This window comes from Pseudarthrobacter sp. alpha12b, from assembly GCF_054130495.1.
Window position 1 is genome coordinate 1882859 of the sequence record NZ_CP196746.1, and the last position, 57004, is coordinate 1939862.

A 57004-nucleotide genomic window follows, 5' to 3' on the forward strand; every position below is an offset into this window, starting at 1 on the left:
GCGGACGTGTTGCCGGTGGAAGCGCACACAACGGCCTTCGCACCCGAGGCAACCGCTGCGGTCATCGCCATGGTCATGCCGCGGTCCTTGAAGGAGCCGGTGGGATTCATCCCCTCCACCTTCAGGTAGACGTCGGAACCGGTGAGTTCGGAAAGCTTCTGCGCGTGCACCAGCGGGGTGCCGCCCTCGCCCAGGGTGATGACCCTGGTGGACTCCGTGACGGGCAGACGGTCAGCGTATTCGCGGATGACACCGCGCCATTGGTGAGCCACTTAGACTCCTTCTACCCGCAAAACGGATGTAACTGAATTGATGACGTCCAGGCCCTTCACGGCCTCGACGGTGGCTGCAAGGGCAGCCTCTGACGCGCGGTGGGTAACGATCCGCAGTTCGGCCGACTCCACGTTGGATCCGGCGCCGCGGTGGATGGTCTGCCGCATGATTTCGATGGAGACCCCATGCTCGGCGAAGAGCTGGGCGATCTTGGCCAGCACACCGGGCTGGTCGGCAACGTCCAGGCCGATGTAGTAGCTGGTGGTGGCCGCGTCGATGGGCAGCGCGGGAACGTGGCCCGTGGTGGTTTCGGTGCGGCCGGGACCGCCCAGGACCAGGCGGCGGGCTGCCGAGACGAGGTCGCCCAGGACGGCAGATGCCGTGGGGGTGCCGCCGGCGCCCTGGCCGTAGAACATCAGCTCACCGGCGTTTTCAGCCTCGATGAACACCGCGTTGAATGCACCGCGGACAGCGGCCAGCGGATGTTCGCGCGGCAGGAGGGTGGGGTGCACGCGGACGGACACGCCTTCCTTGCCGTCGGCGTCGGTCAGCTTTTCCGCGATGGCCAGCAACTTGATGACGAAGCCGGCGTCTTTCGCGGCGGCGATGTCTGAAGCACTGACGGACGTGATGCCCTCGCAGTGGACGTCGTCCAGCGCGAAGCGGGTGTGGAAGGACAGCGAGGCGAGGATGGCGGCCTTGGCGGCGGCGTCGTGGCCTTCGACGTCGGCAGTGGGGTCCGCTTCGGCGTAGCCAAGGCGCTGGGCTTCGGCGAGGGCGTCCGAGAACTGGGCGCCGGTGGTGTCCATCTGGTCAAGGATGAAGTTGGTGGTGCCGTTGACGATGCCCAGCACCTTGGTGATCCGGTCGCCCGAGAGGCTGTCGCGGATGGGGCGGAGGATCGGGATGGCACCGGCCACCGCGGCCTCGTAGGAAAGTTGGACGCCTGCCTTGTCCGCCTCTTCGTAGAGTGTGGGGCCGTCCTGCGCCAGCAGTGCCTTGTTGCCGGTGACCACGCAGGCGCCGTTACGCAGCGCGGAGAGGATCAGCGTACGCGCCGGTTCGATGCCGCCCATCAGTTCGATCACCAGGTCTGCGTCCTTGACGAGTGTTTCGGCGTCAGTGGTGAACAGTTCCTGGGGCAGGTCCACGTCGCGGGGGGCGTTGACGTTGCGCACGGCGATGCCGCTGAGCTGCAGGCGGGCTCCGGTACGGGCGGCAAGGGCGTCGGCGTCCTCAATAAGGATCCGCGCAACCTGGGCTCCAACGTTGCCACAGCCCAGCAGGGCCACTTTCAGCGTTCGCATTTCCGTCATTCAGGCTCCCATGTCGCGGTTCAGCAAATCTTCTTCGGTTTCCCCGCGGACAATCAGCCGGGCAGATCCGTCGCGCACCGCGACAACGCCCGGCCGGGCCAGATAGTTGTAGTTGCTCGAGAGGGCCCAGCAGTAGGCGCCGGTTCCCGGTACAGCAAGCAGATCACCGGCTGCCACGTCCTCGGGCAGATATACATCTCTAACAACTATGTCGCCGCTCTCGCAATGTTTGCCCACCACGCGGGACAGCTGCGGGGCCGCGGCGGAGGTGCGGGAGGCCAGGACGGCCGAATAATCCGCGTCGTACAGCACCGGGCGGGCGTTGTCGCTCATGCCACCGTCCACCGAAACATAGCGGCGGGGATACGTAACGTTGTTGCCCGCGTCACCGTCGCCGGAGGTGCCCGGCGCGTCCACGCGGACTGTCTTAAGCGTGCCTACCTCGTAGAGGGTGAAGGTGGTGCTGCCAACAATGGCGCGTCCGGGCTCAATGGAGATACGCGGCGCGTCGATGCCCAGCTCGGCGCAGGTGGAACGCACGACGGCGGCCATCGCGGTGGCGATCTCCGCTGCGGGGCGCGGGGTGTCCACGGGCGTGTAGGCAATCCCGTAGCCGCCGCCAAGGTCCAGTTCCGGCATGGTGATGGAGTACTTTTCCTGCATGGCGGCCAGGAAGCGCAGCAGCTTCTCGGCAGCAAGCGCAAAACCGTCCGGCTCGAAAATCTGCGAACCGATGTGGCAGTGCAGGCCCAGCAGCTCAATGCCGGGGTTGGCTGCCGCCGCAGCCACTGCTTCCTCGGCGGCTGAGACGCCGGCTTCATCGGTGGTGTCGGCCGCCATGGAGAGGCCGAACTTCTGGTCCTCGTGGGCGGTGGCAATGAATTCGTGCGTGTGGGCATGGACGCCGGGGGTGAGCCGCAGCATGACCTTGGCCTGCTCCCCGCGGGCCTGCGCGATCGCGCCGACGCGTTCAAGTTCGGCCAGGCTGTCCACCACGATCCGGCCCAGGCCCATGTCAAGGGCCCGCTGAATCTCGCCGTCGGACTTGTTGTTGCCGTGCAGGGCGACGTCCGCGCCGGGAATTCCAGCCCGGCGCGCCACGGCGAGCTCCCCGCCGGAGGCCGTGTCCAGGCGCAGCCCTTCTTCCTCCACCCAGCGGACCACCGAGGTGCAAAGGAATGACTTTCCGGCGTAGTAGACGTCCACTCCCCCGCAAATATCGGCGAAGGCGTCGTTGAAGGCGTCGCTGAATGCCCTGGCCCTGGCACGGAAGTCGTTCTCGCTCATCACGAAAAGCGGCGTGCCGTATTGCCGCTGCAACTCGCTGACGGGAATGCCGCCAATGCTGATTTCGCCATTTTCGTTGCGCGCTACGTCACGGGCCCACATGGGCTCGTGAAGGGCGTTGAGGTCATCCGGAACAGCGAGCCACTCCGGGGCGAGCGGAGATGCCTGTCCTGCTGGGTGCGTCATCGAATCTACATCCGTTCCGGGGCGGAAACGCCCAACAGGTCAAGTCCGTTGGCAAGCACCTGGCTGGTGGCGTCGTTGAGCCAAAGACGCGTGCGGTTGAGGTCGGTCACTGCTTCATCGCCCATGGGGGCGATCCGGCATGCGTCATACCAGCGGTGGTAGGCGCCTGCGATGGCCTCCAGGTGGCGGGCAACACGGTGCGGTTCGCGCAGTTCCGCGGCCTTGGCCACAATGGACGGGTAGCTGCCCAGGTAGGACAGCAGCTCGTTCTCGGTGGCGTGGTCCAGCAGCGCAGCGTCAAAGCTGTCCCGGCCGTCCAGCTGGCGTTCGACGCCGGCCGCCACCGCATTGCGTGCGGCGCCGCGGGAACGGGCGTGGGCGTACTGGACATAGAACACCGGGTTCTCGTTGCTGTGCTTTTTCAGCAGTTCCGGGTCCAGCGTCAAGGGCGAATCGGCGGGGAACCGGGCCAGGGAGTAGCGGACGGCGTCCTTGCCCAGCCACTCAATCAGGTCCTTGAGCTCGATGATGTTGCCGGCACGCTTGGACAGCTTGGCCCCGTTGACGGACACCAGCTGGCCGATCAGGACCTCGATGTTCAGCTCGGGGTCGTCACCCGCCGCGGCGGCGATGGCCTTGAGCCGGTTGATGTAGCCGTGGTGGTCCGCGCCCAGGAGGTAGATCTTTTCGGTGAAGCCGCGGTCCTTCTTGGACAGGTAGTAGGCCGCGTCAGCGGCAAAGTAGGTTGGCTCGCCGTTGGCGCGGATCATCACGCGGTCCTTGTCGTCGCCAAAGTCCGTGGTCCGCAGCCAGACCGCGCCGCCGTCGTCGAATACGTGGCCCTGCTCGCGAAGGCGAGCCACGGCACTTTCAATGGCGCCGGCGTCGTGCAGTTCCTGCTCGGAGAAGAAGACGTCGAACTCGACGCCGAAGTCCGCCAGCGTGGCCTTGATGTCCTTCATCTGGGCCTCGTAGGCGGCGGCACGGATGACCGGCAGGGCCGCCACTTCCGTGAGCTCGCGGATGTCGGGGTGTGCGGTGAGCACCTCGTGGCCAAGGTCCGCGATGTACTGCCCGGGGTAGCCGCCGTCGGGCACGGGGAGGCCGTGCAACCGGTTGTAGACGGAGTGCGCGAAAGTGTTCATCTGCGAACCGGCGTCGTTGATGTAGTACTCGGCGGTGACGTCCGCGCCGGAAGCGCGCAGCACGCGGGCGATCGAGTCGCCCAGGGCGGCCCAGCGGGTGTGCCCGATGTGCAGCGGCCCGGTGGGGTTGGCGGATACGAACTCCATGTTGACGGTACGCCCGGCGAGCGCGGTGTTGGTGCCGTAGCCGTTGCCGGCCTCAACGATGACCTTGGCCAGGGCTCCTGCGGCTGCGGCGTCCACGGTAATGTTCAGGAAGCCCGGGCCGGCGATATCCACGGCGGAGACACCGTCGATGGACTTCAACCGGCTGCTGAGGACGGCGGCGAATTCGCGCGGATTAGTGCCGGCCTGCTTGGCGAGCTGGAGGGCGATGTTGGTGGCCCAGTCGCCGTGGTCCCGGTTCTTGGGTCGCTCCACGCGCACCTCAGCCGGAATGGCTGATGCCGCAAGGGCAATATCGCCGGCGGCGACGGCGTCCTTGAGGCAGGCGGATATGGCGAGGGAAAGTTCTTCGGGAGTCACCCCTCTAGACTACCGGGGGCCAGTGACAGCAAAGAATTTGGGAGCCGTGCCTGCCGTCCGGCGGGGCGGAAAAGAATGTTCCAGGCCGCATCCGTGAACCATTCGGGCGGATCCGGCGTTGACTAAACCGTAGCCACTGCCGCAGGGCCCGTCCCATAGAGAAGACAACCCAAAAGTGAAATGAGAGCCTTCATGAGACCCTCTATCCGCAAGAGCCCCTCCGCGTCCAGGGGCGCAATCCGCAAAGGCCTATTCGCCGGTATCGCCGGCCTGTCCCTGGCAGGAACCGTCGCGGGCTGTGCACCGTCCACCGCTGACAGCACGCCAGGGACTGCCGGAGCACCAGCCGCCCCCTCTGCCGGATCTTCCTCCCTGGCCGCCAGCGGCGCCAGTTACAAGGACGGCACCTACAACGCGGACGGGAACTATGTCTCGCCCAACGGCACCGAGACCGTGGGCGTGCAGCTGACGCTTGCAGCGGGAAACGTCACGGACGTGCAGATCACCCAGCACCCGTCCAACCCCAACACCCGAAAGTTCCAGGGCCAGTTTGCGGGGGGCATCGCGGCCCAGGTAGTGGGGAAAAACATTGATGAGCTGAACGTTTCCAAGGTGGCCGGGTCCTCACTGACCAGCGGAGGTTTCAACCAGGCCCTGGAGAAGATCAAGGCGGAGGCGCAGTAAGCGGTGCCGGTGGACCGGGAGGGCTTTTCGTTCCAGGGGATCGGTACCGGCTGGGAAATCACCACCGCCCTGCCGCTGCCGCCCGCAGTGCGGACGCGCCTTCTGGAGAGGGTTGAAAAGTTCGACGGCGACTGGTCCCGTTTCCGCAGCGATTCCCTGGTTGCGGACCTGGCGCGGGAGCCGGGCCGCTATGAGTTCCCCGATGAGGCTGCTCCGCTGGGCGACTTGTACGGGCGGCTCTACCGGCTTACCGGCGGGGCCATGACGCCGCTGATTGGCGGCAGCCTGGAGCGCCTGGGGTATGACGCAGCCTACTCGCTCCGGCCGGCCGGGCCGCCCCTCCCGGCGCCGGCCTGGGATTCGGTCCTCACGTGGTCCGGCACGGTCCTGACTGCCAGCGCCCCCGTGGTGCTGGACATCGGCGCCGCCGGCAAGGGCCTGCTGGTGGACCTGCTGGCCGGGGAGCTGGAGGCCGCCGGGGTTGACACGTTCCTGATCGATGCCGGCGGGGACCTGCTGGCCCGCGGAGCCGGGCCCGTGGGCGTGGCGCTCGAACACCCCTACAACCCGGCGCAGGCGATTGGCGTGATGGACCTGCAGGGCCGGGCGCTGTGTGCGTCCGCTGCCAACCGCCGCGCCTGGGGCGACGGACTGCACCACGTCCTGGACGGAACCACCGGGCAGCCCGTCCGAACCGCCGTCGCCACCTGGGCATTGGCGGATACGGCCATGGTTGCCGATGCCCTCGCCACTGCCCTCTTCTTCGTTCCCGGCGCCTTGCTCCAGGAGACGTTCGACGTTTCCTGGCTGACCGTCTTTTCCGACGGCAGCGCAACCTATTCAGCCGAATTCGAAGGGAAGCTGTTTTCATGAGCCCTGTGGATACTCCGCAAACCGGTCCGGCTCCCTCCCTGACGGGCCGGATAGGCACCGCCGTGGGCAGGTTCACCATGTACCGGCTTGTCCTTGTCGTCCTGGCAGTCCTCGCCGCGTACAGCCTGCTGCTCAACGTGCTGGGCTGGCTGACTTTTGGCATCCCGGAAATGCTGGCACACCTGGCGCTGTGCCTGGGTTTGACGTACGCCTCCAACCGGGCGCTGGCGGCGCTCTTCCGGGTAAATCCCCATACGGAATCCTCGCTTATCACGGGGCTGCTGCTCTATTTCCTGTTCTGGCCGACCCTGCAGCCGATGGACCTGGTGGGGGTGGCGCTGGCGTGCGTCCTGGCGTCCGCATCCAAATACGTGCTGGCGTGGCGCGGACGGCACATCTTCAATCCTGCCGCCGCCGGCGCCTTTGCCGCCGGGCTCACGGGGCTGAATATCGCCACGTGGTGGGCGGCGACCCCGGCCATGCTCCTGCTGCTGGTACCCGGCGTGCTGCTGGTCCTGCACCGGACGCGAAAGGTGCTGATGGCGTCAGTGTTCACGGTGGTGGCCACGGCGATCATCACCCTTGAGCTGCTTCGCTCCGGCATGACGGCAGGCATGGGTCTCTGGCAGGCCCTCGCCCAGCGTCCGGTGCTTTTCTTTGTGGGCTTCATGCTGACCGAGCCCCTGACGTTGCCGCCGCGGCGCCGCCAACAGCTGGTGCTGGCCACGGTGGTTGGGGTGCTCTTCGCGGTCCCCTGGAACCTGGGCATTTTCGCCAATTCGCCGGAGGCAGCGCTGCTGGCGGGCAACCTGCTGGCTTTCCTGGCGGGCCAGCGCGGGGCCGTGAAGCTCCGGTTGGCAGGAACCCGGCCGCTGACGGCCGCCACCACAGAGTTCTCGTTCGAGCCTGCCCGGCCGGTGCGCTTTCTCCCCGGGCAGTACATGGAGCTGGACCTGCCGCACGACAGGCCGGACGGGAAAGGCCGACGCCGGGTGTTCAGCCTGACGGGCTCCCCCGGCGAGCGCCTGGTGAAGTTTGGGGTGCGGACGGCGGGGCCTTTGTCCGCGGCAAAGCAAGCGCTCCTGGCGTTGCGGCCGGGTGACGAAGTGACAGCCACGGCGGTGGGCGGCGACTTCGTCCTGCCGAGGGATCCGCGCCGGCCGGTGCTGCTCATTGCGGCGGGGATTGGCATCACGCCGTTTGTTTCACAGCTCTCCTCCGGGAGCCTGCGGGAGCGGGACGCCGTGCTCCTGCTCCTGGCCCGGAGCGCCGGGGAGGTGGCCTACGCGGAAGAACTCCGGAAGTCCGGCGTCCGCGTACTGGTGCGGCTCGCGGACGGTTCCGGGGCGCCCCCGGGCCTGGCCTCCGCTTCCGCCGCCAACCCCGGCGGGGACGGCCGGCTCGACGGAACGACGCTTGCGGCGCTTGTCCCGGACATTGCCGGCAGGGACGTTTACGTCTCCGGCTCCCCCGCAAGCGTTGCATCCCTCCGCCGTGCCGCCAGGCGTGCAGGCGCACACCGGGTCCGGACGGACTCTTTTTCGGGCTACTGAGGCCGCTGGCGGCTGACCGGCAGACTGCCTTTTCAGCGGCGGTTTTCCATTGCGGGCCACCTTGCTGCTAAGCTCTAGGACGTCCCGCCGGGAACGGCCGGATACCCTGATTGCCCTCGTAGCTCAGGGGATAGAGCGTCTGCCTCCGGAGCAGAAGGTCGTAGGTTCGAATCCTATCGAGGGCACAAGAAAACCCCCGCCGCTTCAGAGAAGCGGCGGGGGTTTCTTCGTTTACGCTTCCGGGCCGTGCTGGCGGGCTTCGTGATGGCGGGCCAGGTCAGAAGCGCAGCGCGGCCTCGTCAAGGGTTGCCAGGGTCAGCACGGCTTCCTCCACCGTCTCGTGGTCTTCGAGTTCACGCTCGATCCGGCGCAGGGCCACCGCCACCTCGTGCTCCGGGTGGTCTCCCTCCAGGTCGACCGCCGCCACAAGGTACAGCTTGCGGGGGCCCACGAATTCCAGGTGCAGGTACGTGAGCCGGGCGATGTCGCGGTGCTCCAGCACCCGCCGGGCCATGGAGCGCTCGATGTCCGGCGTGACGCCCTGGCCCACCAGGAAGCGCCTGTTGCGGTCGATCAGGACAACGGCGACGACGGCGAGCAGCACGCCGACGGCGATGGAACCGATCGCGTCCGGCAGCGGTGATCCGGTGACCTGGTGCAGGAACACGCCCAGGAAGGCCACGACGAGGCCGATCAGGGCGGCGGCATCCTCGGCGAACACCGCGCGCAGGGTGGGATCGGAGCTGATGAGGACCTGCTCAAGGGTGTGCCGGTCCAGCTCGTGGGCCGCCTTCCGGGTCTGCCGGAAAGCCTGGATAAAGGAGATCCCTTCGAAGACGAAGGCCACGGCCAGGACCACGTAGGCCACCATGAAGTCTGCCGCGGGCTCCGGCTCAATGATCTGCTGGACGCCATGCATGATGGACACAACCGCGCCGGCGGTAAAGAGGCCGAACGCAGCGAACATCGACCAGACGTAGGCCTCCCGGCCGTATCCCATGGGGTGGCTCTTGTCCCGGGGCCGGGCAGACCGCCGCTCCGCGAAGAACAGGAACACCTGGTTCCCGGTATCCGCCCACGAATGCGCTGCCTCCGCGGCCATCGAGGCCGAGCCCGACAGGACAGCAGCCACCGACTTTGCCGCCGCCACGAGCACGTTGGCCACGAAGGCGATGATGACCGTGAGCAGGGTGGAGCTGGACTTGGGTCGCTTTTCGGTTTCAGCCATGGGCCTACCGTACCCAGCCCAGCCCGGTGCAGCGCGCCGGAGGCCCCCGAATTCATCGCGGCGGCATCCCCGGCAATGTCAGTGGCTCCTCGTAGTCTGATTCCACCTAGTTGAGGGGGTACGCCATGCACGTTCCATTCTGTTCAATCGTTCCGCCGTATCTGTTGCGGCGGCTGGCGCAGCAGGATGCGCCGGAGTTCTCGTCCGCGGCAAGCGCCGCCCGGAAAGCCCTGGGGCACGTCGAATCATTCCAGGCTGCACGGTCACTGGCTGTGCCGGCCCTCCCACCAGGCCTCCGGCAGGTAAAGCCGGGGCCGGTCAACCGCGCCATCTACGACGCCGGCGGCGACGAAACCCTCCCCGGCAGGCTCGTCCGCAAAGAAGGCGGACCTGTCGCCAGCGATCCCGCTGCCGATGAGGCCTATGACGGGCTGGGATCAACCCACCGGCTGTATGCCGACGCCTTCGGACGCGATTCGGTGGACGGACGCGGGTTGAAGCTGGACGCCACCGTGCACTTCGGGAAGCTCTATGACAACGCCTTCTGGAACGGCAGCCAGATGGTCTTCGGTGATGGCGACGGCGACGTCTTTGAGCGCTTCACCAAATCCGTGAGCGTCATCGGACACGAACTGGCCCACGGCGTCACCCAATACTCGGCCGGGCTTGTGTACCGGAACCAGGCGGGCGCCCTGAATGAATCCATGTCCGACGTCTTCGGCGCGCTCGTGGAGCAGTACGCCAAGAACCAGACCGCCGCGCAGGCCAGCTGGCTGATCGGGGAAGGCCTCTTCACATCCAAGGTCCAGGGGCAGGCCCTGCGGTCCATGAAAGCCCCGGGGACGGCGTACGACGACGACGTGCTGGGCAAGGATCCGCAGCCCGACTCGATGGACTCCTATGTCCGGACCAGTGCGGACAACGGCGGCGTCCACATCAACTCCGGCATCCCCAACCGCGCCTTCTACCTGGTGGCGGAAGCCTTGGGCGGCCACGCGTGGGATGCTCCGGGCCGCATTTGGTACGAGACCCTGACCAACGGTTCCCTCCGGGCCGCCGCCACGTTCACCGTCTTTGCCGGTGCCACGGTGCGCGCTGCGGCGGACCTTTTCGGCCCGGAGTCCCCGGAGCATGACGCTGTAGGGGCGGCGTGGGAAACTGTAAAGGTCAAGGTTTAACCACTGCCCCGGCTGCCCGGTCACTGGCTCCCGGGCCGTAAAGAAGTCCAGAGGCCAAGGCCATGAAGATCAAGGTGGAGCGCACCGGCGGGATCGCGGCGGTCACGCGCGTGTGGACGGTGGACGCCCAAACGGACAGCGACCTCAGCCAGTGGCAGCCCATCGTCGAAGCGTGCCCGTGGGATGCGGTTCCCAGCACTCCACGGGCAGCCGCCGCGGCCTTCGAGGCGCCCCAGCCGGACCGCTTCATCTACTCCATCACGGCAGGGCAGCGCAGGGCCGCCCTGCCGGAACATGCCCTCACCGGCCCGTGGCGCATTTTGGTAGACACCGCCCGGGCCGCCGCTGAGGAAGCCGCCGGCGGATCCCGTCCCGGGGCGGGGGCCAGCGGTCCTGCCTGAGGGCGTCTGCAGGCGGGAGCCGAATGAGGGCCGCTCCCCGCGGCAGTAGACTGTCTGCAGCCATGACTTTTCATATTTCCTATCCCGCCGAGCTGCCGGTTTCCGAGCGCCGCGAGGACCTGATGGCCGCGATCGCCGCCAACCAGGTGACCATCATCGCCGGCGAGACCGGCTCCGGAAAGACCACCCAGATTCCCAAGATGTGCCTTGAACTGGGACTGGGAGAGAAGGGCCTGATTGGGCACACCCAGCCCCGGCGGCTGGCGGCCCGGACGGTGGCAGAACGCATCGCGGAGGAACTGGGCGTGGACATCGGCCAGGAGGTGGGCTTCCAGGTCCGCTTCACGGGCGAGGTAAGCAAGGCGACCAAGGTCAAACTCATGACCGATGGCATCCTGCTCGCCGAGATCCAGCGGGACAAGCTGCTGCGCAAATACAGCACCATCATCATCGACGAGGCCCATGAGCGCAGCCTCAACATCGACTTCATCCTGGGCTACCTCAAGCGGATCCTGCCCCAGCGGCCGGACCTGAAGGTCATCATCACCTCGGCCACCATCGATCCCGAACGGTTCGCCAACCACTTTGGCACCCCGGAAGACCCGGCCCCCATCGTTGAGGTCTCCGGCCGGACGTACCCCGTGGAAATCCGCTACCGTCCGCTCTCCCAGCCGAAGGCGGACGAAGAGGAAGCATCGGACGATGAACTCGAGGAGGACCGCGACCCCCTTGACGCCGTCTGCGATGCCGTGGACGAGCTCGCAGCGGAGGCGCCCGGTGACATCCTGGTGTTCTTCTCCGGTGAGCGGGAGATCCGGGACGCCGCTGAAGCCCTGCAGGCACGAATCCAGTCCAACCGCCGGCTGGCCAACACCGAGATCCTCCCCCTGTTTGCCCGCCTGAGCCTGCAGGAGCAGCACAAGGTGTTCCACCCTGGCAGCAAGCGCCGGATCGTGCTGGCCACCAACGTGGCGGAAACGTCGCTGACCGTACCGGGCATCAAGTACGTCATCGACACCGGCACGGCCCGCATCTCCCGCTACTCGCACCGCACCAAGGTCCAGCGCCTGCCCATCGAACGCGTGTCGCAGGCATCGGCCAACCAGCGCTCGGGCCGTTGCGGCCGCGTGTCAGACGGCATCGCCATCCGGCTGTACTCCGAGGAGGATTTCGAGTCGCGGCCCCGGTTCACGGACCCGGAAATCCTGCGGACCAACCTCGCCGCCGTCATCCTCCAGATGACCGCCATGGGCGTGGCAAGAGGCCCCAAGGACGTTGAGGACTTCCCCTTCGTCGAACCGCCGGAAACCCGGGCCATCAACGACGGCGTCACCCTCCTGCGTGAGCTGGGCGCCCTGGCTCCCCCACGCACCCAGGGCAACGGCGGCACTCCTGAAGCAGCCGGCGGCCGGGGCGGACCGAAAGGCGGCGGCCTCACCGCCGTCGGACAGCAACTTGCCCAGCTGCCTGTCGATCCGCGCCTGGGCCGCATGATCGTGGAAGCGGGAAAGCGCGGCTGCGTCCGGGAAGTCATGGTCCTGGCGGCCGCGCTCACCATCCAGGACCCGCGCGAACGGCCCACCGACAAGCAGCAACTGGCCGCGGAAAAGCACAACCGCTTCCGGGACGAAAACTCGGACTTCACCGGCTACCTCAACCTCTGGAACTACCTGCAGGAGAAGCAGCAGGAGCTGTCGTCGTCGGCCTTCCGCCGGTTGTGCCGCGCCGAATTCATCAACTACCTGCGGGTCCGGGAATGGCAGGATCTCTTCGCGCAGCTGCGCCAGCTGGCCCGGCCGCTGGGGATCAGCCTGGACAACAAGCGCGTGGCGGATCCCGTGGGCAACCACGACGGAATCCACATCAGCCTGCTCTCCGGCCTCCTAAGCCACATCGGCATCCTGGACGAGCGCAAGCGCGAATACGCCGGCGCCCGCGGCAGCCGCTTCGCGATTTTCCCCGGATCCGCCCTGTTCAAGAAGTCCCCCACGTTCGTCATGGCAGCCGAGTTGGTGGAAACCAGCCGGCTGTGGGCCAGGGTGGCCGCCAGGTTCGATCCCGTCTGGGCCGAACAGGTGGCACCGGACCTCGTCAAGCGCAGCTACAGCGAACCCCACTGGTCCACCCGGCAGGGTGCGGTGATGGCCTATGAAAAAGTCACCCTGTATGGCGTTCCAATCATCGCCCAGCGGCGAATCAACTATGGCCGGGTGGACCCGGTGGTGGCCCGGGAACTGTTCATCAGGCACGCCTTGGTGGAGGGTGACTGGAAAACCCACCACAAGTTCTTCCACCGCAACCGCGCGCTCCTGCACGAGGTGGAGGAGCTCGAGGCCCGCATGCGCCGTCGCGACCTGCTGGTGGATGATGAGACGTTGTTCGAGTTCTACGATGCCAGGATCGGCCCCGATGTGGTCTCCGAGCGGCACTTCGACAAGTGGTGGAAGGACGCCCGCAGGGAGAATCCGGATCTCCTGGACTACGACAAGTCGCTGCTCCTGAGCGACGACGCCGATGACCTGGACGTGTCCGCCTACCCGAAGACCTGGCTGCACAAGGGCTTCGAGCTTCCGTTGACATACGAGTTCCATCCGGTGGCACCGGGCTCGCCGCCCAACCCGTCGGACGGCGTCACGGCAGAAGTTCCTGTCCTGTTCCTCAACCAGCTTGATGACGCCCCGTTCCGCTGGCTGATTCCCGGCCAGCGCGTTGAGCTGGTGACTGCCCTGATCAAGTCGCTGCCCAAGCAGATCCGGAAGAACTTCGTCCCCGCCCCCGATGTTGCCCGGCAGGCGGTGGCGTTGCTGGAGTCGGACTTCGATCCCGCAAAGGATGAGCTGGAGCCTTCGCTGGAGCTTGCGCTGCGGCGGATCCGCGGCGCGGTCATCCCACCGGGCTCCTGGAACTGGGACGCCGTTCCTCCGCACCTGCGGGTGAGTTTCAAGGTGGTGGACAGCCACGGCAAGGTGCTGGGCGAGGGAAAGGACCTCGCCGGGCTCCAGGAGCAACTTGCCCCCGCCACCCGGCGGGCCATTGCCGAGTCGCTCGGTGCCACCCCGGCCTCCACCGCGCCCGGCGCGGGCAGTAAAGCACAGCGCCGGGATGGTAAGGCGTCCGACGGCGGCCCGCCGGCCCGTCAGCAAGGCGCCGGGGTGCCGGGGGCCTCCTCCGCGGCAGGGTTCGTGGAGCAGGAAGGCCTTACCGAATGGAGCTTCGGCACCATCGAGCGCCAGGTGAGCAGCATGGTCAAGGGCCACACGGTTACCGGTTATCCGGCGCTCGTGGACCAGGGCAGGTCCGTGTCGCTGCGTGTGTTCCAGACGGCTGAGGAACAGCTCGACGCCATGCGCGGCGGTGTGATCCGGCTGCTGGCACTGCGCGTCCCGGCGCCGGACCGCTACGTCCTGGAGCACCTGAGCAACACCGAAAAGCTCACGTTCAGCCAGAATCCGCACGGGTCGGTGACGGCCCTTATCGCCGACTGTGCACTGGCGGCCATCGACAAGCTCACGCCCCCGGAACTTCCCTGGGACCGCCAGGGGTTTGACGGTCTTTACGAGCTGGTGCGCGCTGAACTGATCGACACCGTCTTCACGGTCACGGCCGTCGTCGAGCGAATCCTTGCCAGCACCCGCCGGATCGAAAAGCAGCTCAAGGGCACCACCAGCCTTGCCCTGATCAGCGCGCTGAACGACATCAAGAGCCAGCTGGAACAACTCGTGTACCCGGGTTTTGTGGCACGCACGGGCTACGCCCAGCTCAGCCAGCTCCCGCGGTACCTGTCGGCCATCGAGAAGCGGCTGGAACGCCTGCCCGGTAACGTGCAGCGGGATGCCCTGAACATGGCAGTGGTCCAGCGGCTCGAGGACGACTATGACGATGCCTTATCGGCACTGCTGCCCGGCCGGCGTGCCGGACGGGAGTTAACCCAGGTGCGCTGGATGATCGAGGAGCTCCGGGTAAGCCTGTTCGCCGTGGAGCTGGGGACGGCCTATTCGGTGTCCGAGAAGCGAATCCGGGCCGTGCTCAACAAGGCACTCGCCCCGGCATGAGTGCCCCGGCATGGGTGCCTCTCATGAGAGTGCCCGGCCTCCCGGGCCGGGCACCCAGGGGACATCACGCAGTCAGGCCGCGGGAACGAATTCCCCGTGGCCGGCCGCCCGTAGGCCTTCGCGCAGCTTTTCGGCGTTGGCGTCCAGCACCGCGGGGTCCGGGTTCTGGTCCGCGGAGCCAAAATCGAAGTCGGCCATGCTTTGTGAGGGCCACACATGCACATGCAGGTGGTTGATCTCGTAGCCCGCCACGATCAGGCCGGCGCGCCGGGCGCCGAAAATGTCCACCTGGACCGCACCGATCCGCCGTGCCACTTCCATGACCCTGGCGAGGGTCTCCGGCGAGGCGTCCGTCCAGCGGTCCACTTCCTCGGTGGGAACCACCAGGGTATGTCCGTCGGCAAGAGGGCCGGTGGTAAGGAACGCCGAAACGTCGTCCTCGCGCCATACGAACCGGCCCGGAATCTCGCCCTTCAGGATCTTGGTGAAAAGCGTGCTCATGCGTCTGCCTCCTCGGCGGCTGCCTGCAGTGTGCTGGTGTCCAGCACGAACCGGTACTTTACGTCTCCAGCGACCATCCGGTCGTAGGCATCATTGAGCTGGCCGGCGGCCACCAGCTCGATGTCGGCCACCACGCCGTGCTCGGCGCAGAAGTCCAGCATCTCCTGCGTTTCGGCGATGCCGCCAATCAGCGACCCCGCATAGGCGATCCGGCGCCGGATCAGGGCGCCCGGGTTGACGGGCGGCATGGCCTCGGAAGGCAGTCCAAGCTGGAACAGTGCACCGTCCACGCGCAGGGTGCGGAAGAAGGGATTCAGGTCGTGCGGGGCCGCAACGGTATCGATGATGAGGTCGATGGTGCGGTTCGCGGCGTCCATGGCGGCCTCGTCCCGGGACAGGACAACTTCGTCCGCCCCCAGTTCCAGGGCGGCCGGAACTTTTGACTCCGAGGTGGTGAAGACCACCACCTTTGCCCCCATGGCCTTGGCCAGCTTGACGGCCATGTGGCCCAGGCCCCCAAGCCCCACAACGCCCACCACGTCGCCTTCCTCGACATCGAAGTGCCGCAGCGGCGAGAACGTGGTGACGCCGGCGCACAACAGGGGCGCGGTGGCGGCCGGATCCAGCGACTCCGGAACGCGGAGGACGTAGCGGCGGTCCACCACGATGGACGATGAATAACCGCCCTGCGTGACGGCGTCGCCGTTGCGGCGGTCCTTTGCACCGTAGGTGCCGGTCATCCCGTTTTCGCAGTACTGCTCAAGGCCGTCGAGGCAGCTTTCGCACTCGCGGCAGGAGTCCACCATGCAGCCCACGCCCACCCGGTCGCCCACGGCGAAGTCGGTGACATTCGAACCGGTCCTGCTGACGGTGCCCACGATTTCGTGGCCGGGCACCAGGGGGTATGTCTGGCCGCCCCATTCTCCGCGGGTGGCGTGCACATCCGAGTGGCAGAGCCCGCAGAACTCGATGGCGATCTCCACGTCGTCCGCTTTGGGAGCGCGCCTGGCAACTGTCAGCGGCACCAGCCCGCTGTCTCCGGACACTGCACCATAGGCTGCGGCGCGCACACCGGCGCCTCCGGCTGCGGTTCCTGTGGACGTGGCGTCATCAGCGGGTGAAATGGGATTGGCAAGGGGCGGTGGTACGGGACGTCCTGGTGTCATAGTGCGACGCTACCCCCGGTTGCGCCGGAGTTTCCAGCCGGGGCGGCGCCGTGGCCCGGTTCCGGGCCCGTGGCAACCGGCAGGTCCGGGCGGTTTGACCACTCCGAGAAGGAGCCCGGGTAGAGGGCAGCGGAGAACCCGGCGAGTTCCAAGGCGGCGACCTCGTGGGCTGCCGTGACGCCGGAGCCGCAGTAGACGGCGACCGGCCGGCTGTCCTTGACGCCGAGGGATTCGAACCTCCGCCGCAGTTCCGCAGGTGGCAGGAACCGCCCGGTGCCGTCCACGTTCGCAGTGGTGGGGGCGCTGACCGCGCCAGGGATGTGGCCGGCGCGGGGATCAACCGGTTCGATCTCTCCCCGGTACCGCTCCCCCGCCCTCGCGTCGAGCAAAAGGCCGCTGTGCGGCCAGGCGGCGGCAGCACCGGCGTCGACCACGGACATCTGCCCGCTTCCCAGCTGAACGTCACCGGGGGCGGGATGGACTGGGCCCTCCTCAAGCGGCAGGCCGGCGGCACGCCAGGCGCCCAAACCGCCGTCGAGCAGGTAAGCCCCGGTGAAGCCGGCTTCGCGCAGCATCCACCACAGCCTGGCCGCCGCCATGTTCGCGCTGTCATCGTAGGCAACCACAACGTCGCCGTTCCGAATGCCCCAGCGGCGGGCGGACTCCCGGAACTGGCTGCGGGACGGCAGGGGGTGCCGCCCCCGGTCCGGGACTGCCGGGTCTGAAAGCTCCGTGGCCAGGTCCACGAACACCGCGCCGGGCAGGTGCTCCGCAAGGTAGTGATCATGGCCGTGCGGATCGCCCAGCACCCAGCGCACATCCAGCAGCACCGTCCGGTGCCCTGCGGCAAGCCTGGCTTCAAGGCCGGGGACGTCAATCAACGGCTTCATGGTGCTCCTCCTGCGCAATTTGGGCTTTCATTGCCGGCGCGGCCAGCGCCCCAGCTGCCCAGCCAACGGTCCAACTCTAGACGGGCAACCCCTGCTGCCGCGGGTAGGCTGGTGCGGTGAGGATCGAAGGCAGCACCGGCACGGGCAGCGGTGGAACGGACCGGGACTGGGCTGACCGGGCCATCCGCACCATCAGGGCGGAGAACAACCGCTCGGCGGACACGCACCTTTACTCCGTGGACCTGCCGGAGCACTGGGGCATCCAGCTGTACCTCAAGGACGAGTCCACGCACCGTTCCGGCAGCCTTAAGCACCGGCTGGCAAGGTCGCTGTTCCTGTTTGGGCTGGTCAACGGCTGGATCCGGGAGGACACCACCATCGTGGAGGCCTCCAGCGGCAGCACGGCGGTATCGGAGGCGTACTTCGCCCAACTGCTGGGGCTCCCTTTCGTCGCCGTGATGGCACGCACCACCAGCCCGGAAAAGATCGCGCTGATCGAAAAGTTCGGCGGTTCCTGCCTGCTGGTGGAGAACGCATCCGACGTCTACGCGGCGGCAGAAGAGGTAGCTGCCACCTGCAACGGCCACTACATGGACCAGTTCACCTTCGCGGAGCGGGCAACGGACTGGCGCGGCAACAACAACATCGCCGAATCGATCTTCGGCCAGCTCAGCCTGGAGCCGTGCCCGGTGCCGGACTGGATCGTGGTGGGCGCGGGCACCGGGGGAACCAGCGCCACGATCGGCCGGTACCTGCGGTATCACAGCCATCCCACCAGGCTGCTGGTGGTGGACCCGGAAAACTCCGCGTTCTATCCCGGCTGGCTGGGGGAATCAGCCGGACAGCCCACCGGCCTGCCCTCCCGGATCGAAGGCATTGGCCGGGCGCGGATGGAGCCAAGTTTCATTCCCACGGTAATCGACAGGATGGTGCAGGTGCCGGATGCGGCCTCTGTCGCTGCGATGCGGCACCTGGACTCCTTCGCAGGCCTGCACGCCGGCCCGTCCACCGGCACCAACCTGTGGGGGGTCTGGCAGACAATTGCCGGCATGCTGTCGGAAGGCCGCCGGGGCAGCGTCGTGTCGTTGATGTGCGACGGCGGCGAACGCTATGCGGGCAACTACTGGAACCAGGGCTGGCTGGACGGACAGGGGCTGGATCCGGCGCCGTATGAAGCGGTGATTGCGCGTTTCCTTGACACCGGGGAATGGACCGGGGCGGCCGGCCAGAGCTAGACCTCCACGGACTCGCGGGGTGCCAGGTGCCGGTATTCCGTGCCGTATTTGGCCCCAATCCGCTTGACGTGCCCTTCAACGATGCCCAGGCCGTTGTCGTTGAGCAGCCCGTCGTGGATCTGGAACGCCCGCGGCGCCCGCACCCCGATCACAAAGTCCACTACCTCGGCGGACTTGCTCCAGGGGGCATGCAGCGGAACCAGGAGTGTCTGGACCTTGATGCCGTCCGGGATGATGAACGAGTCCCCCGGGTGGTACAAGTTGCCGTCCACCAGGAAGCCGATGTTGGCCACCAGCGGGATCTGGGGGTGGATCAGGGCATGCTGGCCGCCGAAGCTGCGGATGTCGAAGCCCGCTGCCTGGAAGGAAGAGCCAGGTTCCACGGTGTGGACACGGTCAGCGGCACCGGGAGCTTCCTCCCGCAGCTGGCGCGCAACGCCCTCGGGAGCGTGCAGCTCTAGGTGCTGGTTGGCTTGGAGGGCTTCCACCACAGCCTTGGTGTCAAGATGATCTGCGTGTTCGTGGGTCACCAGGACTGCCTGGGCCCCCGACAGCGCCTCGGCTGATTCGGAGAAGGTGCCGGGATCCAGGACCAGGACCCCGCCCTCCTTCTCGAGCCGGACGCAGGCGTGGGTGTATTTGGTCAGCTTCATAAGCGCCAGCCTAGGGTCCGTCCCGGAACGCTGTCCATGAGGCTCTGACTGGTAATCTTGATGTTTGCCCCCCACGGAAGCGAGTTCGTCCATGCCGATCGGCGTCAAGGCTGATTCCGCCGCCCCGTCCCCGGCAGGAGGCGGCAAGGAACAGCGCGTCACCAAGCAGCGCAAAGCCGTCAGCGCCGCGCTGGACCGTCTGGACGACTTTGTCAGCACGCAGGAGCTCTACCGGATCCTGCAGAACCAGGGCGTGTCTGTTTCGCTTGCCACCGCCTACCGGATCCTGCAGTCACTTGCCGATGAAGGCCTGGTTGACGTCCTTCGCAATGGCGACGGCGAGGCGGTGTACCGGCGCTGTGCGGTGACTGCGCACCACCATCACCTGCTGTGCAGGAACTGCGGAAAGGCGGTGGAGGTGGAAGCGCCCGCCGTCGAAACCTGGGCCGTACGCACGGCCGCACAGCACGGGTTCACTGAGGTGGACCACACGGTGGAGATTTTCGGACTGTGCCCGGACTGCACCGCCCTTAAGGCTGCCGGGAAGCTGTAAGGACCCGGCCGTTGATGCCCCGCGCCGCGCGCACCGAGCTGATAGCGCGGCACACCACGTAGATCAGGAACGATAACGTAGTGACGTAGGGGCTGATGGGGATCCGTCCGCCCAATGCCAGCAGAATTCCGCCCACCGTTGCAGTCACCGCGAAGACAACGCTCAGGACCACCGCCGCTACTGGCGTTGACGTGACCCGCAGCGCCGCAGCCGCAGGCGTAATCAGGAGGGCTAGCACCAACAGCGCGCCCACCACCTGGATGGACAGGGCCACAGTGACCCCCAGCAGGACCATGAAGACAAGGGCCAGGAAGCGGACCGGGACTCCCCGCGCCTCGGCGAGTTCGGGATCCACGCTGGCGAAGTTCAGCGGCCGCCAGATGGCCAACAGCACGATCATTACGACGACGGCTGTTCCGGCGAGCGCCTGGAGCTGGACGGTGTCCACGGAGACAATTTGCCCGGTGAGGAGCCCGAACTTGTTCGCGGCGCGGCCCTGGTACAGGGACAGGAACAGGATTCCGAGTCCCAGGCCGAATGGCATGATCACCCCGATGGTGGAGTTCTTGTCCCTGGCCCGGACTCCCATCAGGCCCAGAAGCAGTGCTGCCGCTACCGAGCCAATGAGCGAGCCAAAGACCACATCCGCGCCCACCAGCAGGGCGAAGGCGGCGCCCGCGAAGGAAAGTTCTGAGATGCCGTGGACCGCGAAGGCAAGGTCCCGCTTCATGACGAACGTGCCGACGAGGCCGCCAAGGAGCCCCAGGATGGCGCCCGCCCAGATGGAGTTCTGGACCAGGACCAGCAGTTCGCCGTAGTTGTCGAAGTTGAAGATGGCGCCCAGGATACTGTCGGCGTCCATTACGCCACCTCCCCTGCCAGGGCGTCGGCGTCGGCGTGGTGATGGGTGGTGGCATCGGGCAGGCCAACGACGACGATCCGCCCGTTGGCGTGGATCACTTCCACTTGGGTGCCATAAAGGTCGGAGAGCACTTCGGTGGTCATGACCTCGTCCGGTGTTCCCACCTTGAACCGCCCCCCGGCCAGGTACAGGACACGGTCCACGTACTCGATGATCGGATTAATTTCGTGGGTGACGAAGACAACGGCGCTGTTGTGCTCACGGCTTTGCTTGCTGATCAGTGCACTCACTGCCTGCTGGTGGTGCAGATCCAGGGACAACAGCGGCTCGTCACAGAGCAGGACCTGGGGGTCGGTGGCCAGGGCCTGTGCCACCCGGAGCCGTTGCTGCTCGCCGCCGGAGAGCTGCCCTACCGGGACGTTGGCGTAGTCGGAGGCTCCCACCAGTTCCAGGAGCTGGTCCACCTGGCGCTTTGTCTTGGCCGACGACAGGCGCACGCCCCAGCGGTGGCCATCGACCCCCAGTGCCACCAGGTCGCGGGCCCGCATGGGCGTATCCGGCGCAAAGGATTTTTGCTGGGGAATGTAGCCGATCAGGCTGCTGCCGCGCTCCACGGGCCGCCCGCCCAGCGATGCCTGTCCCGAGTGCAGCTTCTGCAGGCCCAGCAGGACTTTGAGGAAGCTGGTCTTGCCGCTGCCGTTGGGACCCAGCACGGCGAAGAACTCGCCGGGCTTGATGTCCAAGTCCAGGTCCTCCCAGAGCGTGCGCTGGCCGAACTTGAGGCACGCCCCTTTGAGGCTGACGACGGATTTCACCTGTTTGTCTCCAGAACCTTGCTGATGTTGTTCACATTGTCCGTCATCCACTGCAGGTAGGTCTTGCCTTCGGGCAGGGTCTCGGTAAAGTCCACCACGGGCACGCCGGCGGTTTCAGCCGCCTTCTTAAGCGCTTCCGTCTGCGGGCCTTCAGTCTGGGCGTTATAGGCCAGCAGCCGCACCGCTTTGGAAGCGACCAGGTCAGTGGCTTCCTTCATGGCGGCGGGCGGCACGTCACTGCCTTCCTCTATTGCCGCAGTGTATTGCCCGGGTGTGGCGTTCTTCAGGCCTGCATCTTCGAGCAGGTAGAGCGGAACAGGCTCGGTCACTGCAACCTCGCCTCCGGCTGCGGTGCCTTTCAAGGCGTCCAGCTTACTGCTGAGACCCGACAGGGAGGACTTGAAGGACTCGGCATTGGCCTTGAACGTGGCAGCAGAACCGGGGTCCAGGGCGCCGAGCTTGCCCGCGATGCCGTCGGCCATGCGCCCCATTGCAGGCAGGCTGTACCAGACGTGTTCATTGAAGTCGCCGTGGTCATGCCCGTCCGTGGCGCCTGGAGCCGCGCTTGCAGCCTCCCCCGTCACAACAGGTGTGGCTTCTTCCGGGTGGGCAAGGCCGGAGACTTCGGCGGCGGTCAGCACCGATCCGCTGTCCACCTTGCTGCTCTCCACCAGGGTATGGAGGAAGTCGTCATAGCCGCCGCCGTTTTCGATGACCAGCTGCGCCTTGGACACAGCCAGCCGGTCCTGGGCGGTCGCCTCGTAGGAGTGCGGATCCTGGCCGGCGTTATTGATGATGGCGGTCACTTTGACCCTGTCCCCGCCGATGGTCCGGGCGATGTCACCGTAGACGTTTGTTGAGGCCACCACGTGGATGCCCTGCGCCGGGTCCGCGGTTTGCGACGGCTGGGCGCTGCAGGCACTGAGCAGGAAGCCAAGGCCCGTAAGGGCGGCAAGGAAAAAGCTGGCAGCGGCTGGACGGCGCACGAAAAACCTCGGTTCAGACAGGTGGGCGGGACAACACTGCCAGCCTATACCTAAATGCGAATGATTCCTATTTAGGTTCCTGTACGGCTTGTGGAAGGGCCGCTGCGGGGCGCCGCTGCTGATCGGGAGGGCGCCCCACGGTGTCAGTTTCCGTTCGGTTGGCCCAGCCGGCGGATCCCCCTGGCTTGCGTCGCGTCCCGGATCTCGCCGACGAGCTGTTCAATGACGTCCTCAAGGAAGAGGACACCCCGCGTGTTGCCGTCCGGGCCGATCACGCGCGCAAGGTGGGATCCGGTGCGCTGCATGACGGACATGGCCTTTTCGATCTCATCACCCAGCGCAAGGTTTGCCAGGGACCGGACCTGGCTCTCGGCAATGGGCAGCTCGTAGGCGGACTCAGGAATGGACAGGACGTCCTTGACGTGGAGGTAGCCGTAGAGCATGTCCTCGTCATCAAGCATGGGGAACCGTGAGAAACCCGTGCGGCTGACGGCCTTCTCAAACTCCACGGGGGTGGTGGAGGCCCCGAGCATGACGAGGTTTCCCAGCGGCACCATGATGTCCTCCGCCGTGTGCTCCGAGAACTCGAGCGCACCGGTGATGAGCCCGGCGTCGTCGTCCACCAACCCGTGGCGGGTTGACTCCTGGACGATCGACTGCACCTCCTCCAGCGTGAACGAGGACGTCACCTCGTCCTTGGGCTCGATCCGCATCACTTTGAGGATGTGGTTGGCCGACCAGTTGAGGACTGAGATCACGGGGTGGACCAGCCGGGAGATGAACAGCAGCGGCGGGGCCAGGACCAGCGCGGCTTTGTCCGCCACGGACACCGAGATGTTCTTGGGCACCATCTCGCCGAACGTCACGTGCAGGAAGGTCACCACCATCAGGGCCACTGCAAAGGCTGCCACATCAGCCGCTTCTGCCGGCAGTCCCACCGTCTCGATGGGGACCGCGAGCAGGTGGTGGATTGCCGGCTCGGCCACCAGCAGGATCAACAGCGAACAGACCGTGATGCCCAATTGTGCACATGCCAGCATCAGGGAGACGTTCTCCATGGCGCGCAGGGTGGTCTGGGCACGCTTTGACCCGGCGTCTGCCAGGGGTTCAATCTGGCTGCGGCGCGCGGACATGATGGCGAATTCGGCGGCCACGAAAAAGGCATTGCCCAGCAGGAGGAAGCCCAGCCACAGTATTCCTGCCCAGTCGCTCATGGCTTGCTCCTGATATTGGCGTCCTGCCCAGTCGGTTCTTCCGCAGGGTGGAAGCAGATGCGGTCGATCCTGCGCCCGTCCATCCTGGTAACGCTGAGCGTTCCGCCGTTCACGGGGACGGTGTCGCCCACAGCTGCGATCCTGCCCAGCTTGCTCATGACGTATCCGCCCACGGTTTCATAGGCAGCTTCGTCCGGAACACTGAGGCCGGGAATATGCTCGGACAACTCATCCGGCCGAAGGAGCCCCGGGAAGTACCAGTCGCCGGAGGCACTTTGCAGGAGTCCCGGGCGGACTTTGTCGTGCTCGTCCGCCACCTCGCCAACAATCTCCTCCACCAGGTCCTCCAGGGTGGCAATCCCGGCGGTTCCGCCGTATTCGTCCAGCACTACCGCCAGCTGGAGGTTTCCCTCCCGAAGCTCGGCCAGCAGGGCATCCAGGTGGATGGTTTCGGGCACGCGCAGCACCTCGGTCATGATGGCGCCCGCTTCAAGGTTTTGCCGGCGTTCCCACGGAACGGCAACCGCCTTCTTGACGTGCACCAGGCCGCGGATGTCATCGGCCGAATCACCAATGACGGGGAACCGGGAGTAGCCGGTCCTGCGCGCCGCATCCACGACGTCGGAGACCGGCTGGTCCGCATCGATCGTCTCCAGCCGGATGCGGGGGGTCATGACGTCGGCAGCCGTCCGGGTGGAGAAGTTCAGGGTGCGGGCAATGAAGTTGGCCGTCCCGGCGTCGAGCGTTCCCATCGCCGCGGACCTGCGGACCAGTGAAGCGAGCTCTGCCGGCGTCCGCGCCCCGGAAATTTCCTCCTTGGCTTCGAGGCCAAAGACGTGCAGGACCTTGTTGGAAAATCCGTTGAGGACCAGGATGGCCGGCTTGAAGATCGTAGTGAAGACCAGCTGTGGCCCGGCCAGCGCCCGGCCCACGGGAAACGCCAGCGCGATGGCCATGTTTTTTGGCACCAGCTCACCCAGGAGCATGGACAGCAGCGTAGCGAGCACCATCGCCAGGATGAGTGAGACGGACTCCAGTGCCACTTCAGGAAGTCCGACGGCGGCCAGGGGCGCCTTGAGCAGGCGGCCTACCGATGGTTCCATCACGTAACCGGTGAGCAACGTAGTCAAGGTGATGCCGAGCTGGCAGCTGGACAGCTGGGTTGACAGTGACTTAAGGCAGGCGAGCAACGGCGCGGCGCCGGTGTCGCCGTCGTCGATGGCGCGCTGGACGGTGGACTGGTCCAGGGCGATGAGGGAGAACTCGACGGCCACGAAGAACCCGGTGCCGGCGATCAGCAGCAAACCTGCTGCGAGGAGGAGCCATTCCATTCAGCATCCCGCCCGGGGTGCTGAAACGGGCAGAAGCGGGGTGGAAAAACTGTTTCGTCCCGGCGGAGGATGATCGGCGGATACCGACGCCTGGTCCGTGCGGGTTGCGGCAAGCTGGGCCGTTGGCTGGTGATGGGCGCGTTGTCGGGGTTTGCCGGCTCTGGGGGCGGACTGCGCGGCGCTGCTCTTCGAGCTCCGCTGACAGCGCCCAGGCCGGCACCTAGATTTACTGTCCATAAGAATTTCAGTCTACAGGAGCGGCCCCATGCCGGACGCGTGGCGGGGCGGGCGGAAGCGCCCGCCTTGCCTGCCTCAGCGGCACCTGTGCTGCCGCTCCGGCGGCCCCTGTCGGACCGCCTGCGGCTGCCATATTTGGGCCCTGGTTCGTCACTTCATGATTTGAGTCACCCTTATTGGCAGTTAACACAGAATGCTCACTAGACTTGCAAAGGTCCGGGTTCAGAGGACGCAGAGACTGGTTCGAACGTAGTGCTGAAGCACCGGGGGGCCAAAGAGAAATCAAACTCATGGAAGAGGCGTATTTCAAGTGCCAGAGCAGCCAAGCCACCGTCTACCAGAGGAATTTGGCGGAAACGAGTGGCTCGTGGACGAACTGTACGAGCAGTACCAGCAGGACAAGAACGCCGTGGATGCCAAGTGGTGGCCGCTGTTTGAATCCTTCGACTCCGGTAACAGTTCTTCTTCCAACGGAAATTCGGCGCACGCTGCCCACCCCGCCACCCGGGAACTTCCTGTTGTAAAGGCGGCTCCCGCCGCTGCGGCACCGTCGCCGGCAGCAGCCCCCGCCCCTGCGGCACCCGCAGCAGCCGCCCAGGCGCCTGCCGCCCCAGCAGCCCCCGCACCTCTCAAGAAGGCCCCTGCCACGGAAGCGCGCGACGGCGGTAAGAAGACCGAAGCCGGCACCGGCTCGCAGCCCATCCCGGCGCAGCTGCCCAAGAACGTCAAGGCCCCCACCGCCCCGGAGGAAGACGTCGTCTCCGTCCTCCGCGGACCGGCAAAAGCCATTGCCACCAACATGGTCACCAGCCTGCAGGTGCCCACCGCCACCAGCGTCCGCGCCATCCCGGCCAAGCTGCTCATCGACAACCGCGTGGTCATCAACTCCAACCTGGCCCGCGCCCGCGGGGGCAAGGTGTCTTTCACGCACCTCATCGGCTATGCCGTGATCCGCGCGCTTTCCCAGTTCCCGTCAATGAACGTGTACTACGACGAGGTGGACGGCAAGCCCGTTGCCGTCCAGCCGGCGCACGTGAACTTCGGCATCGCCATCGACATGCCCAAGCCCGACGGCACCCGCCTGCTCATGGTCCCGAACATCAAGAAGGCAGAGACCCTCAACTTCGCCGAGTTCTGGCACACGTACGAGGACCTCATCAAGCGCGCCCGCAACGGCAAGCTCACCGCCGAGGACCACCAGGGCACTACTGTGTCCCTGACGAACCCCGGCGGCATCGGCACCGTGCACTCGGTGCCGCGCCTTTCCAAGGGCCAGGCAGCCATCATCGGCGTCGGTGCCCTTGACTACCCTGCGGAGTTCCAGGGCGCCAGCGAGAAGATCATCGCCCAGAACGCCATCAGCAAGGTCCTCACCCTGACCTCGACGTACGACCACCGCGTGATCCAGGGCGCCGGCAGCGGCGAGTTCCTCAAGCTGGTCCACCAACTGCTCCTGGGTGCGCAGAACTTCTACGACGAGATCTTCGAAGCCCTGCGCATCCCCTATGAGCCTGTCCGGTGGAGCCCGGACCTCCAGGTGGACCCGGCTGACGAAATCAACAAGGTCGCCCGGATCCAGCAGCTGATCCACTCCTTCCGCGTGCGCGGACACCTCATGGCGGACACCGATCCACTGGAGTATGTGCAGCGCAAGCACCCGGACCTTGACGTCCTCACCTACGGCCTGACCCTCTGGGACCTGGACCGCGAATGGCCCACGGGCGGCTTCGGCGGCAAGCCGATGCTGAAGTTCCGTGACATCCTCGGAGTCCTGCGCGATGCCTACTGCCGCACCACCGGCATCGAATACATGCACATCCAGGAGCCCGCCGAACGCAAGTGGTTCCAGGACCAGCTGGAGCACCCCTACTCCAAGCCCAGCCGGGAAGAGCAGCTGCGGATCGTCTCCAAACTGAACGCCGCAGAGGCCTTCGAGACGTTCCTGCAGACCAAGTTCGTGGGCCAGAAGCGCTTCTCCCTCGAGGGCGGCGAGTCCCTGATCCCGCTGCTGGACGCCATCATGTCCGATGCCGCCGACGACGGCCTGGACGAGGTCGCCATCGGCATGGCCCACCGTGGCCGGCTCAACGTCCTGACGAACATCGCCGGCAAGACCTACGCGCAGGTGTTCCGCGAGTTCGAGGGCACGCAGGATCCGCGCTCCGTCCAGGGCTCCGGTGACGTCAAGTACCACCTGGGCACCGAAGGCACCTTCACCTCGGACAACGGCAAGGAGACTAAGGTCTACCTCGCGGCCAACCCGTCGCACCTGGAAGCCGTGGATTCCGTCCTCGAAGGCATCGTCCGGGCCAAGCAGGACCGCCTGGACCAGGGCGAATCGTTCCCTGTCCTGCCCATCATGGTTCACGGCGACGCTGCCTTCGCCGGCCAGGGCGTTGTGGCCGAAACGCTCAACCTGTCCCAGCTCCGGGGCTACCGCACCGGTGGAACCATCCACATCGTGGTCAACAACCAGGTCGGCTTCACCACCGCCCCGTCATCGTCGCGGTCATCCACGTACTCCACGGACGTTGCCAAGATGATCCAGGCGCCGGTGTTCCACGTGAACGGCGACGACCCCGAGGCCGTTGTCCGCATCGGCCAGCTCGCCTACGAGTTCCGGCAGCGCTTCCACAAGGACGTTGTCATCGACATGGTGTGCTACCGCCGCCGGGGCCACAACGAGGGTGACGACCCCTCGATGACCCAGCCGCTGATGTACAACCTGATTGAAGCCAAGCGCTCCGTCCGGAAGCTGTACACGGAGTCACTCATCGGCCGTGGCGACATCACCGAGGAAGAAGCCGAGCAGCTGCTCCGCGACTACCAGGAACGGCTGGAGCGGGTCTTCGCCGAGACCCACGCCGCCCAGACCTCCCCCATTCCGATCGTGACCGCGGACTCCGCTGCCGTATCCGATATCGAACGGCCCAAGGCCCAGCAGTCCGATTCAAGTGTCAGCGCACCGGCCTCCACAGCCATCAGCGCCGAGACCCTGGCCCGGATCGGCAAGGCCCACGTCGAGATCCCCGATGGCTTCACCGTCCACCCCAAGCTGAAGCAGCTGCTGGAAAAGCGCGAACAGATGTCCCGCGAGGGCGGCATCGACTGGGGCTTCGGCGAGATCGCGGCCTTTGGCTCGCTGATCATGGAAGGCGTCCCCGTGCGCCTGGCCGGCCAGGACTCGCGCCGCGGCACCTTTGTCCAGCGCCATGCCGTCTTCCACGACCGCGCCAACGGCAAGGAATGGCTGCCCCTGGGCAACCTTTCCGACAACCAGGCCAAGCTGTGGATCTACGACTCCCTGCTGTCCGAATATGCCGCCATGGGCTTCGAGTACGGATACTCCGTGGAACGCCCGGACGCACTGGTCCTTTGGGAGGCCCAGTTCGGTGACTTTGTCAACGGTGCGCAGACCATCATCGACGAGTTCATCTCGTCCGCGGAGCAGAAGTGGGGCCAGCGCTCCTCCCTGGTCCTGATGCTGCCGCACGGCTACGAAGGCCAGGGCCCGGACCACTCCTCGGCGAGGATCGAACGCTTCCTGCAGCTGTGCGCGGAAGACAACATGATTGTTGCCAACCCCACCACGGCGGCCTCGCACTTCCACCTGCTGCGCCGCCAGGCGTACAGCCGCCCGCGCAAGCCGCTCATCATCTTCACGCCCAAGCAGCTGCTGCGGCTGAAGGCCGCAGCTTCGTCCGTGGAAGACTTCACCAACGGCACTTTCCGCCCGGTCATCGGTGACCATGAGCAGCTGCCGGCCACCGCCGTCGAACGCGTGCTCCTGGTCTCCGGCCGCCTGTACTACGATCTGCTGTCCACCCGGCAGAAGACCGGCGATAAGACCACCGCCATCGTTCGCGTGGAGCAGCTCTACCCGCTGCCGCACGCGGAAATCGAAGCGGAGCTCGCCAAGTACCCCAACGCCGAAGTGGTGTGGGCCCAGGACGAGCCTGCCAACCAGGGACCGTGGCCCTTCATCGGCCTGCACCTGCCGGAGGCCCTTGACCGCCGCGTCCGCGTGGTGTCCCGGCCGGCGTCCGCCTCCACGGCGGCCGGTTCCATGAAGCGGCACGCTGCGGAACAGGATGTTCTCCTGAAGCAGGCATTTGCACGGAAGTAGGCAGTAAGGCTGCCCGGCCGGAGTCGAAATACCAGACTCCGGCCGGGCAGTTCTGTTTAATGGACTGACAGCGCCTCCCCGAGCCTTCCGCACCTGCGGCGGCGACGATGGCAGCGGCCGGATCGAAGTAAACCCGTACCGAAGTAAAGAGGAACGCGTGGAAGACAGGAAGCTGCGGATCGCGGCTGTAGGAGACGAACTGCTGGCCGGACTGGGCGACCCCCGGGCGCTTGGCTGGCTGGGCCGCGTCCTGGCCCGCACTCCCCAGGACGGCATGCTGCTGGAAAGCTACGCCCTCCCCTGCCCGCAGGAAGGTACCGAAGGCCTGGCTGCACGCTGGCTGGATGAAGCCGGGAGGCGGTTCAGCCCCCAGGCGGAGAACCGGCTGGTCATCGGCCTTTCCGGACGCGACATCGAGTTCGGCCTCTCCACCGCCCGGAGCAGGCTGAACCTGGCCAACATCCTGGACTCCGCTTCCCAGAACCGGATCGAAGTATTCGTGGTGGGGCCGCCCCCCACGCTGGATCCCGCCCAGAACCGCCGGCTGGACGAACTGAACACCGCCTTCGCGGACGTCACCACGCGCCGCAAGCACCTCTACGTCGATACGTTCTCACCCCTGCTGAACCACGAACAGTGGCGCCAGGACCTCGCGGCAAACGGTGGCACCCCCGGCCAGGCAGGGTATGGCCTCATGGCGTGGCTGGTGCTGCACCGCGGCTGGTTCCAGTGGCTGGGCATGGACGCACCCCAGTAGCCACATCGAGATATATCTTGACCTTGCCCTTCGGCGGCGATACGTTGGGCTTACAACGCGATATATCGCCTTTTGGAGGGGATCATGGCCGGGGAAAACTGGACTGTTTCAAGCCCGCAAACCATCGACGTGGACGGCGTGATGTCCCTGAAGCTGGGCATGGTCCGGGGCAGGATTGACGTCATCACGCACGCCGAACCCATGGTTCGGCTGGAGGTCTCCGAGGTGCACGGCGACCCCGTGGCAGTGTCCCTGAACGGCGGCAGGCTGGAAGTCCGGCATCAACTGCACGGCGCGCAGGGATGGTTTAAGAACCTCATGGAAACCGTCAACCACAACAGCGACAATTCCGCCGTCATCACCGTAGCCGTTCCCCCCGGGGTCGATGTGGAAGCGGGCACCGTGAGCGGTGACGGCCTCGTTTCCGGCATCTCTGCCCATGTCCGCCTCAACACGGTGTCTGGTTCCGTCGTGGCGGAGAGCACCTCCGGGGAGCTGCAGGTCACCACGGTCAGCGGCAGCGTGACCGTAAGGAACCACCGTGGTGTCCTCACCGCCAAAAGCATTTCCGGTGAGGTCACCGCCTCCGGCCACTTCACCAATGTGCGCACCAATACCGTCAGCGGCCATCTCAGCTTCGACCTGCTCGATTTCACGCAGGATTTCGGCTCCAACTCCGTCTCCGGAGACCTCACCGTCAGGCTGCCGGCCGACGTGGGGGTCGACATCGTGGCCAAGTCCGCCGGAGGAGCGGTGGTTCTGGACGGCCAGCAATGCCTGCTCACCAACGGCAGGGTGGAAACCATCGCGGGGCCTGATGGGCAGCTGATGCTCGTCCGGACCAACTCGGTGTCCGGCAAGACGTCCATTTTCCACGCTCCGGCACCCGTTGACTCCTACGGGGAAGCAGAACGCTGATGCCCCCCGTCTTCGCACATGGTGCGTTGCGCCTTTATCTCCTCTCCCTGCTCGAAAGCGGGCCAAAGCACGGCTACGAGCTGATCAAGGCGCTCAAGGACCGGTTTGGCGGGACCTATTCGCCCAGCTCCGGAACGATTTACCCGCGGCTGGGCAAGCTTGAAGAGGACGGCCTGGTGGCCACCGAGCCGGCGGGACGGCGCACCAATTACCGCATTACCGCCGCCGGCCTTGCAGAACTGAACCGGCGCCGGGAAGATCTGGCGGGTGTTGAGAATGACATCGCAGTCTCTGTCCAGCGGCTGTCGGGAACCCTTAGGGAGGACATCCGCAGCAGCATGCGGGGGCTCCGCGGCGACCTTGCCGCAGCAGCGGACGCTGCCCGGGCCGCGGCTGCGTCCGCGGCCACCTTGCCGGGAAGCAGCCAGGGGCAACCGCGCAGGGGGCAGCCACTCAAGGAGGCGGAACTGCTGCTGCAGGATTTCCGCGACGAGCTTCGCGCAGATCTCCGGCGCCAGGCCCTGCACGACCCCATCAGCCCGGTGACGGTGGAGACCGTCCGGACCGCCCTGGAGCAGGCCCGTGCGGCCATCCGCGGCACCATGCAGCCCTAGGACCGGCCCCCGGCAGCGCTACCGCAGGTCATCCGCGGTTTCCCGGTTCGCGGGGCGCCAGATCATGTGGGAGACTGGAGGGCAGCTCTTTTGAGTACCAACAGTAAGGAGGCCAGCTATGAGCAAGCGTGCACGCAAGCGTCGTGACCGTAAGCGTGGCGGCGCGAACCACGGGAAGCGCCCCAACACCTAGGCAAATGCCAGGAACTACGGTTCAAGCGAAGGACCCCGCAAGCCAAACGGCTTCCGGGGTCCTTTGCTGTTCTGCGGCCCTGCTGGGCGGGAACTGCCTGTCGCTACGCCTCAACGGGACGGATGGCATGTATCCGGTCCAGTATGGCGTTCTTTAGGTTATCCGGCGCGGACTCCGTGCAGGAGCGCTTGACCATGTTGCGGATGACGCACTCAAGGTCGTACTGCTCCGTGCATTCAGGGCAGTCATCAAGGTGGTTCTTGATTTCGGTGATGTCCTCGCGGGTCAGTGCCCCGTCAAGGTATTCGTAGATGCGTTGCATCCGCGTATCGTCGCAGTCGCCCAATCCCTGGCAGTCGCTCATTTCCTTTTCTCCTGTGCTTTGCTTCCTGCCGCATCCGACGTATCCGCGGCCGTTTTGAATCCCCGCTCGGCGGCGTATTCCGCGAGCATGTCCCGCAACATTCGCCGGCCGCGGTGGAGCCGGGACATCACCGTGCCGATGGGCGTGTTCATGATGTCCGAGATTTCCTTGTAGGCGAAACCCTCCACGTCAGCGAAATAGACCGCCAGGCGGAACTCCTCCGGAATATCCTGGAGCGCCCGCTTGACGTCCGAATCCGGAAGGTGGTCCAGGGCTTCAGCCTCGGCCGAACGCAGTCCGCTTGAGGTATGCGATTCCGCCCGCGCCAGCTGCCAGTCCTCGATGCTGTCCGAGTTGGACTGCAAAGGCTCACGCTGCCGCTTGCGGTACAGGTTGATGTACGTGTTGGTCAGGATCCGGTAGAGCCACGCTTTGAGGTTTGTACCCGGCTTGTACTGGTGGAAAGCCGAAAAAGCCTTGGTGTAGGCCTCCTGGACCAGGTCCTCCGCGTCCGACGGGTTCCGTGCCATGCGCATGGCAGCGGAATACAGCTGGTCGACATACTGCATGGCGTCCCGCTCAAAGCGAAGACGGCGCTGCTCCACGCTCTCGGTGGAAACGTCCAGCGCGCCGTCCCCGGTCTCAGCGTCAGCGGCCAATGATTCAGGACCTGCCTGTCCGGGAGGCACGGGCGCGGAGCCTGCCTTCCCGTTCACTTCGCCGGGGGAAGCCTCGTACATGGCCGCGACGGCCGGATCCAGGGTGCTCATTGCCTTCAAGTCTACTGTCAGGCTTCCCGTCCGGGGCATACCGTACTCCGGCGGCTCGGCGGACAGCTTGTCCACTGCCACCGGTCCCGCCTGCCTGGTTCCGTCCAACACCTTCCGCAAGGCCCAACTCCGCTCTGTATCGGGTGAATGATCGCCGGGCCCATGTCGCGGACCCGTTTGCCATAACCTCCTCCCACGGGCAAATATTCCCCAAAAGTGCAAGACTAGGACCGACTCCGCCGCTCGCTGCGGCTCGTCCATCCAGGAGGAAATCCATGCCCTTTGTCCGCACCCTCGCACGGCCCATGCTTGCCTCCAGTTTCGTTCTTGCCGGACTGGATAAGCTCAGGAACGCCGACGACACCGCACAGCAGCTCTCACCGCTGCTGCGCAAGGCCGCAGCCTCGCTTCCATTCCAGACGAGCGAGAAGACTCTCGCCCGGGTCATCGGCGGAACCCAGGTGGGAGCCGGTGTCCTGTTCGGGCTCGGCAAGTTCTCCAGGCTCTCAGCCGGCCTCCTGACCGTGGTTTCCCTCCTGAATACCTTCGTTGAGTGGCGCAGCGCGGACATCAGCAGCAAGGAAGGGCGCGAAGGCCGCCGGAACCAGCTGCTCAAGAACCTCTCGCTGAGCGGTGGCGCCCTGCTGGCTTCGGTGGACACTGCTGGCAAGCCCGGCCTGGCATGGCGCGCCGAGCACCTGGCCTCCGATGCGCGCAGGAATGCCTCGCACCTGGCCGCCGACGCCCGCAAAACCACCACCAAGAAACTGAACAAGGCGGACAAGGCCGTGCGCCGCGCCGTCGAACACGCCACGGGAGCATAAACACGAATGACCGCAGCAGCTGCCACCCGGGACGGCTCCGGAACACCTGTCCACCACTGGGCCGCGCCGTTTGCGTCCCGGCCCGTTGACGCCACCGTGACGGTGCCCGGATCGAAATCCCTGACCAACAGGTACCTGGTCCTGGCAGCCCTTGCGGACGGTCCGTCCCGGCTGCGGGCGCCCCTGCACTCCAGGGACTCCGCACTGATGGTCGACGCGCTCAGGCAGCTCGGCGCCTCCATTACCGAGGTGCCCGGGGACGGTGCGTTCGGGCCGGACCTGGAGGTAGTTCCACTCCCGGCGGCAGGGGCGGAGTCCGCCGCCAGGATCGACTGCGGACTTGCCGGAACTGTCATGCGGTTCGTCCCTCCCCTCGCGGCGCTCCGCAGCGGAGCCAGCGTCTTCGACGGCGACCCGCACGCCCGGAAGCGTCCCATGGGGACCATCATCGAGGCCCTCAAAGCCCTGGGCGTGGCCGTTTCCGCTGAAGACGGCAGCGCGCCGTCGTCGCTCCCCTTCGTCGTGGAAGGCACCGGCGCAGTGCGCGGCGGCCATCTGGTGATCGACGCCAGCGCCTCCTCGCAGTTCGTCTCCGCCCTCCTGCTGGTGGGGGCGCGGTTCGACGAGGGCCTGCACCTTGAACACGTGGGCAAGCCGGTGCCCAGCCTGGACCACATCAACATGACGGTGGCCGTCCTGCGCGGCGCCGGCGTGTCGGTGGACGACTCCGTCCCCAACCACTGGGTGGTGGCGCCGGGGCCCATCCGCGCCTTCGACCAGCGGATCGAACAGGACCTGTCCAACGCCGGGCCCTTCCTTGCGGCGGCCCTTGCCTCGCGTGGGACGGTCCGCATCCCCAACTGGCCGGCGGAAACCCAGCAGGTGGGAGACCTGTGGCGCGGGATCCTCACCAGCATGGGCGCCACGGTGACCCTTGCTGACGGCGTCCTGTCCGTCACCGGCGGCCCGGAGATCAAGGGAGGTGACTTCGCCGACACCAGTGAACTGGCTCCGACGGTGGCAGCCCTGTGCGCCCTTGCCACGGGACCTTCCCGGCTCAGCGGGATCGCCCACCTGCGGGGGCATGAGACGGACCGGCTCGCGGCCCTGGTGGCGGAGATCAACCGGCTCGGCGGCGACGCCGAGGAAACCAGCGACGGCCTGGTGATCCGGCCCGCCCCGCTGCACGCCGGCGTCGTGCACAGCTACGCGGACCACCGCATGGCCACGGCGGGCGCCATCCTGGGACTCGCGGTGGAGGGCGTCCAGGTGGAGGACATCGCCACCACCGCCAAGACCATGCCGGACTTCCCCCAACTGTGGGCCGGCATGCTGGCCCAGGAAGCGGGGTCCGCAGCCGGACCGGAAGGGCGCGGCAGTGGCGCGGAGCACTGATTCCTGGGACGAATCGGACGTTCGCATCCGCCCCAGCAAGAAGGGTTCCCGGCCGCGCACCAAGGACCGGCCCAGCCACGACGACGCCGTAACCGGACGGATCATCACTGTGGACCGCGGCCGGTATACGGCGGTGGTGGGCGAGGACTCGGACAACGAGCGTGTCGTCATCGCAGCGCGCGCCCGGGAACTCCGCCGCTCGCCCGTGGTTGCCGGCGATTTCGTGTCACTGGTGGGGGACGTGTCCGGCGCACCGGACACGCTGGCCCGGCTGGTGAAGATCCAGGACCGCCACACCCTCCTGCGACGCAGCGCCGACGACACGGACCCCATTGAGCGCGCGGTGGTGGCCAACGCGGACCAACTGGTAATCGTGGTGGCGGCGGCCAACCCAGAGCCCCGCACGGGATTCATCGACCGTGCGCTGGTGGCCGCCTACGACGCCGGGATCGAGCCCATCCTGCTGGTCACCAAGGCAGACGTCAAGGACCCCGCAGAGTTGCTGTCCAACTACACCCACCTGGACTTCCCGGTCATCATCAGCAAGACCGCGGACGCACAGGCCTCGGGGATCGACGCAAGGTCCGATGACGGTCTCTCGGCGCGGCTGGACAGCGCGGCCGTGGCGGCCCTCCGTGACCACCTCGACAGCAAGGTCACCGTGATGCTCGGGCACTCCGGTGTTGGAAAGTCCACTATGGTGAACGCGCTGACCGGAGCCGAGCGGGCCACCGGCGGAGTGAACGCCGTGACCGGACGCGGCCGCCACACGTCGTCGTCGGCCCTGGCCCTGCGGCTGGCGGACGCGCCGCCCGGCAGCTGGATCATCGATACCCCGGGTATCCGTTCCTTTGGGCTGGCACACGTGGACCCGGACCGGATCCTGCGCTCCTTCCCGGACCTCTCTCCCGGCATCGAAAACTGTGAACGGGGCTGCAAGCACACTGCAACGGCAGTGGACTGCGGCCTCGATGACTGGGTGGGAGGCGGACACGCAGGTCCCACCGGGCCGGCACGGCTGGCCTCCCTGCGGCGCCTGCTCGGTACCGACCCGCGGATGGAAGCGCAGGAAACCAAGGAGCTCGGGAGCATCAACTGACGCGTTCTCCCGGCAGAACCGTCCGCAGACGGTAGTTTGGAACCATGATCCAACCCGCTTCGAGCTACAACGATGACCTGCGCCTGGCCCATGTCCTGGCCGACTCCGTGGATGACCAGACCATGAGCCGCTTCAAGGCCCTGGACCTGCACGTTGAGACCAAGCCGGACCTGACGCCCGTCACCGACGCGGACAAGGCTGCCGAGGAAGCCATCCGCGGCCAGCTCTCCCGTTCCCGGCCCCGCGACGCCGTCCTGGGCGAGGAATTCGGCAGCACCGGCCATGGTTCGCGGCGCTGGATCATCGATCCCATCGACGGGACCAAGAACTTTGTCCGCGGCGTTCCGGTATGGGCCACGCTGATCGCTCTGGTCGATGAAGGCGAGCCGGTGGTAGGCGTGGTAAGCGCGCCGGCCCTCGGCAAGCGCTGGTGGGCGGCAAAGGGGATGGGCGCGTACATGGGCAGGTCCCTGGCAGCGGCCACCCGGCTCCGGGTCTCCAACGTCTCCAGCCTTTCCGATGCCTCCCTCTCCTACTCCAGCCTGGGCGGTTGGAAGGAACGCGGAAACCTTGACGAGTTCCTCGGGCTCACCGAAGACGTCTGGCGGACCCGGGCCTACGGGGATTTCTGGTCCTACTGCATGGTGGCCGAGGGCTCCGTGGACATTGCCTGCGAACCGGAGCTGAACCTCTACGACATGGCTGCCCTGGTGCCGATCGTTGTGGAGGCAGGCGGCCGCTTCACATCCCTTGAGGGCGAGGACGGACCGTTCGGCGGGAACGCGCTGGCCACCAACTCCATCCTGCACTCCGAAGTGCTGCACCGCCTCAACCCATACTTGGACGATTTGCTCTAACTGCCGCCGTCTTCCCGCTAAAACGAATATTGCGACGCCGGATACCTCCAGAAGGGGGTGTCCGGCGTCGTTTATTCGGCCCCACGTAACAAAGCCCTTAACAATCGCCGCGGCTTCAATCCTGGCCGCCCCATGTCCTACGCTTTTATGCAGGTCACGAGTGCCAGCGCAAAACCCCGGTTTGCTGGCCGGCAACCCTCCATTCGCGGCGGGGTGCCCCGGGTGACGACCAGGCCGGTCCGGAGTGGATGCGGCAAGCGCGGATTCCCCATGCCGGAGTCCTCTATTCAAGTGAGGTCTCTGTGACAACTGCCACCGTCTCCCCCCAGCCCGCCATCGCCGAAGCCGGCATCGACGACGGACGGCTTGCCGACGAACGCCGTGCCGTTGCCGGCCGCCCCCTTGCTGCCGTCACCGGCGCCGAAATCCAGGCGCCCCTGATTTCCGGCGGGCACGTGCGGTACGCCAACCTCGATTACGGCGCCTCCGCCCCGGCGCTGTCCGTGGTGTCCGCCTACCTGAATGAGATCCTGCCCTACTACGCGAGCGTCCACCGCGGAGCGGGCTATGCCTCCCAGATCAGCACCTCCGTATACGAGAATGCGCGCAGCATCGTCAGGGATTTCGTGGGCGGCCGCCCGGATGATTCGGTCATCTTCACCCGCAACACGACGGATTCGCTGAACCTGCTGGCGGGCTGCCTTCCGGTCACCGGGGGCCGCCCTGACGGTGACGTCCTCTACCTGGACATCGAGCACCACGCCAACCTGCTGCCATGGCAGGGCGTTCCGCACCGCAGCATCGTGGCCGCAGACACGGTCGCGGGCACCCTTGACGCCGTCCGTGCCGAACTGGAGCAGGGCGGGGTCAGCCTGCTGGCGGTGACCGGCGCTTCGAATGTCACCGGCGAGATCCTTCCCATCCGGGCCCTGGCCGCGATCGCCCACCAGCACGGCGCACGGATCGTGGTGGACGCAGCCCAGCTCGCGCCGCACCGCCGGGTGGACATCAGCGCGGACGACGTCGACTACCTCGCCTTTTCCGGCCACAAGCTGTACGCCCCGTTCGGCGCGGGCGTCCTGGTGGGACGGCCTGACTGGCTGGACGCCGGCGTCCCGCACCTCGCCGGTGGCGGCGCCGTCAAGGAAGCAAGGCTCGACGGCGTCAGCTGGGCCACGGGGCCGGCCCGCCATGAGGGGGGCTCGCCGAATGTCCTCGGCGCTGCCACCCTGGCCCGTGCGACCCAGGTGATCGCAGTACTCGACCAGGACCGGTGGCATGCCCACGAATCCGCCATCCGCTCCTTCCTGGTGGCGGGCCTGCAGGACATCGAAGGGGTCACCGTCCACCAGATCTTCAAGGACACCAACCCGGAAACTGACACCATCGGCGTGGTCAACTTTTCCGTGGAAGGCTACGACGCTGGACTGGTGGCAGCCTATCTCTCCGCAGAGCACGGGGTGGGCCTGCGCGACGGCCGCTTCTGCGCCCATCCCCTGCTGAAGCGCCTGGGCCTGCCGTCGGGCTCCCTCCGGGCAAGCTTCGGCGTGGGCTCACGGCTGGAGGACGCCGAACGCCTCCTCGCCGGCATCAGGGCCCTGCGCAGCAACGGACTCGGATGGGACTACGTGGTGGATGCGGGCCGCTGGGTGCCCGCCAACGATTTCCGCACCTACCCGCACTGGGCCCCCAACACCCCGGGAACCGCCGGCGCAGCCCCCTGCATCGACGACTAAGGCAGGGGCAGTTCCCCGGCCCGGCCGCGGCGCCCCCGGATTGCCGTCCTGCCAACTCCGGTGACCGCACATGCGGTATCTTCGAGGGGAGATCACCGGCAGGACAAGAAGGAGGCCACGCGTGGTTCGGGGTGGCCCCAGGCTTGATCACTTGCGGCGCAGGGAGCTCGGGCAGAGCTTCCAGGACGGCGGCCGGCACTACCAGCGTGTCCGGCCCGGCTATCCTCCGGAATCGGCCCGGTGGCTGGTGCCCGCAGGGGCCCATGACGCCTTGGACGTCGGCGCGGGTACCGGAAAGTTCACGGCGTTGCTGCTGGCCATGGGACTGGATGTCACCGCAATCGACCCCTCCGCGGACATGCTCGCCCAGCTGAAGGCGCACTGCCCCGCTGCCACGGCTGTGCCGGGGACTGCCGAGGCGACAGGCCTGCCTGACGCCGGATTCGACGTCGTCACCGTTGCCCAGGCGTGGCACTGGTGCGATCCCCGGGCGGCAAGCACGGAATTGGCGCGCGTCCTGCGCCCGCACGGAACGCTGGGCCTGGTCTGGAACCAGCTGGACACCTCCGTGCCCTGGGTGCACCGGCTCTCCCGGATCATGCATGCGGGCGACGTGTACCGGCCTGGCCACAAGCCCGTCGTCGGACCCGAATTCCACGGACTCGAAGGGCACGTCACCCGCTGGCAGGACAGGCTGACCACCGGGGACTTGATGGAGCTCACCAAGTCGCGCAGCTACTACCTGCGGGCCGGTGAGGCGACGCGGGCCAAAGTCCTGACCAACCTGGACTGGTACCTCCACGAACACCTGGCCTACGCCCCGGACCAGGAACTTGACCTCCCCTACCTCACCCTGGCGTGGCGCGCCGTCAAGGCATGACCGCTGCGGCGCGCGCTGCCGGCCCGGCCAAACCGGTAGGCTTGGACGGGTGAAGACCAGCGCGCCCTCCTCCTCGATCGAGGACTACGTCAAGGTCATCTATTCCTTCACGGAATGGCAGGACAAGCCCATCACGTCCTCCCAGTTGGCACAGCGGCTGGGGGTCGCAAACTCCTCCGTATCGGAGATGGTCCGCAAGTTGAAGGACCAGGGCCTGGTGGACCATAAGCCATACAGCGCCGTCACGCTGACCGAGGCCGGCCTGCGCCTGGCCCTGTCAATGGTCCGGCGCCACCGGCTGATCGAGACCTACCTTGTCCAGCGGCTCGGCTACAGCTGGGACGAGGTACACGATGAAGCCGAACAGCTGGAGCACGCGGTGTCGGATACGTTCATCGAACGCGTCGCGGCCAAACTCGGTGACCCGCAACGTGACCCGCACGGCGACCCCATCCCCACGGCGGACGGCCAGGTGCTGATGCCGCGTGCCCACCTGCTCGCCGGGCTGGACCAGGGACACAGCGGCAGGATCACCCGGATCAGCGATGACAATCCTGAGCTCCTGCGGTACCTGGCCGCCCAGGACATCGACCTCGACGCGGATGTTGAGGTGGTGGGGCGGCGGCCGTTCGGCGGTCCCCTGGTGGTGCGCATCGGTGCCCGCGACTACGACCTTGCTGATGAGATTGCCTCGGCGCTGTGGGTCTCCAGCGACACCCCGCATCCAGGCTGCGTCCTGGACGGCTAGATCAGGCACCGGCCGCCGATTTGGCCGCCTCCCGTATGGTGGATGGTGATGATCAGCAGACGCGACGCAGCAATAACCCTTGACGTTCCCCTTGAGATGGCGCAGCGCCACGGCTTGCCGAAGTGGATGACGGAAGCCGAGCTCCGCAGCATCCTGGACAATCCCCCGCCCTGGCTGGTGCAGTCGCGTGCCAACCGGACGGGCAAGCGGCCCGTCTGGGTTCACCTGGAGTGCGCGGTCTGCGGGTATGAGGAAGCGGCGCGGCCCAAGAAGTGGTGGCCGGACTTCACCTACGTTGTGTGCGGGCACCACGCACCTTCCGAAATCCCTGCCGTGCGCCGCGGCTGCGTTCGGAGCGAGTACGACGGCGTGGGGACGCGTTTCGTGGGCATCGTGGACGTGGAAGCGCCTCCGGTCAGCTAGCCTTCGGTACGTGCCCGGCGACAGTGCCGGGCAACGGCCGGACCTCACGGCGCGCCGTTGCCCGTCATTTCCTCCGGAACAGCTGTCAGGTGAAGTTCGCTGCCATCGCGCAGCACGGCCACCTCCAGAGGCTGGCCGATGGCATCGGCAAACAGCAGGCGCTGCAGGCTCTCGGCGTTGCTGACGGGACGGCCGCCGGCTGTGACGATGATGTCCCCCGCCAACAGCCCTGCCTTGCCGGCGGGCGAGCCGGGCAGCACCTCAACGACGCGGAGCCCGTCGCGCAGCCCTGTGCGTATCACGGCGCCGGGGCCGAGCTGCATTGGGGTGCTCACCAGGCCCAGGTAGGCGCGGCGCACCCTCCCGTCCGACAGCAGCGCCGAGATGATCCTGCGGGTGGTGGCGTTGATCGGAATTGCCAGGCCCAGTCCGGCACCCGCCACTGCAGTGTTGATGCCCACGATCCTGGAGTGGGTGTCCGCGAGCGCACCGCCGGAATTTCCAGGGTTCAGGGCAGCATCCGTTTGGATGACATCCTCGATGACCCGCCTGTTGCCGCCGGACCAGACCGGGATGGCCCTGCCCAGGCCGCTGACCACCCCCGCGGTGACCGAACCAGCCAGTCCCAGCGGGTTTCCCACCGCAACCACCAGTTGTCCCACCCGGAGGGACTCCGCCGCACCGAACTCAGCAGGCCGGATCCCGGGCCGCGAACCGTGCACCACTGCGAGGTCGGACAATGGGTCGGCCCCCACCAGTTCCAGCTCCATCCTGCTGCCGTCGCCAAAGACCGCGAAACCCTGCCGGGTGCCGGCCACCACGTGGGAATTCGTGAGCAGGTAGCCGTCCTCCGTGAAGAGCACCGCAGAGCCTGCGCCCGCCCTGATCCGTCCGTTGCGGCGCTTTGCAGTCATCTCAATTGCCGCCACGTGGGGTGTGACGGTTGCCGCGACCCGCATCACCGTTTGTGAGTACGAGTCCAAGACATCGTCATTGTCCGCTGGCACGACTTCCTGCGCCTGTTCCATGACGCACCTCCGGCTTGGTACCGCTCTGGGCTGTTGTTGCCCCGCAGGGGGCCTTACGGGAATCAACGACGGAGGCTTCGAATCCAGTCCCGCTCCCGCTACGCCGTGGGTGAACGCTGCAGCGGATTAAGGGGTACCCAAAGCCCTCAATATTCCATCAAGTTGAGGAATACACCTCGTGGCGCTGTTAGCTTTGGGAAATGTTACGGGGGCATCACGAACCAGGCATTGTGGAGCCGGCAGGAAAGGCCCGCATCGAGTGGGTTGACGCAGCGCGGGGGCTATGTGTCGTCGCGGTGGTGCTCTTCCACGTGGGGTTGTGGCATTTCCTGCGCTTTGATCACGATGACAGTGTCGCCTTCACTTTCTGGAATTTGGTGGCAACAGCACTCGGATCGGTTCGCATGCCACTGCTGCTTGCGGTCTCCGGGATCCTTGCCGCTTCCAAGGTCCGCAGCGGGCTCAGGAACGGAAAGGCATGGAACTCCAGCCTGAGCAACTACTACCTGTACGCCGTCTGGCTGCTTCTCTATGCGCTGCTGAGCATCGTCCTTGCGGGTTCGCCCCGGCCCCAGCGGGTGGTCTCCGTCGGTGACTTCTTCCTTCAGCTCATAGCCCCGGACACGCCTCTCTGGTTTATCTACGCCCTGGCTCTATACATCCCGCTGCTGACCCTCTGCAGGAAGCTCCCGCCGGTGGTGGTGCTGGCCGCACTTGCAACCCTGAGCATCCTCACCGCCGTGCTTGTCGACAGCACTGCCGGCCAGTGGGGCAAAGTGCCGGAGCTTGCTGTCTTCTTCGCCGCAGGGGTGTACGGAAAGAGCGTCTTCCTGCACATCGCGGGCGCCCGGAGGCTGCTCTATCTCGCTGTGGCAATCCCCGTTTTCCTTGCCCTGATGGCACTGCCGGACATACACCCCGGAATCGATCAGGCCATCTACATACTGCAGGGACTGGCGGCTGTCATTGCACTTGTAGCCGTGATCAGTGCAATGACCAGGTTCCGGCCCACCGCGGCAGCGGGGTCGTGGATTGGCCGGCGCACCCTTGGCATTTACCTCCTGCATACGCCGATTATGGATTTCCTTGTCCTGGCCTTTTACGGTCCCTTGTCACCAGTTGCGGCCGCCATCTCGAAGTCGGTCCCGATCGCCCTTGTTTATCCCCTTGCACTGACCGCAGCCGTCGTTGCCGCTTGCGTAGGGGTCGAATTCCTTTGCAGGAAGTGCGGGCTGACGTTCCTCTTCCAACGTCCAGGCTCCGTCCCGCGCCCGCACCCCACCCGTGCGCGGCTGCTGTCCAGGCTTTAGGATCGGTAGCATGACTGACTCCCCTGCAGGGTCTCAAACAGAACTGCTGCGTCCTGATGAATGCTGGCGGTATCTTCGGTCCTCCTATATCGGCCGGCTGGCGGTCATCAACGGTGATATACCGGAGATCTTTCCCGTGAACTTCTCCGTGGCCGGGGAAACACTGGTGTTCCGCACGGCGCCGGGCACCAAGCTTCGCGCCCTGCTCAGTGGTGCTGTGGCCGCGCTGGAGGTGGACGGGCTCAACCCGTATGCCACCGAGGTCTGGAGCGTTGTGGCCAAGGGCAGGCCGGAGCCCTTCGACGAAGCCCGGATGGCCCTCCCGGAGGACGATGCCGACCGGGAGCCGTGGGAGCCAGGCATCAAGGACCACCTGGTGGCCATCACCCCCACAGATATCAGCGGCCGCCGTTTCGCCGTCAGGCCACGGACGCGCTGGTGGCCGCCGGTCGACTTCTCCGCGGACTGGCTGTAGGCCGGGCCAGCTCCCGCACGGTTTCAGGCCAGGACTTCACGACGTGATGATGACCTTTAGTGCCTTGGTCTCGGCAGCACGCGAGAAGGTGTCATAGGCGTCGAGGAACTGATCGAAGCCAAAGTGGTGCGTGGCGAATTTCTCCGCCCTGATTTTCCCCTGGGCAACCAGCTTAAGCAGCATGGGCGTCGTGTTGGTATTCACCAGTCCCATGCTGATGTTGATGTTCTGGATCCAAAGATTTTCCAGATGCAGTTCCACTGGTTTCCCGTGCACGCCCACATTGGCCACGGATCCGCCAGGCCGAACGATCTCGGTGCACATGGCGAAGGTCGCGGGGACGCCCACGGCTTCGATGGCCACGTCGACGCCCTGCCCGCCTGTCAGGGCCAGGACCTGTTCCTTCCAGTCGCCGCTGCCCGAGAGGACGGTGTCCGTAGCGCCGAACTCCTTTGCCTTTTGGAGGCGGTTGCCGTCCAGGTCGATGGCCACCACGGTGGCCGCACCATAGAGCCCTGCCGTGGTGATTGCAGCCAGCCCCACCGGCCCGGCGCCAACCACCGCTACGCTGTCGCCGGGCTTTACCCGCCCGTACTGGACGCCGATCTCGAAACCCGTGGGCAGGATGTCGGACAGCATCACAGCTTGTTCGTCACTGACGCCCCCGGGTAACAGGTACAACGAGTTTTCGGCATACGGAACCCGGACATACTCAGCCTGGGTTCCGTCGATAAGGTGGCCGAAGATCCACCCGGTGCCTGCCTGGCCTTCGCTTCCCAGGCAGTGTGAATACAGCCCCGTCCTGCAGTTCGCACAGTGGCCGCAGGATTTGATGCACGAGATGATGACACGGTCATTCACCTTCAGGCCGGTGACCGACGGACCCGTCTCCACGACGGTTCCCACCCCTTCGTGGCCCAGGATGCGCCCCTTTACGACGGCGGGAACGTCACCTTTGAGGATGTGCAGGTCCGTGCCGCAGATCGTGGTGGTATCGACTTTGACGATAGCGTCGCCCGGTTGCTGGATGCGGGGGTCCGGGACGTCGGTCCAGGATTTGTCTCCGGGTCCGCCGTAGACGAGGGCTTTCATGGGTTTCTCCTTACGGTGAAGGTCCGGCTGCGTGTGGCTTGCCGGACGGCTTGCCTGGACTCTGGACTCGTGGATTGTGGAAGTGCCGGACCTTCCCGGGATGGCTGAGCCGTCCGGAGTCCGGCCAAGTGGAGTATTCCGACCACAAGGAACAGCCCCGAGAGCGCAAGTGCCGGCAGAAGGGCGGCCAGGCTTGGTGATGCGCCGAACAACGGCTTGACCAGTTCGCCCACCGCCAGGGAGAAGATGAGGGTAAAGCCCAGGACATAGAGGGCCGGCAGGAGCAACAGCCCCGCGCGGTGGTTCCGGTACGTCAGGAAGGACAGGATCAGGAACCCGGGCATGATGAAGCAAAGGTCCAGGATGAAGATTGAGTAGAGGGAATCGATTTGCTCACCGGTCCGCATCAACGTCAGGAGCATCCCGATCCAGAGGGGGTAGAAGATCAGCGGCTGAAGGATGGCGCAGGAAGCCGATGCCAACCTGAGTGCCTTGGGCAGGGAGGCCGACGGTGAGTTGCGGGCCATGGTGGCTCCGGCCACAACCATCCCCCAGAATGAAACGGCGAAAACGGCCATGTAGATCAGGTACAGGCCGTTGTAGGTCCGCTCAATGACGTAGATTCCATATCCGTAGAAAAGGTAGCCCAGCAGCCCGAGCGCCACGATCTGGTGCCTGGTCCTGTCCGGCGTGGCGGCGTATGACAGATACAGCAAACCAAGCCCGGCCGTCACTGAAAGGAGGTCCTGGGAGAATGCGCCGGGGATCAGGTCCCTGGCCACCACATGGTCGTAAATCTCCGGGCGCCAAACCCCAATGACCGCCGCGGCCACCGCCAGCAGTCCGGCAACAGCCCAAAGCAGCCGGTTGAGCTTCACATGGGTCAGCATGGCCCACCTTTCGCAGGAAGATGCGAGACCGGCACCTCCACAGCGTCCCATTGCGCCCTGTAAGGCACCAAGGGCCATAGGTCCTACCCATTCGGCCGGGCCTTTATGCCCTTTCCGGACGCCGGAGATTTGCCTACGCTGTGGCCTATGACTGACAACTCGAACATACCTGTGCCGGAAATCCTCGATGCGGAAGAGTGCTGGACGCTCCTCGGCCAAACCGGGGTGGGGCGGCTGGCCGTCATTACCGATGGCCACCCCGATGTCTTTCCCGTCAATTACAAGGTGGACGGCCAATCGCTGGTTTTCCGCACCGGCCCCGGCACCAAGCAGCAGGCCATCCAGTCGGACGCCACCGTGGCGCTGGAGGCAGACGCGGTGAGCGCGCAGTTCGGCCTTGCATGGAGCGTCGTGGTCAAGGGCAAGGCTGCTGAGACAGTGCCGACAGGCCCTGACCTGGATGACATCCGGCGTGCCCTGTTTCCGTGGCAGGGCGTGGGGCAGGAGCACTTCATCCGCATCACGCCGGAGTCAGTGACGGGTAGGCGCTTCACGATGAGCGCCCCACTTCTGTGGCAGACCCCGCTGGACGACGCAACCCGCGCCGGCTTCGAGTAGGCGGTCCGGGGCAGGAGTACCGGGAAAGAGATGCCGTGCGCGCTTGGTGGGTGAACGAGCCCGGTCCCATATCCACCCGCCCGCTGGTACAGGGGCACCGTGCCACTCCCAGGCCGGCGGCCGGCGAAATCCTGGTGGAAGTAACCGTCTGCGGCGTCTGCCGCACTGACCTCCACCTCGCTGAAGGAGACTTGCCGCCGCGGCACCCGCACGTAGTGCCCGGGCACGAGGCAGTCGGCGTCGTCATTGAAACAGGGGCGGACTGCTCCCGCTTCAGGACCGGCGACAGGGTTGGCGTGGCATGGCTGGGAGGTGTCTGCGGCAGCTGCGACTACTGCCGCCGCGGCGACGAGAATCTTTGCGTGTCACCGGTCTTTACCGGCTGGGACAGGGATGGCGGCTATGCCGAGCAATTGACCGTCGCGGAGGACTTTGCCTACCCCGTGCCTCCCGTCTTCACCGATGAACAGGCCGCGCCGTTGCTGTGTTCGGGGATCATCGGATACCGGGCCCTTAAGCGCGCCGCCCTGCCCGCTGGTGGACGCCTGGGCATCTACGGCTTTGGCAGCTCTGCGCACATCACCGCCCAGCTCGCGCTCAAACAGGGGGCCTCCGTGTTCGTGATGACGCGTTCTGAAGATGCCAGGGCGCTCGCACTGGAGTTGGGAGCCTCGTATGCAGGCGATGCTTACGATGATCCGCCGGTACCGCTCGATTCCGCCATTCTGTTTGCACCTGTGGGCGGTCTGGTCCCGGTCGCGCTGCGTGCCCTGGACCGCGGCGGAACCTTGGCCATCGCCGGGATCCACCTCAGCGGCATCCCTGGCCTGGATTACGGCAGGGAGCTCTTCTTCGAACGCCAGGTGCGCAGCGTGACAGCCAATACCCGTGCTGACGGGCGTGACTTCCTGGCCCTCGCAGCCAGGCTCTCCCTGGCCCTCACCACCACCGCCTACCCGTTCGAGGCCGCCGACCAGGCCCTGGAAGACCTTGCAGCGGACAGGATTACGGGATCGGCCGTCCTGCGGGTCCGTCCGGAACACTAAGCCCTGCCTCACCCGAACAGGACGGCGGCCTCCTGGTAGCGCGCCTCCGGCACCACTTTCAGTGCCCCCAGCGCTTCCTCCAGGCCAACGTTCACGATGTCGGTGCCACGGAGCGACACCATGGTGCCCCACCTGCCTGCTGCCGCAGCCTCGACAGCGGCCAGGCCCAGCCTGGTGGCAAGGACACGGTCGAAGGCTGTGGGTTCGCCGCCCCGCTGGATGTGGCCCAGGACGGTGGCGCGGGTTTCGATGCCGGTCCTTATTTGCAGTTCTCCTTCAAGCAGGAGTCCGACGCCTCCCAGGCGCGGCCGTCCGAAGGTATCCAGTCCGCGGGGAGCGTAAGGGGCTGGGTGGCCCACGGGTGCGAAGGCCTCGGCCACCACCACAAGGGGGGCCCTCCCGCGGTCACGGGCTGAAACCACCCACGAACAAACCTGGTCCAGGGACACCGGATGTTCAGGTATCAGGATGGCGTGCGCGCCCGATGCCATCCCCGAATGCAGTGCTATCCAGCCCGCGTTGCGGCCCATGACTTCGGCCACCATGCACCGGTGATGCGATTCGCCAGTGGTCCGCAGCCGGTCAATGGCCTCGGTGGCAGTCTGGACCGCAGTATCAAAGCCAAAGGTGTAGTCCGTCGCGCCCAGGTCATTGTCGATCGTCTTGGGCACTCCCACCACGTTGATGCCCTGTGCACACAGTTCCCGGGCAGCCGCCAGCGTTCCCTCTCCCCCAATCGCAATCAGGCCATCCAGTTCGTTGCGCCGGACGCAGGCACGGACGCCCTCAATTCCCTTCCCAACCAGCGGATTGGTCCGGGACGTGCCCAGGATGGTTCCGCCCAGGCGCGAGATCCCACGGACACTCGTCCGGGGCAAGGGGACAACGTCCTGCTCCAGCACACCCCGCCACCCGTCCAGGAACCCCAGGAAACCGTAGCCATGCGAAACGTCCCCGCCCAGCACGGCTCCCCGGATGACCGCGTTCACCCCCGGGCAGTCACCGCCACTGGTGAGGATCCCCAACCGTTTCACGGAACCACCACCCCCCGGGCCCGGGCCGGCAGCGGGAAATGCCGGGTCTGGCCGGGAGGAAGGACCTCGTCAATGCCATGCACCTGCACCTTGATGGGGCCCGCGTCACCCGGGGCAGAGGCGATGCTCATGTCCCCGTCCTTGAGATGCACGCGGAGGAGGTGCCCCCGGTAGAGGACCTCAAAGGCAACGGCACGGAGCCCTGTGGGGAGGTTGGGAGCGAACAGGATGGTGTCGCCGCTGAACCGCAGCCCCGCAAAGCTGCGCTGCACCACGTCGATGGTTCCTGCCATCGCGCCCAGATGGATGCCGGCGCGCGTGGTGCCGTGCTGGGTATCGTCAAGATCGGCGTCGAGCGCTTCCCGGAAGCTGTCCCACGCCCGGTCCGCGTCCAGGCCCGCCAGGACGGATGCGTGGGCAACCCGGCTCAACGTGGATCCGTGCGCGGTCCTGGCCAGGTAATACTCGATGGTCCTGTTGAGCTGGTCCTGCGTGAATGCATACTGCAGCCGCTGAAGGATGGTGGCCAGCCCTTCGTGCCCCAACAGGTACGGGAGCATCAGGACGTCGGCCTGCTTTGCCAGCTTGTAGCAGTTGGTTGTGTCGTCCTCGGCTTCCAGGATCAGGTCCAGCCGCTCAATGTCTCCGTACCTGTCCCGGTAATGCTCCCAATCAAGTTCCTTCAACTGCCCGTAGCCCTCGAACTGGCTGATGACACCGTCATCGTGAAAGGGGACGTACATCGCCGTTCCCATGTGCGCCCACCCGGCGGCTTCCTCCTCGGTGACACCAAGGCGCTCCATGAGCCCGGCACGCTCACTGCCGTGGAGGTAAGCCATGATTTCCCCTGCCTGGAAGCAGACCCACGCCGCCATGACGTTGGTGTACGCGTTGTCGTCCAGGCCCGGTTTGTCGCGGCCGGGGTAGCCCGTGTGGTACTCATCCGGTCCCACCACGGAACGCAGATGGTACCGGCCGTCGTCCTGGTTGTAGTCCGCCAGCGAGTGGAAGAACCGGGCAACCTCAATCACCAGTTCAGCGCCCTTCTGAAGGAGCCAGATCTTGTTCCCGGTGGTTTGGAAGTACTGCCAGGCATTGAAGGCGACGGCCAGTCCGGAGTGGGCCTGCAGATGCGAGTGGTCTTTGACCCACCTGCCGGACCTGTCGTTGTACAACCATTTTGGTGTCTCCTCGGTTCCGTCGCTGGCGCTTTGCCACGGAAACTTGGCCCCTGCCCGGCCCTCCACGGCTGCGGCATGCCGGGCAGCGGGAAGCCTCCGCCACCGGTAATCGATCACGGACCTGGCAACCTCGGGCGTCCTGGACGTGAGTACCGGCAGGACAAACAACTCATCCCAAAAAACGTGGCCGCGGTAGCCCTCGCCGTGGAGTCCACGCGCGGTGACCCCGGCATCCAGTTCCGCCGTATGGTGCGTCAATGTCTGCAGCAGATGGAAGATATGCAGGTTCAGGACCAGGCGCACCTGGACAGGGGCGTCGATCTCCACCTGGAACGGCCGCAGCTCGCGCCTCCAGGCCTCCTCGTGGGCCGCCAGCAGCGAGTCGAAGTCCCCTCCCGTACGTTCCAGCACCGCACGGGCACCCGTTTCCGCAGAGGAGATGGCACGGTCACGGGACGTCACTACTGCCACCGTCTTGGTAATCCGCACCGCGGAGCCGGCGTCAAGAGACAGCAGGAGAGTTTCGAAGTGGAAGGCCCCCCTCCTGCCCTCCTCAATTGCCACCGCTTTCGGAGATACGTGTGTCCGATAGGCTGCGGCGATGCGGATGAGGCTCTGGGTGGTTTCCACCTCGACGACGGAGGCAGCGTCCGGGGGCCGCTCCGCGTTGGAGCGGCGGGAGGCTGTCCTGTCAGCCAGGTGGAGGTCGGAGCCTCGGGCATGTTCGGGCAGGTTCCCGTTGCGGACGCCGGCGTTGACCCCGCTGCGGACTTCCACCTCACCGCTCCAGCCCAGCGCGGTGACCACCGTCTCCAGGACTAACAGATGGGGCTCGGCCATGGAGGCGAAACGGGTCTGCACCACCTCCAGCCGGCGGCGGTCGGTGCTCTCCAGCAGCAGCCGCCGCTCGAGCACCGCCCTTTTGAGGTCCAGGACCCTGCGCTCGCGGACCGGTGTCATTCCGCCTTCCGACCACCACGGCTGGCCGGCCAGGCGCAGATCGAGCGGAAGGCAGTCGGGCGCGTTAACCATGTGTTCTTCCAGCAGTGTCTCGCCGGCCGCCTGCACCTGGACGCGGTTGTAAATGCCCGCAAGGTACATGCCCGCGTAGCTGAAGCTGCCGCCTTCGGGTGCCGCCCCCCGGACGCCCATGTAGCCATTGCCCAGGGTGGTCAGGGCTTCCCGGTGCCCCTCGTGTGCGGCTTCGAAACCTTCGTAGACCAAATGCCATGCGTTGCCGATGACCTGGCCCAGGTCCAGCTCCCCCACGTCATTGAGGACCGTTCCGGCGCCCGCGGCCTCGAGCTGCCTGCGGTTGCCGGTCCGGTCGATTCCCACCACGAGGCCAAAGCCGCCCCGCCGGCCGGCCTCAACGCCGGCAGCGGAGTCCTCAATCACCACGGCATGTGACGGAGTGACGCCGAGCCGCGCTGCGGCCTCAAGAAAGATGTCCGGTGCCGGCTTTCCGCGCAGGCCCAGTCGTGCCGCCGTCGTTCCGTCCATCACCTCCCTGAAGAGGTCCTGGATGCCCGCCGCTTCAAGGACCGCCCCGGCGTTCCGGCTTGACGTAACCACGGCAGTTGGCACTCCCGCGCCTGCAAGCCTTTGAAGCAGCTCCAGCGTCCCGGGGTAGCTTTGGACGCCGTCAGCGCGCAGGCGCTGCAGGAACAGCTCGTTCTTCCACCTGCCCAGGCCGAATCCAGTCCACGCCCCGGCATCATCGGACTCCTCTCCCTTTTCGATCTGCACTCCCCTGGCCGCGAGAAAGCGCACCACCCCTTCCTCACGGGGCATCCCGTCGATGAAAGTGAGGTAATCGGCCCTGCTGAGCGGGGCTCGGTTGGTACCCGGCGGAACCCTGGAGTCCTGCAGGATCCGGTCGAAGGCGTCCTTCCACGCGGCCTGGTGCACCAATGCTGTGTTGGTGACCACCCCGTCCAGGTCGAAAATGACGGCGTCAAAGGGTGGCTTGGCCGCAGCAGCGGTGGGAGACGCGATCATAGGTCAGTGCTACCAGCAAGGGGGCATTCGGGACAGGGCCATTGGGCCCGCCGTCTCTCGGCTGCGGGCTGTACAAAGGGAAACGCGGGCTGTGCCAGGCTTCGCTGGGCTGTCACTTCCTAGGCCGTATCAGCAGGAGCCGTATGCCCCACATGGTTCCACCAGGTCAGCGGCGACGTAATGGTAAAGCGCCTGCCGGTCACCGAGGTGGGAACGATCCGGACATAGTGGTCCTTTTCACCGGCCTGCCAGGGAAACAAAGTGAGCGCTGCGCCTGCCAGGAGTTCCTCCGACGCCTCCAGGATGAGGGCCTTGCCTTTGACCAGCACGCTCCAGGCTTTTGCATCATCGTGGCCGTCGGCTTCCAGCGCGACGGCGAGCGGTCCGCCCGCGGCGCGGAGTTTAGTCCCTTCGCCGGTGCGGAATACCAGCGATTCATGGTCGACCTTGTAATTGACCGGGAAGACCTCCGGATACCCGTTCACGAGCACGGCGAGGTGGCCCACGGACACGCCGCGCAGGAGGTCCCAGCACGTTGGGGCGTCCAGGACTTCAGTGGGCGGCTGCGCCGGGTCGTTGTGCATACAGCCGAAGGTACTGGCCGTCCGGGCGGCACCACTAGGGCATTTTGGCCCGGGCTCATGCAAGGCAAAGAAAAACACCCCGGTCCGAGGACCGGGGTGTCAAACAGTGGGCCGGACATCCTCAGAGGATGTCCGGACCGCCAGGGTGGAGATGGGGGGAATTGAACCCCCGTCCGATGTCGTGTTGTCAGGGCTTCTCCGGGCGCAGTTTGCGTCGGATTTTCTCGGCCCCAGCCATGCTGCAAACAGCTGGCTGATCCGGGCCCAGTCACCTAAAAGTCCCGTTTACTCCGGTGACGGAAGCAAACAGCAGTGGCTATCTAAATGACGCCAGGATCCGGGGCGATAGCATCCCCGGGCTGACGGACTGTCTTACTGCTTAGGCAGCGAGAGCGAAGTCAGTGCGCTTAGAATTGGCACTTATTGTTTTGCAGAAAGCGTTTGCGAGATAATTCTGCATCCTCGGCCCGCTTCACCTGTCGCGACTAACACCGTCGAAACCGATCATCCCCGTATTTTGTTACCAAACCGGCTGGCAAGCCTGCCGGACTATCCATACTAACGCATGCCCTGCCGAAATAATTCCTACCGCCGCCGGTTGCGCTCGCGCATTTCGCGCTGTGCCTCGCGGTTGTCCTGCTGTTCCCGCAGCGTCTGCCGTTTGTCGTACTCACGCTTACCGCGGGCCACGCCGATTTCGACCTTTGCCCGCCCGTCCACGAAGTACAACTGGAGCGGGACGATGGTGTAACCGGACTCCCGCACTTTGTGGGAGATCTTGATGAGTTCCTCGCGGTGCAGCAGCAGCTTGCGGCGGCGGCGTGCTGCATGGTTGGTCCAGCTGCCCTGGTTGTACTCGGGAATGTGGATGGCTTCCATCCACAGTTCGTCGTTATAGAACGTGCAAAATCCGTCCACCATGGAGGCGTGGCCCTCGCGCAGGGACTTCACTTCGGTGCCCATCAGCGCGATGCCGGCCTCATAAGTGTCCAGCACGTGATAGTCGTGCCGGGCCTTGCGGTTGGTGGCCACCACCTTACGGCCACTTTCTTTAGGCACGGGAAAACTCCTCGGGTTCAAGTCGGGTGCCTCCGGGCCTGCGGCACGGAGCTATACAAGTCTACGGCAGCAGCGTTTTCCCCTACAGCAATCCCATGGGATCGACAGCCCTGCCATTGAGCCAGGTTTCGAAGTGGGCGTGGCAACCAGTGGAGTTGCCGGTACTGCCGGAGTAGGCAATGAGCTGGCCCTGCGCGACCCTCTGGCCGTTTGAGACCACGATGCTGGAGTTGTGGTAGTAAATGGTGGTCAGGGTGTTGCCCTGCATCACGCCGTGATCGATCTTGACACGCCAGCCGCCGCCGTCGGCAGAGTTCCACCCCGAGCTGAAGACCTCCCCGGCAGCCGCCGCATACACAGGGGTGCCACAGGCGGCACCGAAGTCGATTCCGGTATGCATGTAGCCGCCGGTGCCGTAGAAGTCGATCGTTCCCGGCGGCGTAGAGCGATATCCGAAGCCGGAGGTGATGGGGATGCTGCCGTCGAAGGGGTGGCGGAGGCCAAAGGCCGACGGCGAACCGGCCGCGGGCGGTTCGTACGGCTGGACGGGTGGGGCGGGGCGGTTCGCTGCCGCGGCCGCTGCGGCAGCAGCCGCCGCCGCAGCCGCAGCCTGCCTGCGTTGTTCCGCTTCCCACGCCTCACGGGCCCTGCGGTCACGTTCAGCAATTTCGTTGGCCACCTGGTTCTGGTTGGCCTGGACGCCCGCGAGCTGCGCCTGGATCCCGGGCTTCGCTGCCTGGAGCTCAGCGTCGAGGCGGCTGGTATCGGCAATCAGCTGGTCAACCTGGGCCTTCTTGGCCGCGGCTTCGTCGCGGGCGGCCTTCTCCCGCTCCAGGGCGGCGTCGGCCTTTGCCTTGAGGTCCTTGATCTCCGCTTCCACGGCCTGAAGGCGTGCTTCGGAGTTGACGTTGGTGGCGTTCTGCTGGTTCAGCTTGTCCATGGCCGCGTTCTGGCTGCGCATGGCCTGATCCGCAAGGTCCATGGTTTCGGTCAGGCTGCTGCCGCTGTTGGAGCCGAAAAAGAGCGACAGGTTGGAGGGAACGCCGCCGGATTTGTAGGCCTGGGTGGCGATCTGCCCGATCAGCTTCTTGGTGTCCGCAATCTTTTGCTTGTCCGTTTCCAGCTGCTGGGTGATCTTGGCTTTGTTTTGCTGGGCCATGTCCACGCGGGCCGACAGGGCTTCGACTTCCTTGACCGCGCCGGCCACCCTCCCCTGGGCCTCAAGCAACGCCTGCTGGGCGCCAGGCAACTGGCCCTGGTAGATCACCAGGTCGCCGGCGGCTTTTGCGATCCGGGAATCGACAAACTCAAGGGACGCCTGGACACGGGCGGCTTCTGCCTCGAGCGCGGCTTTGCGGTCTTCGAGGTCGTCCGCGAACGCCACGGGGGTGGCAACGGCCATGCCCGCGGAAAGGATGACGGCGAGCACTCCGCTGACGATGCCCAAACGGCGGGCAGCGGACCGCCCTCGGCTGCGCGCGGGGCGGGGCAAGGTTTCATCAGTTACGTTCATGGGCATTCCTTGGTCGGTGTGCACAGCCTAAACGCGCAAATATCTACGTAAGGTCAAGAGAGACGAAATTCCTGCCAAGGATCCGCCAAGGATCAGCAGCGCCGGCGCGAGGATCAACGTCTGGCCGGACGAGATGAAGGCCGTATCCGGGTATTGGCGGGACATGTAATCGCCCAGGAAGAACTGCGCTACTGCCCACAGGGTGCCCGAGGCCAAAGCTGCGCCAATGACCGCCGCTATGACGCCTTCCAGGATGAACGGCAGCTGGATGACGGTTTTGGACGCACCCACCAGCCGCATGATTCCGGTTTCCCGCCGCCTGCTGAAGGCGGAGAGCCTGATGGTGGTGGCGATGAGCAGAATCGCGCAGACGATCATGACACCCGCGATGCCCACGGCCACCAGGGAGGCTCCGTTCATTACCGAGAAGAGGCGTTCGAGCAGCTGGCGCTGGTCAATTACCGTTTCCACCCCCGGCTGGGAGGAGAACGTCTCGCTGATGATCTGGTACTTCTGCGGGTCCTTCATGTTGATCCGGAACGATGCCGGCAACTGGTCCGGAGTCACGGAATCAACGATCGGCGAGTTGGAGAACTGGTCCTTGAAGTGCTTGTAAGCCTCATCCTTGGACTCGAACTGGAAGTCGTTGATGTACTGCGCCACCGCTGGGGATTCCAGGAGCGCATTCAGGCCCTGCTGCTGCTCAGGGGTGGCGGGACCGGACGCGCAACCCGGCGCGGTAGAACCCTCACCGCACAGGAAGATGGCCACCTGCACCTTGTCGTACCAGTAGCCCTTCATCTGGTTGATCTGCATCTGCAGCATGCCTGCGGCGCCCACGAACGTGAGCGAGACGAAGGTGACCAGGATGACAGAAACCACCATGGAAAGGTTGCGGCGCAGGCCGCTGCCGATTTCAGAAAGGATGAACGCGAGCCTCACCGCTGGGCCTCCCCTTCGGCACCCGTGCCCGGGAGGCCGCCGTCGAACGTTTCCCTGCCGCTGGCGTCCTTCAGGCGCCTGGACTGGCCGACGACGGGAATCATCGAGGTGTACAGGGCCCTGGCTTCATCGCGGATCACTACGCCGTTCTTGAGTTCCACCACGCGCTTGCGCATCTCGTTGACGATGTCGTCGTCGTGGGTGGCCATCACCACGGTGGTTCCGTTCTGGTTGATCTTGTCCAGCACGCCCATAATTCCCATGGAGGTGGTGGGGTCGAGGTTTCCCGTGGGTTCGTCTGCGAGGAGGATGCCGGGCCGGTTGACCACGGCGCGGGCGATGGCAACGCGCTGCTGCTCGCCGCCGGACAACTCGTGCGGCATACGGTGTTCCTTACCTTCGAGCCCCACCGTTTTGAGGACCTCGGGAACGGTGTCCCGGATGACACTGCGGCTCTTGCCGATGACCTGCATGGCGAATGCAACATTTGCGAACACGTTCTTCTGCGGCAGGAGGCGGAAGTCCTGGAAGACGACGCCGATGCCGCGGCGAAGGCGCGGAACGCGCCAGCTGGAAATCTTCGCGACGTTCTGGCCGGCGACGTACACAGCGCCTGAGGTGGCGCGGTCTTCCTTCAACACCAGCCGGAGGAACGTTGACTTGCCGGAGCCCGATGCTCCGACGAGGAAGGCGAATTCCCCGCGGTCGATCTCAAGGTTGATGGAGTCCAGCGCCGGCCGGGCTTTCTGGTCGTACACCTTGGTGACATTTTCGAATCGGATCATGGCCCTAAGTACCCTGCAGGGCATGGCTGATCCGTCTGATGCAGCCCAGTTCTGCAGCCGGTGCACGGGTTTTCGTTTGGGGAAAGTAGGGCCCCGGCCCCTCGACTATACGCAGGATGGCCCGTGTATGGGCGGGCTTTCGGTGGCGTGTCGCCGGATCAGCAGGCAGCCCGCCGGGTGGACTGCCTACTTTTCAGCGTTGCGGTTGTCGGTACGCCAGCGGATGCCGGCGTCGATGAAGTCGTCGATCTCGCCGTCGAACACTGCAGACGTGTTGCCCACCTCGTGTTCGGTGCGCAGGTCCTTCACCATCTGGTATGGGTTCAGGACATACGAGCGCATCTGGTCGCCCCAGGAGGCTTTGACGTCGCCGGCCAGCGCCTTCTTTTCCGCATCCTCCTGTTCCTTCTTCAGCAGCAGAAGCCGGGACTGCAGCACGCGCATGGCGGCCGCGCGGTTCTGCAGCTGGGATTTCTCGTTCTGCATGGAAACCACGGTGCCGGTAGGGATGTGGGTGAGGCGGACCGCGGAGTCCGTGGTGTTCACCGACTGGCCGCCCGGACCGGATGAACGGAATACGTCCACCCTGATTTCGTTG

At 65.9% G+C, this 57004-nt stretch carries 52 protein-coding genes, 1 tRNA gene, 1 other RNA gene and 1 riboswitch (2 of these 55 cut by a window edge); of the genes, 26 read left to right on the forward strand and 28 right to left on the reverse strand.

What is annotated here, in order from left to right; genetic code table 11:
* The 4 genes in view from thrC to argS are tightly spaced (at most 5 nt apart) and all read right to left on the reverse strand, a layout consistent with a single transcriptional unit that may run on beyond the window.
* Window positions 1-272 carry the 5' portion of a threonine synthase gene (thrC, locus tag ACTAQI_RS08585; protein ID WP_457950601.1) on the reverse strand. Its footprint begins 835 nt before the window's first position, so the window shows 272 of its 1107 coding nt (coding positions 1-272); it begins with the start codon at window positions 270-272; its stop codon lies beyond the left edge, outside the window.
* On the reverse strand, window positions 273-1589 hold the full coding sequence (locus ACTAQI_RS08590; RefSeq protein WP_457950602.1) for a homoserine dehydrogenase: 1317 nt from the start codon (window positions 1587-1589) through the stop codon (window positions 273-275).
* A complete protein-coding gene (gene lysA / locus ACTAQI_RS08595; RefSeq protein WP_457950603.1) occupies window positions 1590-3062 on the reverse strand; it encodes a diaminopimelate decarboxylase in 1473 nt (490 codons plus the stop codon).
* Window positions 3063-3067: 5 nt separating this feature from the next.
* Entirely contained in the window at window positions 3068-4732 is a 1665-nt protein-coding gene (gene argS / locus ACTAQI_RS08600) for an arginine--tRNA ligase (protein WP_457950604.1), read from the reverse strand.
* Window positions 4733-4924: 192 nt separating this feature from the next.
* Between argS and ACTAQI_RS08605 the strand changes: the two genes are divergently transcribed.
* The 4 genes from ACTAQI_RS08605 to ACTAQI_RS08620 all read left to right on the forward strand — a co-directional run bounded on the left by ACTAQI_RS08605 (window position 4925) and on the right by ACTAQI_RS08620 (window position 8027).
* Window positions 4925-5416: an FMN-binding protein gene (locus ACTAQI_RS08605; RefSeq protein ID WP_457950605.1), complete on the forward strand. Its 492-nt coding sequence runs from the start codon at window positions 4925-4927 to the stop codon at window positions 5414-5416.
* Window positions 5417-5425: 9 nt separating this feature from the next.
* Entirely contained in the window at window positions 5426-6289 is an 864-nt protein-coding gene (locus tag ACTAQI_RS08610; protein ID WP_457950606.1) for an FAD:protein FMN transferase, read from the forward strand.
* Window positions 6286-7842 carry a ferredoxin--NADP reductase gene (locus ACTAQI_RS08615; RefSeq protein ID WP_457950607.1) on the forward strand — a complete coding sequence of 519 codons (1557 nt, stop codon included), beginning with the start codon at window positions 6286-6288 and terminating at the stop codon, window positions 7840-7842. Before ACTAQI_RS08610 ends, ACTAQI_RS08615 begins: the two co-directional genes overlap by 4 nt.
* Before the next feature lie 112 nt (window positions 7843-7954).
* Window positions 7955-8027, forward strand: a tRNA-Arg gene (locus ACTAQI_RS08620).
* A 92-nt stretch (window positions 8028-8119) separates the two neighbouring features.
* Here the strand turns inward: ACTAQI_RS08620 and ACTAQI_RS08625 are convergent.
* A complete protein-coding gene (locus ACTAQI_RS08625; RefSeq protein WP_457950608.1) occupies window positions 8120-9070 on the reverse strand; it encodes a cation diffusion facilitator family transporter in 951 nt (316 codons plus the stop codon).
* Window positions 9071-9195: 125 nt separating this feature from the next.
* On the opposite strand from ACTAQI_RS08625, the gene ACTAQI_RS08630 reads away from it, so the two are divergent.
* The 3 genes from ACTAQI_RS08630 (at window position 9196) to hrpA (ending at window position 14701) form a co-directional block, all read left to right on the forward strand.
* Entirely contained in the window at window positions 9196-10248 is a 1053-nt protein-coding gene (locus tag ACTAQI_RS08630; RefSeq protein ID WP_457950609.1) for a M4 family metallopeptidase, read from the forward strand.
* 62 nt (window positions 10249-10310) lie between these two features.
* Window positions 10311-10649: a protealysin inhibitor emfourin gene (locus ACTAQI_RS08635; RefSeq protein ID WP_457950610.1), complete on the forward strand. Its 339-nt coding sequence runs from the start codon at window positions 10311-10313 to the stop codon at window positions 10647-10649.
* Window positions 10650-10711: 62 nt separating this feature from the next.
* Window positions 10712-14701 carry an ATP-dependent RNA helicase HrpA gene (hrpA, locus tag ACTAQI_RS08640; RefSeq protein WP_457950611.1) on the forward strand — a complete coding sequence of 1330 codons (3990 nt, stop codon included), beginning with the start codon at window positions 10712-10714 and terminating at the stop codon, window positions 14699-14701.
* A gap of 72 nt (window positions 14702-14773) precedes the next feature.
* Here hrpA and ACTAQI_RS08645 read toward each other — a convergent pair whose 3' ends face one another.
* Genes ACTAQI_RS08645 through ACTAQI_RS08655 form a run of 3 tightly spaced genes read right to left on the reverse strand, consistent with a single transcriptional unit; the run spans window position 14774 to window position 17258 of the window.
* Window positions 14774-15202, reverse strand: a complete 429-nt coding sequence (locus tag ACTAQI_RS08645; RefSeq protein WP_457950612.1) for an HIT family protein — start codon at window positions 15200-15202, stop codon at window positions 14774-14776.
* Window positions 15199-16368, reverse strand: a complete 1170-nt coding sequence (locus ACTAQI_RS08650) for an NAD(P)-dependent alcohol dehydrogenase (protein WP_457950613.1) — start codon at window positions 16366-16368, stop codon at window positions 15199-15201. The genes ACTAQI_RS08645 and ACTAQI_RS08650 overlap by 4 nt, the downstream gene beginning before the upstream one ends.
* Entirely contained in the window at window positions 16365-17258 is an 894-nt protein-coding gene (locus ACTAQI_RS08655; protein WP_457950614.1) for a sulfurtransferase, read from the reverse strand. The genes ACTAQI_RS08650 and ACTAQI_RS08655 overlap by 4 nt, the downstream gene beginning before the upstream one ends.
* Before the next feature lie 116 nt (window positions 17259-17374).
* Between ACTAQI_RS08655 and ACTAQI_RS08660 the strand changes: the two genes are divergently transcribed.
* Window positions 17375-18493: a PLP-dependent cysteine synthase family protein gene (locus tag ACTAQI_RS08660; protein ID WP_457950615.1), complete on the forward strand. Its 1119-nt coding sequence runs from the start codon at window positions 17375-17377 to the stop codon at window positions 18491-18493.
* Here ACTAQI_RS08660 and ACTAQI_RS08665 read toward each other — a convergent pair.
* Window positions 18490-19146, reverse strand: a complete 657-nt coding sequence (locus ACTAQI_RS08665) for an MBL fold metallo-hydrolase (RefSeq protein WP_457950616.1) — start codon at window positions 19144-19146, stop codon at window positions 18490-18492. The two genes, ACTAQI_RS08660 and ACTAQI_RS08665, sit on opposite strands and share 4 nt — an antisense overlap.
* Window positions 19147-19237: 91 nt before the next feature.
* Between ACTAQI_RS08665 and ACTAQI_RS08670 the strand changes: the two genes are divergently transcribed.
* A complete protein-coding gene (locus ACTAQI_RS08670; protein ID WP_457951022.1) occupies window positions 19238-19699 on the forward strand; it encodes a Fur family transcriptional regulator in 462 nt (153 codons plus the stop codon).
* Here ACTAQI_RS08670 and ACTAQI_RS08675 read toward each other — a convergent pair.
* From ACTAQI_RS08675 to ACTAQI_RS08695, 5 genes are all read right to left on the reverse strand, one after another.
* Window positions 19677-20561 (reverse strand): metal ABC transporter permease, encoded by an 885-nt coding sequence (locus tag ACTAQI_RS08675; RefSeq protein WP_457950617.1) that lies wholly within the window; start codon window positions 20559-20561, stop codon window positions 19677-19679. The genes ACTAQI_RS08670 and ACTAQI_RS08675 overlap by 23 nt on opposite strands.
* Window positions 20561-21376, reverse strand: coding sequence for a metal ABC transporter ATP-binding protein (locus ACTAQI_RS08680; protein WP_457950618.1), 816 nt, complete (start codon window positions 21374-21376; stop codon window positions 20561-20563). The genes ACTAQI_RS08675 and ACTAQI_RS08680 overlap by 1 nt, the downstream gene beginning before the upstream one ends.
* Window positions 21373-22362 carry a metal ABC transporter solute-binding protein, Zn/Mn family gene (locus ACTAQI_RS08685; RefSeq protein ID WP_457950619.1) on the reverse strand — a complete coding sequence of 330 codons (990 nt, stop codon included), beginning with the start codon at window positions 22360-22362 and terminating at the stop codon, window positions 21373-21375. Before ACTAQI_RS08685 ends, ACTAQI_RS08680 begins: the two co-directional genes overlap by 4 nt.
* A gap of 143 nt (window positions 22363-22505) precedes the next feature.
* The gene (locus ACTAQI_RS08690) at window positions 22506-23576 is read right to left on the reverse strand and encodes a hemolysin family protein (protein ID WP_457950620.1); all 1071 of its coding nucleotides are present in this window, start codon (window positions 23574-23576) and stop codon (window positions 22506-22508) included.
* Window positions 23573-24907: a hemolysin family protein gene (locus tag ACTAQI_RS08695; protein ID WP_457950621.1), complete on the reverse strand. Its 1335-nt coding sequence runs from the start codon at window positions 24905-24907 to the stop codon at window positions 23573-23575. Before ACTAQI_RS08695 ends, ACTAQI_RS08690 begins: the two co-directional genes overlap by 4 nt.
* Window positions 24908-25454: 547 nt before the next feature.
* Here ACTAQI_RS08695 and ACTAQI_RS08700 point away from each other — a divergent pair.
* The 5 genes from ACTAQI_RS08700 to ACTAQI_RS08720 all read left to right on the forward strand — a co-directional run bounded on the left by ACTAQI_RS08700 (window position 25455) and on the right by ACTAQI_RS08720 (window position 31752).
* A complete protein-coding gene (locus ACTAQI_RS08700) occupies window positions 25455-29270 on the forward strand; it encodes a multifunctional oxoglutarate decarboxylase/oxoglutarate dehydrogenase thiamine pyrophosphate-binding subunit/dihydrolipoyllysine-residue succinyltransferase subunit (RefSeq protein WP_457950622.1) in 3816 nt (1271 codons plus the stop codon).
* Between the two features lie 157 nt (window positions 29271-29427).
* Window positions 29428-30027: a GDSL-type esterase/lipase family protein gene (locus tag ACTAQI_RS08705; protein WP_141160025.1), complete on the forward strand. Its 600-nt coding sequence runs from the start codon at window positions 29428-29430 to the stop codon at window positions 30025-30027.
* Between the two features lie 84 nt (window positions 30028-30111).
* The gene (locus ACTAQI_RS08710) at window positions 30112-30945 is read left to right on the forward strand and encodes a DUF4097 family beta strand repeat-containing protein (protein ID WP_457950623.1); all 834 of its coding nucleotides are present in this window, start codon (window positions 30112-30114) and stop codon (window positions 30943-30945) included.
* Window positions 30945-31559: a PadR family transcriptional regulator gene (locus ACTAQI_RS08715; RefSeq protein ID WP_457950624.1), complete on the forward strand. Its 615-nt coding sequence runs from the start codon at window positions 30945-30947 to the stop codon at window positions 31557-31559. Before ACTAQI_RS08710 ends, ACTAQI_RS08715 begins: the two co-directional genes overlap by 1 nt.
* 118 nt (window positions 31560-31677) lie before the next feature.
* On the forward strand, window positions 31678-31752 hold the full coding sequence (locus ACTAQI_RS08720) for a 50S ribosomal protein bL37 (protein WP_369299106.1): 75 nt from the start codon (window positions 31678-31680) through the stop codon (window positions 31750-31752).
* A 103-nt stretch (window positions 31753-31855) separates the two neighbouring features.
* Here the strand turns inward: ACTAQI_RS08720 and rsrA are convergent, their stop codons facing one another.
* Together rsrA and ACTAQI_RS08730 are read right to left on the reverse strand one after the other, a co-directional pair.
* Window positions 31856-32116, reverse strand: coding sequence for a mycothiol system anti-sigma-R factor (gene rsrA / locus ACTAQI_RS08725; protein ID WP_056334975.1), 261 nt, complete (start codon window positions 32114-32116; stop codon window positions 31856-31858).
* Window positions 32113-32886 carry a sigma-70 family RNA polymerase sigma factor gene (locus tag ACTAQI_RS08730; RefSeq protein ID WP_457950625.1) on the reverse strand — a complete coding sequence of 258 codons (774 nt, stop codon included), beginning with the start codon at window positions 32884-32886 and terminating at the stop codon, window positions 32113-32115. Before ACTAQI_RS08730 ends, rsrA begins: the two co-directional genes overlap by 4 nt.
* Window positions 32887-33161: 275 nt before the next feature.
* On the opposite strand from ACTAQI_RS08730, the gene ACTAQI_RS08735 reads away from it, so the two are divergent.
* From ACTAQI_RS08735 to ACTAQI_RS08770, 8 genes are all read left to right on the forward strand, one after another.
* Window positions 33162-33710: a DoxX family protein gene (locus ACTAQI_RS08735; protein ID WP_457950626.1), complete on the forward strand. Its 549-nt coding sequence runs from the start codon at window positions 33162-33164 to the stop codon at window positions 33708-33710.
* Window positions 33711-33716: 6 nt separating this feature from the next.
* On the forward strand, window positions 33717-35105 hold the full coding sequence (gene aroA / locus ACTAQI_RS08740; RefSeq protein ID WP_457950627.1) for a 3-phosphoshikimate 1-carboxyvinyltransferase: 1389 nt from the start codon (window positions 33717-33719) through the stop codon (window positions 35103-35105).
* Window positions 35089-36204: a ribosome small subunit-dependent GTPase A gene (gene rsgA, locus ACTAQI_RS08745; RefSeq protein ID WP_457950628.1), complete on the forward strand. Its 1116-nt coding sequence runs from the start codon at window positions 35089-35091 to the stop codon at window positions 36202-36204. Before aroA ends, rsgA begins: the two co-directional genes overlap by 17 nt.
* A gap of 44 nt (window positions 36205-36248) precedes the next feature.
* A complete protein-coding gene (gene hisN, locus ACTAQI_RS08750) occupies window positions 36249-37061 on the forward strand; it encodes a histidinol-phosphatase (protein WP_188571124.1) in 813 nt (270 codons plus the stop codon).
* 152 nt (window positions 37062-37213) lie between these two features.
* Window positions 37214-37327: riboswitch (SAM riboswitch) on the forward strand.
* Window positions 37328-37363: 36 nt separating this feature from the next.
* Window positions 37364-38797: an aminotransferase class V-fold PLP-dependent enzyme gene (locus ACTAQI_RS08755; RefSeq protein ID WP_457950629.1), complete on the forward strand. Its 1434-nt coding sequence runs from the start codon at window positions 37364-37366 to the stop codon at window positions 38795-38797.
* A 121-nt stretch (window positions 38798-38918) separates the two neighbouring features.
* Window positions 38919-39677, forward strand: a complete 759-nt coding sequence (locus ACTAQI_RS08760; protein ID WP_457950630.1) for a class I SAM-dependent methyltransferase — start codon at window positions 38919-38921, stop codon at window positions 39675-39677.
* Window positions 39678-39726: 49 nt separating this feature from the next.
* Window positions 39727-40425 carry a metal-dependent transcriptional regulator gene (locus ACTAQI_RS08765; RefSeq protein ID WP_457950631.1) on the forward strand — a complete coding sequence of 233 codons (699 nt, stop codon included), beginning with the start codon at window positions 39727-39729 and terminating at the stop codon, window positions 40423-40425.
* A 48-nt stretch (window positions 40426-40473) separates the two neighbouring features.
* Window positions 40474-40848 (forward strand): hypothetical protein, encoded by a 375-nt coding sequence (locus tag ACTAQI_RS08770; protein ID WP_457950632.1) that lies wholly within the window; start codon window positions 40474-40476, stop codon window positions 40846-40848.
* Between the two features lie 44 nt (window positions 40849-40892).
* On the opposite strand, the gene ACTAQI_RS08775 is transcribed toward ACTAQI_RS08770, so the two are convergent.
* Window positions 40893-41876 (reverse strand): S1C family serine protease, encoded by a 984-nt coding sequence (locus ACTAQI_RS08775; RefSeq protein ID WP_457950633.1) that lies wholly within the window; start codon window positions 41874-41876, stop codon window positions 40893-40895.
* A 200-nt stretch (window positions 41877-42076) separates the two neighbouring features.
* Between ACTAQI_RS08775 and ACTAQI_RS08780 the strand changes: the two genes are divergently transcribed.
* A complete protein-coding gene (locus ACTAQI_RS08780) occupies window positions 42077-43186 on the forward strand; it encodes an acyltransferase family protein (protein ID WP_457950634.1) in 1110 nt (369 codons plus the stop codon).
* A 10-nt stretch (window positions 43187-43196) separates the two neighbouring features.
* Window positions 43197-43661, forward strand: coding sequence for a pyridoxamine 5'-phosphate oxidase family protein (locus ACTAQI_RS08785; RefSeq protein ID WP_457950635.1), 465 nt, complete (start codon window positions 43197-43199; stop codon window positions 43659-43661).
* A gap of 36 nt (window positions 43662-43697) precedes the next feature.
* On the opposite strand, the gene ACTAQI_RS08790 is transcribed toward ACTAQI_RS08785, so the two are convergent.
* Window positions 43698-44753: a zinc-dependent alcohol dehydrogenase family protein gene (locus ACTAQI_RS08790; RefSeq protein ID WP_457950636.1), complete on the reverse strand. Its 1056-nt coding sequence runs from the start codon at window positions 44751-44753 to the stop codon at window positions 43698-43700.
* Window positions 44750-45643 carry a hypothetical protein gene (locus tag ACTAQI_RS08795; protein ID WP_457950637.1) on the reverse strand — a complete coding sequence of 298 codons (894 nt, stop codon included), beginning with the start codon at window positions 45641-45643 and terminating at the stop codon, window positions 44750-44752. Before ACTAQI_RS08795 ends, ACTAQI_RS08790 begins: the two co-directional genes overlap by 4 nt.
* Before the next feature lie 147 nt (window positions 45644-45790).
* On the opposite strand from ACTAQI_RS08795, the gene ACTAQI_RS08800 reads away from it, so the two are divergent.
* Both ACTAQI_RS08800 and ACTAQI_RS08805 read left to right on the forward strand, forming a co-directional pair.
* Window positions 45791-46261: a pyridoxamine 5'-phosphate oxidase family protein gene (locus tag ACTAQI_RS08800; protein ID WP_457950638.1), complete on the forward strand. Its 471-nt coding sequence runs from the start codon at window positions 45791-45793 to the stop codon at window positions 46259-46261.
* A gap of 50 nt (window positions 46262-46311) precedes the next feature.
* On the forward strand, window positions 46312-47307 hold the full coding sequence (locus ACTAQI_RS08805; RefSeq protein ID WP_457950639.1) for a zinc-dependent alcohol dehydrogenase family protein: 996 nt from the start codon (window positions 46312-46314) through the stop codon (window positions 47305-47307).
* A gap of 8 nt (window positions 47308-47315) precedes the next feature.
* On the opposite strand, the gene ACTAQI_RS08810 is transcribed toward ACTAQI_RS08805, so the two are convergent.
* From ACTAQI_RS08810 to prfB, 9 genes are all read right to left on the reverse strand, one after another.
* Complete coding sequence (locus ACTAQI_RS08810) at window positions 47316-48341, reverse strand: ATP-dependent 6-phosphofructokinase (protein WP_457950640.1); 1026 nt, start codon at window positions 48339-48341, stop codon at window positions 47316-47318.
* Window positions 48338-51523 (reverse strand): HAD-IA family hydrolase, encoded by a 3186-nt coding sequence (locus tag ACTAQI_RS08815; protein ID WP_457950641.1) that lies wholly within the window; start codon window positions 51521-51523, stop codon window positions 48338-48340. Before ACTAQI_RS08815 ends, ACTAQI_RS08810 begins: the two co-directional genes overlap by 4 nt.
* Window positions 51524-51642: 119 nt before the next feature.
* Complete coding sequence (locus ACTAQI_RS08820) at window positions 51643-52107, reverse strand: pyridoxamine 5'-phosphate oxidase family protein (RefSeq protein ID WP_457950642.1); 465 nt, start codon at window positions 52105-52107, stop codon at window positions 51643-51645.
* Between the two features lie 143 nt (window positions 52108-52250).
* Window positions 52251-52619: a transfer-messenger RNA gene (ssrA, locus tag ACTAQI_RS08825) on the reverse strand.
* Between the two features lie 73 nt (window positions 52620-52692).
* The gene (smpB, locus tag ACTAQI_RS08830; RefSeq protein ID WP_050054575.1) at window positions 52693-53166 is read right to left on the reverse strand and encodes an SsrA-binding protein SmpB; all 474 of its coding nucleotides are present in this window, start codon (window positions 53164-53166) and stop codon (window positions 52693-52695) included.
* Window positions 53167-53248: 82 nt separating this feature from the next.
* Entirely contained in the window at window positions 53249-54679 is a 1431-nt protein-coding gene (locus ACTAQI_RS08835) for a peptidoglycan DD-metalloendopeptidase family protein (protein WP_457950643.1), read from the reverse strand.
* Between the two features lie 27 nt (window positions 54680-54706).
* Window positions 54707-55621, reverse strand: coding sequence for a permease-like cell division protein FtsX (gene ftsX / locus ACTAQI_RS08840; protein ID WP_457950644.1), 915 nt, complete (start codon window positions 55619-55621; stop codon window positions 54707-54709).
* Complete coding sequence (ftsE, locus tag ACTAQI_RS08845) at window positions 55618-56406, reverse strand: cell division ATP-binding protein FtsE (protein ID WP_457950645.1); 789 nt, start codon at window positions 56404-56406, stop codon at window positions 55618-55620. Before ftsE ends, ftsX begins: the two co-directional genes overlap by 4 nt.
* 186 nt (window positions 56407-56592) lie before the next feature.
* On the reverse strand, window positions 56593-57004 hold the end of the coding sequence (prfB, locus tag ACTAQI_RS08850; RefSeq protein WP_457950646.1) for a peptide chain release factor 2. It continues 704 nt past the right edge of the window; the window shows 412 of its 1116 coding nt (coding positions 705-1116); the start codon falls outside the window, past its right edge; it ends in the stop codon at window positions 56593-56595.

Coding starts and splice junctions, on each gene's coding strand:
- ACTAQI_RS08590 (WP_457950602.1), bottom strand. CDS start 1,589: ATGACGGAAATGCGAACGCTGAAAGTGGCCCTGCTGGGCTGTGGCAAC.
- ACTAQI_RS08730 (WP_457950625.1), bottom strand. CDS start 32,886: ATGAGCACCCTGGATCCGGCCGTCGCGGCCATGTACGAGGCTTCCCCC.
- ACTAQI_RS08665 (WP_457950616.1), bottom strand. CDS start 19,146: ATGAAGCTGACCAAATACACCCACGCCTGCGTCCGGCTCGAGAAGGAG.
- ACTAQI_RS08795 (WP_457950637.1), bottom strand. CDS start 45,643: ATGCTGACCCATGTGAAGCTCAACCGGCTGCTTTGGGCTGTTGCCGGA.
- hisN (WP_188571124.1), top strand. CDS start 36,249: ATGATCCAACCCGCTTCGAGCTACAACGATGACCTGCGCCTGGCCCAT.
- ACTAQI_RS08670 (WP_457951022.1), top strand. CDS start 19,238: ATGCCGATCGGCGTCAAGGCTGATTCCGCCGCCCCGTCCCCGGCAGGA.
- ACTAQI_RS08675 (WP_457950617.1), bottom strand. CDS start 20,561: ATGGACGCCGACAGTATCCTGGGCGCCATCTTCAACTTCGACAACTAC.
- ACTAQI_RS08780 (WP_457950634.1), top strand. CDS start 42,077: ATGTTACGGGGGCATCACGAACCAGGCATTGTGGAGCCGGCAGGAAAG.
- ACTAQI_RS08815 (WP_457950641.1), bottom strand. CDS start 51,523: ATGATCGCGTCTCCCACCGCTGCTGCGGCCAAGCCACCCTTTGACGCC.
- ACTAQI_RS08625 (WP_457950608.1), bottom strand. CDS start 9,070: ATGGCTGAAACCGAAAAGCGACCCAAGTCCAGCTCCACCCTGCTCACG.
- lysA (WP_457950603.1), bottom strand. CDS start 3,062: ATGACGCACCCAGCAGGACAGGCATCTCCGCTCGCCCCGGAGTGGCTC.
- ACTAQI_RS08770 (WP_457950632.1), top strand. CDS start 40,474: ATGATCAGCAGACGCGACGCAGCAATAACCCTTGACGTTCCCCTTGAG.
- ACTAQI_RS08820 (WP_457950642.1), bottom strand. CDS start 52,107: ATGCACAACGACCCGGCGCAGCCGCCCACTGAAGTCCTGGACGCCCCA.
- ACTAQI_RS08735 (WP_457950626.1), top strand. CDS start 33,162: ATGCCCTTTGTCCGCACCCTCGCACGGCCCATGCTTGCCTCCAGTTTC.
- ACTAQI_RS08775 (WP_457950633.1), bottom strand. CDS start 41,876: ATGGAACAGGCGCAGGAAGTCGTGCCAGCGGACAATGACGATGTCTTG.
- ACTAQI_RS08690 (WP_457950620.1), bottom strand. CDS start 23,576: ATGAGCGACTGGGCAGGAATACTGTGGCTGGGCTTCCTCCTGCTGGGC.
- ACTAQI_RS08650 (WP_457950613.1), bottom strand. CDS start 16,368: ATGACACCAGGACGTCCCGTACCACCGCCCCTTGCCAATCCCATTTCA.
- rsrA (WP_056334975.1), bottom strand. CDS start 32,116: ATGAGCGACTGCCAGGGATTGGGCGACTGCGACGATACGCGGATGCAA.
- ACTAQI_RS08790 (WP_457950636.1), bottom strand. CDS start 44,753: ATGAAAGCCCTCGTCTACGGCGGACCCGGAGACAAATCCTGGACCGAC.
- ACTAQI_RS08695 (WP_457950621.1), bottom strand. CDS start 24,907: ATGGAATGGCTCCTCCTCGCAGCAGGTTTGCTGCTGATCGCCGGCACC.
- aroA (WP_457950627.1), top strand. CDS start 33,717: ATGACCGCAGCAGCTGCCACCCGGGACGGCTCCGGAACACCTGTCCAC.
- ACTAQI_RS08710 (WP_457950623.1), top strand. CDS start 30,112: ATGGCCGGGGAAAACTGGACTGTTTCAAGCCCGCAAACCATCGACGTG.
- ACTAQI_RS08615 (WP_457950607.1), top strand. CDS start 6,286: ATGAGCCCTGTGGATACTCCGCAAACCGGTCCGGCTCCCTCCCTGACG.
- hrpA (WP_457950611.1), top strand. CDS start 10,712: ATGACTTTTCATATTTCCTATCCCGCCGAGCTGCCGGTTTCCGAGCGC.
- ACTAQI_RS08785 (WP_457950635.1), top strand. CDS start 43,197: ATGACTGACTCCCCTGCAGGGTCTCAAACAGAACTGCTGCGTCCTGAT.
- ACTAQI_RS08715 (WP_457950624.1), top strand. CDS start 30,945: ATGCCCCCCGTCTTCGCACATGGTGCGTTGCGCCTTTATCTCCTCTCC.
- ACTAQI_RS08835 (WP_457950643.1), bottom strand. CDS start 54,679: ATGAACGTAACTGATGAAACCTTGCCCCGCCCCGCGCGCAGCCGAGGG.
- ACTAQI_RS08645 (WP_457950612.1), bottom strand. CDS start 15,202: ATGAGCACGCTTTTCACCAAGATCCTGAAGGGCGAGATTCCGGGCCGG.
- ACTAQI_RS08635 (WP_457950610.1), top strand. CDS start 10,311: ATGAAGATCAAGGTGGAGCGCACCGGCGGGATCGCGGCGGTCACGCGC.
- ACTAQI_RS08605 (WP_457950605.1), top strand. CDS start 4,925: ATGAGACCCTCTATCCGCAAGAGCCCCTCCGCGTCCAGGGGCGCAATC.
- ACTAQI_RS08630 (WP_457950609.1), top strand. CDS start 9,196: ATGCACGTTCCATTCTGTTCAATCGTTCCGCCGTATCTGTTGCGGCGG.
- ACTAQI_RS08655 (WP_457950614.1), bottom strand. CDS start 17,258: ATGAAGCCGTTGATTGACGTCCCCGGCCTTGAAGCCAGGCTTGCCGCA.
- ACTAQI_RS08800 (WP_457950638.1), top strand. CDS start 45,791: ATGACTGACAACTCGAACATACCTGTGCCGGAAATCCTCGATGCGGAA.
- ftsE (WP_457950645.1), bottom strand. CDS start 56,406: ATGATCCGATTCGAAAATGTCACCAAGGTGTACGACCAGAAAGCCCGG.